At 62.0% G+C, this 54,051-nt stretch carries 49 protein-coding genes and 2 pseudogenes (1 of these 51 cut by a window edge); 28 read left to right on the top strand and 23 right to left on the bottom strand.

Features of this window, described 5'->3' with window-relative positions:
- The 6 genes and pseudogenes from QBK88_RS19115 to QBK88_RS19090 form a co-directional block, all read left to right on the top strand.
- The coding region (locus QBK88_RS19115) for a GH36-type glycosyl hydrolase domain-containing protein (protein ID WP_277963263.1) at positions 1–4,833 on the top strand (4,833 nt) is incomplete at its 5' end.
- A gap of 56 nt (positions 4,834–4,889) precedes the next feature.
- Positions 4,890–5,585 carry a Crp/Fnr family transcriptional regulator gene (locus QBK88_RS19110; RefSeq protein WP_268143736.1) on the top strand — a complete coding sequence of 232 codons (696 nt, stop codon included), beginning with the start codon at positions 4,890–4,892 and terminating at the stop codon, positions 5,583–5,585.
- Between the two features lie 787 nt (positions 5,586–6,372).
- Entirely contained in the window at positions 6,373–7,809 is a 1,437-nt protein-coding gene (locus tag QBK88_RS19105) for a sugar porter family MFS transporter (protein ID WP_277963262.1), read from the top strand.
- Positions 7,810–7,876: 67 nt separating this feature from the next.
- Complete coding sequence (locus QBK88_RS19100) at positions 7,877–8,449, top strand: hypothetical protein (protein WP_277963261.1); 573 nt, start codon at positions 7,877–7,879, stop codon at positions 8,447–8,449.
- 99 nt (positions 8,450–8,548) lie between these two features.
- A pseudogene (locus QBK88_RS19095) lies at positions 8,549–8,740 on the top strand (cyanase); the annotation flags it as partial.
- Between the two features lie 10 nt (positions 8,741–8,750).
- Positions 8,751–9,224 (top strand): nuclear transport factor 2 family protein, encoded by a 474-nt coding sequence (locus tag QBK88_RS19090; protein ID WP_277963260.1) that lies wholly within the window; start codon positions 8,751–8,753, stop codon positions 9,222–9,224.
- Between the two features lie 45 nt (positions 9,225–9,269).
- On the opposite strand, the gene QBK88_RS19085 is transcribed toward QBK88_RS19090, so the two are convergent.
- Entirely contained in the window at positions 9,270–10,217 is a 948-nt protein-coding gene (locus QBK88_RS19085; protein ID WP_277963259.1) for a PDR/VanB family oxidoreductase, read from the bottom strand.
- Positions 10,218–10,353: 136 nt separating this feature from the next.
- Between QBK88_RS19085 and QBK88_RS19080 the strand changes: the two genes are divergently transcribed.
- Positions 10,354–11,073 carry a LuxR family transcriptional regulator gene (locus tag QBK88_RS19080; protein ID WP_277963258.1) on the top strand — a complete coding sequence of 240 codons (720 nt, stop codon included), beginning with the start codon at positions 10,354–10,356 and terminating at the stop codon, positions 11,071–11,073.
- Here QBK88_RS19080 and QBK88_RS19075 read toward each other — a convergent pair.
- Positions 11,065–11,298, bottom strand: coding sequence for a hypothetical protein (locus QBK88_RS19075; protein ID WP_277963257.1), 234 nt, complete (start codon positions 11,296–11,298; stop codon positions 11,065–11,067). The genes QBK88_RS19080 and QBK88_RS19075 overlap by 9 nt on opposite strands.
- 128 nt (positions 11,299–11,426) lie before the next feature.
- Here QBK88_RS19075 and QBK88_RS19070 point away from each other — a divergent pair, with 128 nt between their 5' ends.
- From QBK88_RS19070 to QBK88_RS19040, 7 genes are all read left to right on the top strand, one after another.
- Positions 11,427–12,023, top strand: a complete 597-nt coding sequence (locus QBK88_RS19070; protein WP_277963256.1) for an acyl-homoserine-lactone synthase — start codon at positions 11,427–11,429, stop codon at positions 12,021–12,023.
- A gap of 125 nt (positions 12,024–12,148) precedes the next feature.
- Positions 12,149–13,030 carry a sugar phosphate isomerase/epimerase family protein gene (locus QBK88_RS19065; protein ID WP_277963255.1) on the top strand — a complete coding sequence of 294 codons (882 nt, stop codon included), beginning with the start codon at positions 12,149–12,151 and terminating at the stop codon, positions 13,028–13,030.
- A 48-nt stretch (positions 13,031–13,078) separates the two neighbouring features.
- Positions 13,079–13,813, top strand: coding sequence for an AzlC family ABC transporter permease (locus QBK88_RS19060; protein ID WP_277963254.1), 735 nt, complete (start codon positions 13,079–13,081; stop codon positions 13,811–13,813).
- Positions 13,810–14,154: an AzlD domain-containing protein gene (locus tag QBK88_RS19055; protein ID WP_277963253.1), complete on the top strand. Its 345-nt coding sequence runs from the start codon at positions 13,810–13,812 to the stop codon at positions 14,152–14,154. Before QBK88_RS19060 ends, QBK88_RS19055 begins: the two co-directional genes overlap by 4 nt.
- A gap of 4 nt (positions 14,155–14,158) precedes the next feature.
- On the top strand, positions 14,159–15,421 hold the full coding sequence (locus tag QBK88_RS19050) for an aminotransferase class I/II-fold pyridoxal phosphate-dependent enzyme (RefSeq protein WP_277963252.1): 1,263 nt from the start codon (positions 14,159–14,161) through the stop codon (positions 15,419–15,421).
- Positions 15,422–15,498: 77 nt separating this feature from the next.
- Positions 15,499–16,512: a threo-3-hydroxy-L-aspartate ammonia-lyase gene (locus QBK88_RS19045; RefSeq protein WP_277963251.1), complete on the top strand. Its 1,014-nt coding sequence runs from the start codon at positions 15,499–15,501 to the stop codon at positions 16,510–16,512.
- 132 nt (positions 16,513–16,644) lie between these two features.
- Complete coding sequence (locus tag QBK88_RS19040; RefSeq protein ID WP_277963250.1) at positions 16,645–17,871, top strand: EAL domain-containing protein; 1,227 nt, start codon at positions 16,645–16,647, stop codon at positions 17,869–17,871.
- Between the two features lie 104 nt (positions 17,872–17,975).
- On the opposite strand, the gene QBK88_RS19035 is transcribed toward QBK88_RS19040, so the two are convergent.
- Both QBK88_RS19035 and QBK88_RS19030 read right to left on the bottom strand, forming a co-directional pair.
- On the bottom strand, positions 17,976–21,437 hold the full coding sequence (locus tag QBK88_RS19035; RefSeq protein ID WP_277963249.1) for an indolepyruvate ferredoxin oxidoreductase family protein: 3,462 nt from the start codon (positions 21,435–21,437) through the stop codon (positions 17,976–17,978).
- Positions 21,438–21,618: 181 nt separating this feature from the next.
- A complete protein-coding gene (locus tag QBK88_RS19030; protein WP_277963248.1) occupies positions 21,619–22,482 on the bottom strand; it encodes a LysR family transcriptional regulator in 864 nt (287 codons plus the stop codon).
- A gap of 94 nt (positions 22,483–22,576) precedes the next feature.
- Here QBK88_RS19030 and QBK88_RS19025 point away from each other — a divergent pair, with 94 nt between their 5' ends.
- The 5 genes from QBK88_RS19025 to QBK88_RS19005 all read left to right on the top strand — a co-directional run bounded on the left by QBK88_RS19025 (position 22,577) and on the right by QBK88_RS19005 (position 26,973).
- Complete coding sequence (locus tag QBK88_RS19025) at positions 22,577–22,990, top strand: VOC family protein (RefSeq protein ID WP_277963247.1); 414 nt, start codon at positions 22,577–22,579, stop codon at positions 22,988–22,990.
- A 25-nt stretch (positions 22,991–23,015) separates the two neighbouring features.
- Entirely contained in the window at positions 23,016–24,284 is a 1,269-nt protein-coding gene (locus QBK88_RS19020) for a cation:dicarboxylate symporter family transporter (protein WP_277963246.1), read from the top strand.
- 65 nt (positions 24,285–24,349) lie between these two features.
- Entirely contained in the window at positions 24,350–24,817 is a 468-nt protein-coding gene (locus QBK88_RS19015; RefSeq protein ID WP_158154035.1) for an Lrp/AsnC family transcriptional regulator, read from the top strand.
- Positions 24,818–25,262: 445 nt separating this feature from the next.
- Complete coding sequence (locus QBK88_RS19010) at positions 25,263–25,772, top strand: sigma factor-like helix-turn-helix DNA-binding protein (protein ID WP_277963245.1); 510 nt, start codon at positions 25,263–25,265, stop codon at positions 25,770–25,772.
- A gap of 58 nt (positions 25,773–25,830) precedes the next feature.
- On the top strand, positions 25,831–26,973 hold the full coding sequence (locus QBK88_RS19005; RefSeq protein WP_277963244.1) for a M14 family metallopeptidase: 1,143 nt from the start codon (positions 25,831–25,833) through the stop codon (positions 26,971–26,973).
- Between the two features lie 149 nt (positions 26,974–27,122).
- Here the strand turns inward: QBK88_RS19005 and QBK88_RS19000 are convergent, their stop codons facing one another.
- Both QBK88_RS19000 and QBK88_RS18995 read right to left on the bottom strand, forming a co-directional pair.
- On the bottom strand, positions 27,123–27,671 hold the full coding sequence (locus tag QBK88_RS19000; protein ID WP_277963243.1) for a cytochrome b: 549 nt from the start codon (positions 27,669–27,671) through the stop codon (positions 27,123–27,125).
- Positions 27,668–28,747, bottom strand: coding sequence for a catalase family peroxidase (locus tag QBK88_RS18995; protein WP_277963242.1), 1,080 nt, complete (start codon positions 28,745–28,747; stop codon positions 27,668–27,670). The genes QBK88_RS19000 and QBK88_RS18995 overlap by 4 nt, the downstream gene beginning before the upstream one ends.
- 152 nt (positions 28,748–28,899) lie before the next feature.
- Between QBK88_RS18995 and QBK88_RS18990 the strand changes: the two genes are divergently transcribed.
- Together QBK88_RS18990 and QBK88_RS18985 are read left to right on the top strand one after the other, a co-directional pair.
- Positions 28,900–29,406: a sigma-70 family RNA polymerase sigma factor gene (locus QBK88_RS18990; RefSeq protein ID WP_277963241.1), complete on the top strand. Its 507-nt coding sequence runs from the start codon at positions 28,900–28,902 to the stop codon at positions 29,404–29,406.
- A complete protein-coding gene (locus QBK88_RS18985) occupies positions 29,403–30,128 on the top strand; it encodes an anti-sigma factor (RefSeq protein WP_277963240.1) in 726 nt (241 codons plus the stop codon). Before QBK88_RS18990 ends, QBK88_RS18985 begins: the two co-directional genes overlap by 4 nt.
- Before the next feature lie 30 nt (positions 30,129–30,158).
- On the opposite strand, the gene QBK88_RS30920 is transcribed toward QBK88_RS18985, so the two are convergent.
- The 10 genes from QBK88_RS30920 to QBK88_RS18935 form a co-directional block, all read right to left on the bottom strand.
- Positions 30,159–30,914: an ABC-2 family transporter protein gene (locus QBK88_RS30920; protein ID WP_445764963.1), complete on the bottom strand. Its 756-nt coding sequence runs from the start codon at positions 30,912–30,914 to the stop codon at positions 30,159–30,161.
- Positions 30,915–30,916: 2 nt separating this feature from the next.
- Positions 30,917–31,702, bottom strand: a complete 786-nt coding sequence (locus tag QBK88_RS18975) for a hypothetical protein (protein ID WP_277963238.1) — start codon at positions 31,700–31,702, stop codon at positions 30,917–30,919.
- Positions 31,699–32,721: an ATP-binding cassette domain-containing protein gene (locus QBK88_RS18970; RefSeq protein WP_277963237.1), complete on the bottom strand. Its 1,023-nt coding sequence runs from the start codon at positions 32,719–32,721 to the stop codon at positions 31,699–31,701. The genes QBK88_RS18975 and QBK88_RS18970 overlap by 4 nt, the downstream gene beginning before the upstream one ends.
- Before the next feature lie 526 nt (positions 32,722–33,247).
- Positions 33,248–34,246, bottom strand: coding sequence for a Csu type fimbrial protein (locus QBK88_RS18965; protein ID WP_277963236.1), 999 nt, complete (start codon positions 34,244–34,246; stop codon positions 33,248–33,250).
- Complete coding sequence (locus QBK88_RS18960; protein WP_277963266.1) at positions 34,243–36,567, bottom strand: fimbria/pilus outer membrane usher protein; 2,325 nt, start codon at positions 36,565–36,567, stop codon at positions 34,243–34,245. The genes QBK88_RS18965 and QBK88_RS18960 overlap by 4 nt, the downstream gene beginning before the upstream one ends.
- A gap of 101 nt (positions 36,568–36,668) precedes the next feature.
- The gene (locus QBK88_RS18955; protein WP_277963235.1) at positions 36,669–37,403 is read right to left on the bottom strand and encodes a fimbrial biogenesis chaperone; all 735 of its coding nucleotides are present in this window, start codon (positions 37,401–37,403) and stop codon (positions 36,669–36,671) included.
- Positions 37,404–37,475: 72 nt separating this feature from the next.
- On the bottom strand, positions 37,476–37,979 hold the full coding sequence (locus tag QBK88_RS18950) for a Csu type fimbrial protein (protein ID WP_277963234.1): 504 nt from the start codon (positions 37,977–37,979) through the stop codon (positions 37,476–37,478).
- 3 nt (positions 37,980–37,982) lie between these two features.
- A complete protein-coding gene (locus tag QBK88_RS18945; protein ID WP_277963233.1) occupies positions 37,983–38,531 on the bottom strand; it encodes a spore coat protein U domain-containing protein in 549 nt (182 codons plus the stop codon).
- Positions 38,532–38,548: 17 nt separating this feature from the next.
- Positions 38,549–39,079 carry a Csu type fimbrial protein gene (locus QBK88_RS18940; RefSeq protein ID WP_445764962.1) on the bottom strand — a complete coding sequence of 177 codons (531 nt, stop codon included), beginning with the start codon at positions 39,077–39,079 and terminating at the stop codon, positions 38,549–38,551.
- Positions 39,073–39,561 carry a Csu type fimbrial protein gene (locus QBK88_RS18935; protein ID WP_445764964.1) on the bottom strand — a complete coding sequence of 163 codons (489 nt, stop codon included), beginning with the start codon at positions 39,559–39,561 and terminating at the stop codon, positions 39,073–39,075. The genes QBK88_RS18940 and QBK88_RS18935 overlap by 7 nt, the downstream gene beginning before the upstream one ends.
- A gap of 362 nt (positions 39,562–39,923) precedes the next feature.
- Between QBK88_RS18935 and QBK88_RS18930 the strand changes: the two genes are divergently transcribed.
- Complete coding sequence (locus QBK88_RS18930; RefSeq protein WP_277963230.1) at positions 39,924–41,954, top strand: methyl-accepting chemotaxis protein; 2,031 nt, start codon at positions 39,924–39,926, stop codon at positions 41,952–41,954.
- Positions 41,955–41,999: 45 nt separating this feature from the next.
- Here the strand turns inward: QBK88_RS18930 and QBK88_RS18925 are convergent, their stop codons facing one another.
- From QBK88_RS18925 to QBK88_RS18915, 3 genes are all read right to left on the bottom strand, one after another.
- Complete coding sequence (locus QBK88_RS18925; protein WP_277963229.1) at positions 42,000–42,380, bottom strand: cupin domain-containing protein; 381 nt, start codon at positions 42,378–42,380, stop codon at positions 42,000–42,002.
- A 45-nt stretch (positions 42,381–42,425) separates the two neighbouring features.
- The gene (locus tag QBK88_RS18920) at positions 42,426–43,274 is read right to left on the bottom strand and encodes an AraC family transcriptional regulator (protein WP_277963228.1); all 849 of its coding nucleotides are present in this window, start codon (positions 43,272–43,274) and stop codon (positions 42,426–42,428) included.
- Between the two features lie 93 nt (positions 43,275–43,367).
- The gene (locus QBK88_RS18915) at positions 43,368–44,252 is read right to left on the bottom strand and encodes a LysR substrate-binding domain-containing protein (RefSeq protein WP_277963227.1); all 885 of its coding nucleotides are present in this window, start codon (positions 44,250–44,252) and stop codon (positions 43,368–43,370) included.
- A 203-nt stretch (positions 44,253–44,455) separates the two neighbouring features.
- Between QBK88_RS18915 and QBK88_RS18910 the strand changes: the two genes are divergently transcribed.
- From QBK88_RS18910 to tnpC, 6 genes and pseudogenes are all read left to right on the top strand, one after another.
- A complete protein-coding gene (locus QBK88_RS18910) occupies positions 44,456–45,073 on the top strand; it encodes a LysE family transporter (protein WP_277963226.1) in 618 nt (205 codons plus the stop codon).
- 206 nt (positions 45,074–45,279) lie between these two features.
- A complete protein-coding gene (zapE, locus tag QBK88_RS18905; RefSeq protein WP_445764961.1) occupies positions 45,280–46,377 on the top strand; it encodes a cell division protein ZapE in 1,098 nt (365 codons plus the stop codon).
- A gap of 45 nt (positions 46,378–46,422) precedes the next feature.
- Positions 46,423–46,899: an ATP-binding protein gene (locus QBK88_RS18900; RefSeq protein ID WP_277963225.1), complete on the top strand. Its 477-nt coding sequence runs from the start codon at positions 46,423–46,425 to the stop codon at positions 46,897–46,899.
- A gap of 723 nt (positions 46,900–47,622) precedes the next feature.
- Positions 47,623–47,997 carry a hypothetical protein gene (locus tag QBK88_RS18895; protein ID WP_277963224.1) on the top strand — a complete coding sequence of 125 codons (375 nt, stop codon included), beginning with the start codon at positions 47,623–47,625 and terminating at the stop codon, positions 47,995–47,997.
- A 473-nt stretch (positions 47,998–48,470) separates the two neighbouring features.
- Positions 48,471–49,016, top strand: a complete 546-nt coding sequence (locus tag QBK88_RS18890; RefSeq protein ID WP_277963223.1) for a UDP-N-acetylglucosamine acyltransferase — start codon at positions 48,471–48,473, stop codon at positions 49,014–49,016.
- A 123-nt stretch (positions 49,017–49,139) separates the two neighbouring features.
- Positions 49,140–50,396 (top strand): annotated as a pseudogene (gene tnpC / locus QBK88_RS18885) (IS66 family transposase); the annotation flags it as partial.
- An 87-nt stretch (positions 50,397–50,483) separates the two neighbouring features.
- Here tnpC and QBK88_RS18880 read toward each other — a convergent pair.
- The 4 genes in view from QBK88_RS18880 to QBK88_RS18865 are tightly spaced (at most 17 nt apart) and all read right to left on the bottom strand, a layout consistent with a single transcriptional unit that may run on beyond the window.
- A complete protein-coding gene (locus QBK88_RS18880) occupies positions 50,484–51,716 on the bottom strand; it encodes a hypothetical protein (RefSeq protein ID WP_277963222.1) in 1,233 nt (410 codons plus the stop codon).
- Complete coding sequence (locus tag QBK88_RS18875) at positions 51,713–52,909, bottom strand: ATP-grasp domain-containing protein (RefSeq protein WP_277963221.1); 1,197 nt, start codon at positions 52,907–52,909, stop codon at positions 51,713–51,715. The genes QBK88_RS18880 and QBK88_RS18875 overlap by 4 nt, the downstream gene beginning before the upstream one ends.
- Before the next feature lie 17 nt (positions 52,910–52,926).
- On the bottom strand, positions 52,927–53,931 hold the full coding sequence (locus QBK88_RS18870; protein ID WP_277963220.1) for a phosphotransferase: 1,005 nt from the start codon (positions 53,929–53,931) through the stop codon (positions 52,927–52,929).
- Positions 53,925–54,051: the final stretch of an HAD-IA family hydrolase gene (locus QBK88_RS18865; protein ID WP_277963219.1), read on the bottom strand. It continues 479 nt past the right edge of the window; 127 of the gene's 606 nt are visible here — the last part of the coding sequence; its start codon lies off the right edge, out of view; its stop codon occupies positions 53,925–53,927. Before QBK88_RS18865 ends, QBK88_RS18870 begins: the two co-directional genes overlap by 7 nt.

The following is a 54,051-nucleotide window of genomic DNA, read 5'->3' as shown; positions in this document are numbered from 1 at the left end:
GAGCATCATGTGGCGGTCACCCGGGTGCGCAGCACCGCTCAGGCCCGCCTGGCCACGTTGGCACGCCTGACGGCCCTGGTGGACGACCTGGCGGTGATGGACTACAGCCTGCTCTACGACACCGAACGGGACCTGTTCGTGATCGGCTACAACGTCGACGAGCATCGCCGCGACAGTGGCTACTACGACCTGCTGGCGTCGGAAGCACGTCTGACCCACTTCATCGCCATCGCCCAGGGCCAGGTGCCGCAGCGCGCCTGGTTCACCCTGGGCCGGCTGCTGGGGGAAAACGCCGGGGTGCCGACGCTGCTGTCCTGGACCGGCTCGATGTTCGAGTACCTGATGCCCCTGCTGGTGATGCCCCACTACCCCGGCAGCCTGCTGGACCAGACCTGCCACGCGGCGGTGGCCGTGCAGATCCACCATGGCCACACCCTGGGTGTGCCGTGGGGGGTATCGGAGTCGGGCTATTACAGCCTGGACGCGCAGCTCAATTACCAGTACCGCGCCTTCGGTGTTCAAGGCCTGGGGCTCAAGCGCGGCCTGAGCAATGATATCGTCATCGCCCCTTATGCCAGCGTGCTGGCGCTGATGGTTGACGCCCCCGCCGCCAGCCGCAACCTGCAGGTGCTGGCCCGCCAAGGCCTGGCCGGGCGCTTCGGGCTGTACGAAGCGCTGGACTACACCGAAGCACGCCTGCCGCGTGGCCAGCGGTTCGCCGTGGTGCAGTCGTTCATGGCCCACCACCAGGGCATGAGCCTGCTGGCGCTGACCAGCCTGCTGCTGGGCCAACCCATGCAACGGCGCTTCGAGGCCGACCCCGCCTTGCAGTCGGCCCTGCTGCTGTTGCAGGAACGCGTACCGCGCGCTTGCGCCCCTTACCTGCAGACCGCCCACTCACCGGTGCTGGGTGAGAGCGGCCCGGCACAGGACAACGGTATTCGCGTATTCGTCGACCCTGGCCACAAACGCCCCGCCGTGCAGCTGCTGTCCAACGGCCGTTACCACGTTATGCTCACCAGCGCCGGGGGTGGCTACAGCCGTCGGCAGGACATGGCCGTGACCCGCTGGCAGGAGGACACGACACAGGACAACTGGGGCACCTTCTGCTACCTGCGTGATGTGCGCAGCGGTACATTCTGGTCCACCAGCCACCAGCCGACCCTGAGCCGTACCGAGCACCACGAAGCGATCTTCAGTGATTCGCGGGCCGAGTTCCGCACGCGCCACCTGGGGGTCGACAGTCACCTGGAAATCGTCGTGTCACCGGAAGACGATATCGAGCTGCGACGCCTGCACCTGACCAACCGCGGCACCAGCGCGCGCACACTGGAAATCACCACCTACGCCGAGGTGGTGCTCACCGCCGCTACCAGCGATGCCATGCACCCGGCTTTCAGCAAGCTGTTCGTGCAGACTGAACTGCTGCCAGCACTGCAGGCCATCGTCTGCAACCGTCGGCCACGGGACAGTGGCGAAGCCCAGCCGTGGCTGTGCCATCTGCTGGCGGCCCACGGGGCGGACATCGATGCGATTTCCTATGAAACCGATCGCGCCCGCTTCATCGGGCGCCAACGCACCCTGGACGCACCGGCGGCGCTGGACGCAAGCTGCGAGCGACTCTCCGGTACCGCTGGCGCGGTACTCGACCCGGTGGTCGCGATCCGCTGCCGTATCACCCTGCAACCGGAACAGAAAGCAACCATCGACCTGGTGACGGGCATCGCCGACAGCCGCGATGACTGCCTGTACCTGATCAACAAGTACCGCGACCGCCACCTGGCAGATCGGGTCTTCGACCTGTGCTGGACCCACAGCCAAGTATCGCTGCGCCAGCTCAACGCCACGCTGGCCGACGCCCGGCTGTTCGAACAGATGGCCTCGTCACTGCTGTACGCCAACGCGGCCATGCGCGCCGACAGCACCGTGCTGGCCGCCAACCGGCGCAACCAGCCAGGCCTGTGGGGCCAGTCGATTTCCGGCGACCTGCCCATCGTGCTGCTGCAGGTTCACAGCCTGGACAACATTGAACTGGTGCGCCAGGCCATTCAGGCCCACGCCTATTGGCGCCAGAAAGGCGTGGCGGTGGACCTGGTGATCTGGAACGAGGACCAGGCCGGCTACCGTCAGCAATTGCAGGACGGCATCATGGGCCTGATCACCTCCGGCAGCGAGGCCACGCTGCTGGACCGCCCGGGCGGCATTTTCGTGCGCCCGGCGCAACTGATGGCCAGCGAGGACCGCCTGCTGGTGCTGTCGGTAGCGCGGCTGATTCTCAACGATGGGCTGGGCACCCTGGCTGAACAAATACACCGGCGACGGGTATCACCGGTGCACGCGCCCTTCGCGGCCACCCGCACCGAGCGTGCGCGGCCCCAGGCCGCGCGGCCTGTCGCGGTGCCGCTGTTGCTGGGCAACGTGCATGGCGGCTTCAGCCTGGACGGCAGCGAGTACCTGATCACCACCACGGCCAACTCGCCGACACCCGCGCCGTGGGCCAACGTGCTGGCCAACCCTTACCTTGGCACAGTGGTGTCGGAGGCCGGGGGCGCCTACACCTGGGCGGAAAACGCCCACGAGTTTCGCCTCACCCCCTGGCACAACGACCCGGTCACCGACCGTAGCGGCGAAGCCATCTACCTGCGCGACGAAGAAACCGGGCACTGCTGGTCGCCCACACCGCTGCCGTGCCCAGGCACGGGCCCCTACCGGACCCGCCACGGCTTCGGCTACAGCGTGTTCGAGCACGAGGAGGATGGCCTTTACAGCGAGCTGTGGGTGTATGTAGCGCTGGACGCACCGGTGAAATTCTCGCGCCTGCTGCTGACCAACCGCTCCGGGCGCCCCCGCTCGGTCTCCGTCACCGGTTACGTGGAGTGGGTACTGGGCGACCTGCGCGGGCGCTCGGCCATGCACGTGGTCACCGAGTCCGACCCGGTCAGCGGCGCCTTGTTCGCCCGCAACGCCTTTTCCCTGGAGTTCAGCGAGCGTGTGGCGTTCTTCGACTGTGATACGCCTGAAGCGGGCGTCAGCGCGGACCGCACCGAATTCATCGGCCGCAACGGCACCCTGGGGGCGCCAGCGGCCATGCGCCATGCCGGCTTGTCCGGGCGCCGTGGCGCTGGCCTGGACCCCTGCGCCGCGCTGCAAGTGCAGGTAGAACTGGAGGCGGACAGCAGCCAGGAAGTGGTGCTGCGCCTGGGCGCGGAACGTTCCGCCCAGGCCGCCAGCCAACAGGTGCAGCGCTACCGGGGCCGGCAGACAGCGGCGGCCGAACTGCGCAAGGTGCGCGAGCATTGGCGCCAGGTGCTGGGGGCGATCCAGGTCGACACCGGCGTGCCCTCGGTGGACGTCATGGTCAACGGCTGGCTGATGTACCAAGTGATCGCCTGCCGGTTCGAGGCGCGCAGTGGGTATTACCAGTCTGGCGGTGCCATCGGCTACCGCGACCAGTTGCAGGACAGCATGGCGATGGTGCACGCCGACCCGCACGCGGTGCGCGCACACCTGTTGCTGTGCGCCAGCCACCAATATGTGGAAGGCGATGTGCAGCACTGGTGGCATCCGCCCCTGAACCGTGGCGTGCGCACGGGCTGCTCGGATGATTACCTGTGGCTGGTGGAAGCTACCTGTCGGTACGTTGAGGTCACGGGCGACCTGGGCGTGCTCGATGCGCCTGCCGGTTACCTGGAAGGTCGCGCCCTGGGGGCCGGCGAAGAGTCCTACTACGACCTGCCGGGCACCTCGCCGCTGAGCGAGCCGTTGTACCAGCACTGCGTGCGGGCCATCGAACACAGCCTTGCGCGCGGCGTGCATGGCCTGCCCTTGATGGGCTGCGGCGACTGGAACGACGGCATGAACCGCGTCGGCCACCACGGCGCCGGGGAAAGCGTATGGCTGGGTTTTTTCAGCCATCGCTTGCTGGAGCAGTTCGCAACCCTGGCCCGGCATCATGGCGACCCAGCCTTCGCCCAACGTTGCCGCGACACCGCTGCCGGGCTGGCACGCAACCTGGAACTCAACGCCTGGGACGGCGCCTGGTACCGCCGTGCCTGGTTCGATAACGGCCAGGTGCTGGGTGCCGCCAGCAACACGGAATGCCGCATCGACTCCATCGCCCAGAGCTGGGCGGTGCTGTCCGGTGCCGGTGCCGCGAGCCGCCAGGTGCAGGCCATGCAATCGCTGGATGAGCACCTGGTCAAGGCCGACATTCGGGCGGTGCTGCTGCTGGACCCGCCCTTCGACCATGGCGACCTGGACCCTGGTTACATCAAGGGCTACGTGCCTGGCGTGCGCGAGAACGGCGGCCAGTACACCCACGCCGCCGTGTGGGCGGCCATGGCCTTCGCGCAACTGGGCGACGCGGCCAAGGCCTGGCAGCTGCTGCACCTGATCAACCCCGCCAACAGCACGCGCATGGACGTCTACAAGGTCGAGCCCTATGTGATGGCCGCCGACGTCTATGGTTGCGCGCCCCATGCCGGGCGTGGCGGCTGGACCTGGTACACCGGCTCGGCTGGCTGGATGTACCGGCTGCTGGTCGAGTCGCTGCTAGGGGTGCAGCGCACCGGCACGGCCCTGCGCCTGGAACCGTTGCTGCCCGAAGACTCGCCGGGCTTCACGTTGCATTACCGCTTTGGCACGGCCCTGTACCATTTCCAGGTACAGGCAGGCACCCACGCCACCACCGCCATGACCCTGGATGGCACGGCCCTGGGCAACGCCCCGCTGACCTTGGTCGACGACGGTGCCGAGCATTGGGTGCGCGTCGACTGCCGCGCCCGTTTGGCCCGTCCGCGGCCCCAGGCCCTGGCCCCGACCTTCAACGAATGACCCGCGGGTAGCACAAAGGAGTACGCTGAAGCTCCACCTTGCCGCGGTATCCCGCCATGCCCGAGCCACGCGACAACCACCTGCTGGCCGCGCTGCCAGCCGCAGACCTGCAGCGCCTGGCCCCGCACCTGGAGGTGTTCGACCTGGTGCTGGGTGACGTGCTGTATGAGCCGGGCGACACCCTTCGCCATGTGTATTTCCCCGTGGACGCCATCGTTTCGTTGCTGCACGTCACCGAAAACGGTGCCTCGGCGGAAATCGCCGTGGTGGGAAACGAAGGCATGATCGGCATCGCCCTGTTCATGGGGGGCGAAAGCACCTCCAGCCGCGCCGTGGTGCAAAGCGCCGGCACCGCCCTGCGCCTGCCGGGCCACAGCCTGAAGAAAGAATTCAACCGCCATGGTGACCTGCTGGTGCTGATGCTGCGCTACACCCAGGCGTTGATCACCCAGATGTCCCAGACCGCCCTGTGCAACCGCCACCACTCCATCGACCAGCAACTGTGCAGGTGGCTGCTGCTGTCCCTGGACCGGCTGCCGGGCAACCGCCTGACCATGACCCAGGAACTGATCGCCAACATGCTCGGCGTACGCCGCGAAGGCGTGACGGAAGCGGCAGGAAAGCTGCAGCGCCTGGGGGTGATCGAATACAGCCGGGGGCAGATAACCGTGCTGGACCGGGCGCGGCTGGAGGGCTTGAGTTGCGAGTGCTACAGCGTCGTAAAGACCGAGACCGACCGCCTGCTGGGCTAGCGCCCGCCACCCATGGCCTTTTTCAGACATTACGCGGCGAGCCCTTCCCGAGCTTCGCCCGGTCCAACAGACAAACCCAACCACCGCAACCAATCCCTGTGGGACCGGGCGCCAGCTCGGGAAGCAGACGCCGCGCTCGTTCAGGCAGTACGCGGTGCGCCCTTCCCGAGCTTCGCCCGGTCCCACAGACAAACCCAACCACCGCAACCAATCCCTGTGGGACCGGGCGCCAGCTCGGGAAGCAGACGCCGCGCTCGTTCAGGCAGTACGCGGTGCGCCCTTCCCGAGCTTCGCCCGGGCCCACAGACAAACTCAACCACCGCAGCCAATCCCTGTGGGACCGGGCGCCAGCTCGGGAAGCAGACGCCGCGCTCGTTCAGGCAGTACGCGGTGCGCCCTTCCCGAGCTTCGCCCGGGCCCACAGACAAACCCAACCACCGCAAACAATCCTTGTGGGACCGGGCGCCAGCTCGGGAAGCAGACGCCGCGCTCGTTCAGGCAGTACGCGGTGCGCCCTTCCCGAGCTTCGCCCGGTCCCACAGACAAACCCAACCACCGCAACCAATCCCTGTGGGACCGGGCGCCAGCTCGGGAAGCAGGCGCTGTGGTCTTTCAGGCAGTACGCGGCTCCCGTCCGCCCCCCGCCCGTACCGACAAACCAATAGCTTGCTGACACTGGCATGCCGCCACTTTCTGCACCAGGGCAGGGAACTCCCAGCGCGACCATCGCCCTAACCTCGAAGCCGGCAAGACTGGCACAACACCGATTCCAGAGAGGTTGCACTGCATGTCATCCACCACCACGCCCTACCCCACAGGTGAGGCCAGCGAGCAGAAAAGTTCTGCGCGCCGTCTGATTTTCATCTCGGTGCTCGTGGCAACCATGGGCGCCCTCGCGTTCGGCTATGACACTGGCATCATCGCCGGCGCCCTGCCCTTCATGACCCTGCCGCTCGACCAGGGTGGCCTGGGCCTGAACCCTGTGAGCGAAGGCTTGATCACTGCCTCGCTGATCGTGGGCGCGGCCTTCGGTTCCTTGGCCAGCGGTTACCTGTCCGACCGCTTTGGTCGCCGCCTGACCCTGCGCGTGCTGGCGGTATTGTTCATCGTCGGCGCCCTGGGCACCGCCGTGGCGCCTTCGATTCCCTTCATGGTTGCCGCCCGCTTTGTGCTGGGCATCGCCGTGGGCGGCGGGTCAGCCACCGTACCGGTGTTCATCGCTGAAATCGCCGGCCCATCCAAGCGCGCACGGCTGGTCAGCCGCAACGAACTGATGATCGTCAGCGGCCAACTGCTCGCCTATGTGCTGAGTGCGGTGCTGGCCGCGCTGCTGCACACCCCGGGCATCTGGCGCTACATGCTGGCCATCGCCACCGTGCCGGGCCTGTTCCTGTTGATCGGCACCTTCTTCGTACCGGCTTCACCGCGCTGGCTGGCCTCCAAGGGCCGCTTCGATGATGCCCAGAAAGTGCTGGAGCAGCTGCGCGACAGCCACGCCGAAGCCCACCGCGAAGTCGAAGACATGAAAACCCAGGCCAAACAGGCACACAAACGCGTGCCCGTAAGCGAGCTGCTGCGTCAGCGGTGGGTGATCAAGCTGCTGTTCATCGGCGTGGGCCTGGGCTTCACCGCCCAGTTCACCGGGGTCAACGCCTTCATGTACTACACCCCCATCATCCTCAAACACACGGGCATGGGCACCAACGCCGCCCTGACCGCCACCATTGGCAACGGCGTGGTCTCGGTGATCGCGACCCTGCTGGGCATCTGGGCCATCGCCCATTTCGGGCGCCGCAAGTTGCTGATGACAGGGCTGGTGATCGTCATCCTCGCCCAGGCCACTCTTGGTTCGGTGTTGCAGTTCATGCCCCAGAACCTCACCCAGAGCTATGCCGCGCTGGCCTGTATCCTGGTGTTCCTGCTATTCATGCAGATGTGCATCGCACCGGTGTACTGGCTGTTGATGTCCGAACTCTTTCCCATGCAGGTGCGCGGGCTGCTGACCGGCGTGGCCGTGTCCATGCAGTGGCTGTTCAACGCCACCGTGGCGTTCCTGTTCCCCATCGCCATCAGCTCCCTGGGCAACCCAACGTTCTACGTGTTCGCAGCCATCAACGTGGGCTCGCTGCTGTTCGTGGCCCTGTGCCTGCCGGAAACCCGGGGCAAGTCGCTGGAGCAGATCGAGAAGCACATGAAGAAGGAACTGGACGACTCACTGGCATAGCACCCTCCCAGCCTTGTATTCTTGCCGCCCTTTGTTTTACTCAAAGGCGCGGCAGGAAGCCCGGTTCGTGAACGGCGCGCCTGCACGCCCGGCAACCCTCAAGGACGCACCGATGAAGCTGCAGCACAACGCCAGGGCGAATAAGCCCTCTTCGCCACTGGCCTGCTCCCTACTGCTGGGCCTGCTGCTGGGCGGCACCGCCCAGGCCCAGGACCTCAGCACCCCGCAAAGCGTGGTCTCCGACCGTGCAGACATGGACTTCAATGCCCTGGATGCCTATTTCAAGGCGCCGGGCAGCAACCAGTCGGCCACCCAATTCAGCGCCAGTCTGAACACCTGCCTGCAGTCCAACATCAACGAGATCAAGGGCAAGGGTGGCCTTGCGCCTGTGATGAAGGCCACCGGTTACACTGAAACCAGCGTCATCGAGATAGGCAGCCGCGTGTGCATGGAGGCCAAGGGCTGGAAGTTGTACAAGGTCATCAACAACAACGTGGAGCAGGTCAATGAGCACCTGCGCGCCTATTCGACGCTGTCGCCGCTGCAGCTGAAGGTGTCGGCCGACATGATCGTCGAGATGCGCCAGACCTATGCAGAGAATGAGCCTGAAGTCCTGGCGGTCGGCGACCTGACCCGCTGACGCATCGGTCGCAGTGGCCGCCAGGCCGCGTCGGCGGTAGAGCTCCCACATCATGGCATCAGGACCGATGCAAGCGCCCATCACCGTGCAGCAACCGCACTCTACCGCTTTCACGAGATGGTGCAGGTCTACGGCACCACCCTCAAGGCCTTGGTGCACGAACAGTTTGGCGATGGCATCATCAGTGCGATCAACTTCAAACTCGACCTCAGGAAGGTCGACGACCCGGAAGGCGGCCACCGCGCGGTGATCACCCTCGACGGAAAATTCCTGCCCTACAAACCCTTCTGAGCGCCTTGCCATGAGCTATGCACAACGCCCACCGCTGCCGCCGTTCACGCGGGAAACCGCCCTGCAGAAAGTACGCGCCGCCGAGGACGGCTGGAACAGCCGCGATGCGGCGAAGGTTGCCCTGGCGTATACCGAAGACACCTACTGGCGCAACCGCGCCGAATTCATCGAAGGCCGCGCCCAGGCGCAGCAGTTCCTGGAGCGTAAATGGCGCAAGGAACTGGACTACCGCCTGATCAAGGAGCTGTGGGCCTTTACCGACAACCGCATCGCCGTGCGCTACGCCTACGAGTGGCATGACGACTCGGGCAACTGGTTCCGCTCTTACGGCAATGAGAACTGGGAGTTCGACGCCAATGGGCTGATGCAACGGCGCTTTGCGTGCATCAATGATCTGCCGATCAGCGAGGCCGAACGCAAGTATCACTGGCCACTGGGGCGCCGGCCGGATGACCATCCCGGGTTGAGCGAACTGGGGCTCTGAGGGCGAACACGTCAGTGGGACGCACCCCGCGTCCCTGTCGCGCGTTCACAGGTCCAGAACCAACCGTGGCGTTTTGCAACCGGAGACGCAGATCATCATCGTTTTTCCCGACGCCTGCTCCGCAGGGCTCAAGACAAAATCCCGATGCTCTGGCGTTCCCTCCAGCACCACGGTTTCACAGGCCCCACACACGCCCTCCCGGCAGCTGTAGGAGACGGTCTGTCCTGCGGCGACCAGCGTGTCGATGAGGCTGCCGTGCCCAGCATGAAACAGTTGTCTGCCTGAGCGTGCGAGCACCACTTCGTACCCGCCACCTTGCTGAACGGTTGGCAGCCCCCCGGAAAATCGCTCGACGTGGCAATGCTCAAGGCCCAGTTCCTTACACGCGTGCTCGAATGCCGCCAGCATGGGTGCCGGGCCGCAGCAATAGGCATGGGTATGCGCGGGGTACTTTCCCAGATAGGCCAACAGGTCCGGGGCCGCCCCATGCACATCGTCGAAATGATAAGTAATGTTGCCGGCCAATGCGTGCAACTCCTGCCGGAATGCCATCTCTCGCTCTGACCGTGCGCAGTACAGGAAGTCGACGGCGGCGCCTTGGTCCGCCAATTGCCTTGCCATGCCCAACAGGGGTGTGATGCCAATTCCACCGGCCACCAGAACGGCACGCGAGGCCTGGGTAACCGGAAAGTTATTGCGTGGAATCGACACGTTGAAGCGCAGCCCGACACGCAAGTGACGATGAATAAAGGCCGAGCCACCGCGGCTGTGACGATCAAGCAGCACCCCCAGGCGATAATGGCTCGACGCCCCCGATGTACTCATCAGTGAATAACTACGTACCAGGCCATTGGGCAAATGCACGTCAATGTGGGCGCCGGGCTCGAACGCCGCGAAGGTTTGACCTTCCGCCGGGTTCAGTTCAATCGAAATAACGTTATCGGTCTCCCGGGTAATTCGGCTGACACGGGCAGCTTGCAAGCGAATATTCATTATTATCTTCCCTGTTTTTTTCCGTACACAACGGGCGCTACGCAATAGACGAAAGTCGTAGGGGTTCTTGACGATGGCTACGCGGCTACAATACTTTTGCAGCACAATAATGATTAGCCGACCCCTGGTACACACTATGCTATTAATGGACGAATGCATCGAACTGCTCGACGCCATGGATGCTCATGCCTGGTTTCATACACTGGTCGGGGCGGCTCATAAACTGGGATACAACCGAGTGCTTTATGCGCTCAAACCCAACAAGGAAACACAAAACTCGTCCGCCAGCATCATGAGCAACTTCCCCGCCGACTGGCGTTCGCGTTATGACAAAGAAAACTATTCACTTATTGACCCAACGGTCACGCACAGTTTCTCCTCATCCTTACCCGTGCACTGGCACGAAACGCTCTATACGTCCGTGCCACAGAAATCCTTTGCAGAAGAAGCCCGGCTCGCAGGCTTGAGCCAAGGCCTTACCCTGCCCATTCACGGCCCTCAGGGGCAAGTTGGCATGCTCAGCCTGAGTTGTCAGGCCATGCCAAAGACCGAATATATGCAGACACTGCAGAACAGCATGTGCGCGGCAACGATGTTACGTGACTATGCAGTCACCAGCAGTACCCGGCATTTGGGTCACACTCCCCAAATGACCCCACCCCACCTGACTTCACGCGAACGGGAGGTGCTGCACTGGGCCTGGGCAGAGAAAACCACGTGGGAAATCGGAACGATCCTCAAGATATCAGAGCCAACGGTGGAGTTTCATTTCAAGAACATAAGACGCAAGCTCAACGTCACCTCACGGCGACTTGCCGTGACCCGAGCCATTCAGTTGGATTTGATTTCAGTGTAAGCCGCACTGTTTTATCTGCGCCACGGCCAGATCGTCCTCGCTGATCCGCCCCGAGAAATACAGGCTTAACAGCACGATAAGGCAGGACGAGCCTTTCCCACCGCATTCCAGCCGGCTCGCCGCCGGCTGGCTCAGCCCGAACAGTTGCCAGAACGCCCCCTGGCTCTGGCCGAGTTCCAATCGCAGTGCTACTGCGCGCCTGATCAAGCCCCTTTCAGCCTCCATCCATACACTCCTGCGAGAAGAAAGCGGCACCATAGCGAGCCACCGGAAAGGCGCATAGCTATCAGATTGATAGGCTGCTAATTATCCACAGCGGATATACAAATAGCCATCATTCCGAGGTGACCACCGTGAACATTGAAATAGATACCAGAAGCAACTTCGATACGAACCGCCTGCATAAAATGCATCTCTTGAGAGCGCGTATTTTCCGGGACAAGAAAGAGTGGGACGTCAGCGTCATTGCCGGAATGGAAATCGATGGGTATGACGCGCTGAATCCGTATTACATGATCCTGCAGGATCATGATCTTGATGACGATGTCCTGGGGTGCTGGCGCCTGCTGCCGACCACGGGCCCGAACATGCTTGCCGATACCTTCCCCGAGCTTCTGGCCGGAGCACCCGCACCGTGCGCCCCGGACACATGGGAACTGAGCCGGTTTGCCATCTGCCAGCCTAATGGGCGCGCCTTTGCTTTTTCCGAACAGTCGATAATCGCTATTCGTGCCGTGATCTATTTCGGTGTCGAGCGGGGCCTCAGCCAATTCGTGACCGTCACGACCGTGGGTGTGGAAAAACTATTGATTCGCCTGGGCCTGGATGTGCGGCGTCTCGGGCCGGCAAAAACGATCGGTGTAGAACGCGCCGTGGCCCTTTCTATTGTCATCAACGAAAAAACCTTGAATGCCCTGGCCGATCCCCATTGCGCCCTATCAAACAGATAGCTTGCCCGCCTGACGGAATAGTACATGATCTTGCTCGCCGCACTCTGCGCCTTTCAATAGCAGCGGTATATCGACGATACAACGAACTCTCGCCATTCAACGTAAGTGGACTACGGAGACGATAAATGGACACCGTGATTGATTCGCCGAAACATGAAGGTGCAAGCTATGCCAGTCCGGAAACCTGGCCTGCGTTTGTCAGGGCCACCGCCCAACAGGATTACCTGAGCGCCGAAACCGGCCTGTATACCGCCCTGGAACAAGGCTACAGCCACTGGTACATCGACGGTAGCCTGGAGGGCGAGCGCCCGGCGGACTTTACCCCGCAGCGCCTGGCCGCGCTTAACACCCTGATGGATGAAACCGGGGTGAGACCTATCTTTCATGGCAACTTCAAGGCGCCGCTTGGCAGTGACGTAGAGGCGTTGGCCGCAGCCGCGCTGGACTACGTGAAGCAGGAGGTCGACATCTGCGCCGCGCTGGGAGGTGCCCCGCTGATCGTTCATGGCGGCGGTGTCGTGGAGCCCCGGCTGGTGAAGGAAGCGCGGGAGAAAGGCCTTGAACGCTTGATCGCCAACCTCCAGGAACTGGTGAGCTATGGCAAGGCGCGAGGGGTCGAAATCTGGCTGGAAAACCTGTGCAACTACACCCGCTTCCATCCGTTCTACTACATCTGCACAACCGAAGACGAAGTTGAGCATGTACTGAAGTCTGTCCCTGGGCTGCACATGTTTCTGGACGTCTCGCACGCTTATGTCAACGGTGGCGACCCTCTGTCGTTCTTCTGGAAGTTCAATGAACGAGTGGTAGGCATGTCGTTCAGCGATAACAACGGCGACCGTGACTCCCACTTCCCCCTGGGCCGCGGCAACCTCGATTTTCCTGCCCTGGTAGATGCCATCCAGACCACTGCCTGGCAGGGCATGGTTGGTTTCGAAACGCGTGGTGGCACCCTGCGCGGCAGTGTCGATTACCTCAACCAACTGGTCGCCTCCTCCACTCGCTAATCTGGGGCACCGACGGCTGGCCACCAGCCGTCAGTGCCGAGGTTTTTTATGAACACTCAAGCGTCAACCACACCCACCGCCGGCACCCGGCGCCGTAACGGGCGAAGTTCCTTTACCGAAGGATGCGTCGATTCAATACCCGTCTGCCTGACGTTCATGTTCCTGTTCTTCTCCATCGGGGCAGCGTGCAATGAAGCCGGGTTCACCAGCCTTCAAGCACTGACCATGACCTTCACGGTGCACGCGGCGCCTTTGCAAGTGTTCGTCGCCCAGCACGGGGCAAGCCTGACCGTCATGTCGATTCTATTCACCACACTGGTGGTCAACTTCAGATTCCTGATCATGTCGTCGGTCTTGACCGAACACTTCAAAGGCGTGCCGCTGTGGAAAGTTCTCTTGTCAGCCCAGTTGCTGTCGATCTCCACCTTTACCCTGTCCAACACCAAGAAGGGTCTGATCGAGAACATCTACAACTACTACCTGGGCTGTGGCGTCAGCACCTTGCTGGTGGCTATTTTCGCAACCGGGCTCGGGTTCTGGGTAAGCGGGGAACAGAACCCTTTCCTGCAATCCATCATCGGCGTGATCTTGCCCATCCATTTCACCGTACTGGCGTCGCTGGCCTGGCCCAGGTTGAAACCCATGATCGCCACCGGGGCCGGCTTTGCCTTGACCCCGATCGTGGGACGCTACCTGCATGACTATCAGATATTCGTGGTGCCTTTTTTGCTGGGCGGCGCACTGCTGCTGTGGGATGAAATGGTTGAAAGGAAAGCCCAATGAACAACTGGACGCTTATTCTGGTGGCGTCCGTGGCGTCTTATGCGCTACGGGCAATGCCTATTCTCATTTTCCATAAACTGCCCATCGCCGCGGACGGTTTGATGTACCGCTTCCTCAATTACGCCGCGTTTGGCGTCATGGGGGGCATCATTTATTCAGCGTTGCTAGGCGACACCTACTACGACCATTGGGCCGGGCACTTCCAGAGCCCTGACTCGTTACTGAAGCTGTCGACGCTCTGCCTTGCCGTTATCATCGCCGCACGGTGGCGGGGCGTATTCAAGACCCTCTTCATCTGCCTTGGCTACTTCACCGCCATGACCTTCTTCCTCGGAGCCTGACCTGATGCTTCAGCCCGCTGCCCTCCCGTCGCTTGCAACCCTTCGTGACCGTCACGCAACGTTATCCGCGCGCTGCGAACCCATCAATATGACGCGCGGCCTACCCTCCCCCGAACAGATCTCGCTGACCCAGGACTTTCTGAGCCTACCGGGCACGCACTCCTTTTCCTCCGCCGATGGCCAGGACTGGCTCAACTATGGTGGCCTTCAAGGCGTTCTCGAAGTCAGGGCCCTGTTCGGCCCTGTGATGCTGGGGCTGCCGGCCGAGCAGGTTGCCATTGGCGAGAACTCCAGCCTGGCCCTGATGCACGAAGCTATCGGCCATGCCTGGATCAAAGGCTTTGGTGGCGCGCAGCCATGGGGCAAGGCAGATGTGGTGCGCTTCATCTGCCCGGAACCCGGGTACGACCGCCACTTCTCGATCTGCGACTACTACGGCATAGAAATGGTGCCCGTGGCCATGACCGCCGAGGGGCCAGACATGGAAGCAGTGGAACGCCTGGTCTCGACCGACCCCAGCATTCGCGGCATGTGGTGCGTTCCTCGCCATGCCAACCCGAACGGCGCCATTTACAGCACCGCAACCGTCAACCGCCTCGCCACCATGCCCACGGCCGCCACAGACTTCAAACTGTTCTGGGACAACGCCTACGTGGTTCATGACTTCATCCCGTCCAGCGAGCCCAGGCCGGACGTGTACAAGGCGTGCGCCGAAGCCGGCCATGCGGACCGCCCCCTACTGTTCGCGTCAACATCGAAGATGGTGATTCCCAGCTCAGGGATTGCCATGGTCGGGGGAAGCCCGAACACCCTCAACTGGTGGCTGGATTGCCGTCAGCATAAAACCATTGGCCCTGACAAAGTGAACCAGGTCAGGCACTTGATGTTCTTTCAGACGGCGCAGAACCTGTCCGCCCATATGCAACGTCATGGGCAATTACTCGGCGCAAAGTTTGACCGCGTTCAACAGACCTTCACGCGCCACCTGAGCGGTGTTGCGCAGGTCAGCTGGTCACGCCCACTGGGTGGCTACTTCATTGCCCTGCTGGTGCCCGCTGGGCTTGCCAAGCGAGTAGTCGCCATAGCCGCACAGGCTGGGGTGAAGATGACACCCGCTGGCGCTACCCACTGCCACGGTCATGATGCCGAGGAGCGCCACCTGCGAATTGCTCCGTCCTACCTCAGCCTGGCCCAGGTAGAACAGGCGGCAGAGGTCATCGCCAACTCGGTACTGCTTGCGTGCGCCGAGCGCGAGGCAGGCCAGTAATCGCCGAACAGGCTTGCAGGCCACGGCAGGCCCGGTACCTGCCGTGCTACTTGAGCCCCCCCCGTCAGGAGCCCACCATGACTTCGCCGTTGCTTCCTACCGCTGACGCGGTTCGGGCAGCCGCGACCCGGTTGCAAGGCCGGGTCCGGCAGACCCCTGTGCTGAGTTCTGCCACGCTTGACGCTGCGTGGCAGAGCCAGGTCTTCTTCAAATGTGAACAGTTCCAGCGCATGGGCGCGTTCAAGATCCGTGGCGCGCTCAATGCCCTGCTTCAGCTGGACACCGCCGCCAGGCAGCGAGGCGTTGTCACCTACTCCTCCGGAAACCATGCCCAGGGCATAGCCCTGGCCGCCCGGGACCTGGGCGTTCAGGCCGTTATCGTCATGCCATCGGACGCTCCCGAAACCAAACGGCTGGCCACCGAAGGTTACGGCGCCACTGTGGTGCAATATGACCGATGCAGCGAAGACCGCCTGGCCATTGCCCAGCGCTTGCAGCGCGAGCACGGGTACACACTCATCCCGCCATTCGATCACCCCGATGTGATAGCAGGGCAAGGCACCGTGGGCCTGGAGCTGTTCGAGGAGGCGGGCCCGCTGGATGTGTTGCTCGTTCCGGTCGGCGGTGGCGGCCTGATTTCGGGCGTTGCGCTGGCGGCCACGGCGCTCTGCCCGACTTGCGCAATCATCGGTGTAGAACCTGAAACAGGCAACGATGGCCAGAGATCGTTTCGCCGCAGGGAACTGGTGAAGATCGACACACCCACTACCATTGCCGATGGGGCGCAGACCCAGGCCCTTGGAAACCTCACGCTGGCGCTGATACTGGAGCATGTCAGTGACATGGTCACCGTCAGTGACGCGGAAATCGTGCAGGCCATGCGCTTTATGGCAGAACGCATGAAACTGGTGGTCGAACCTACCGGCTGCCTGGCAGCGGCAGCGGCCTTCGCATTGCGAGCCCAGCTCAAAGGAAAAAGGGTGGGTGTGATACTGTCCGGCGGCAACGTCGATATTGATCACTACGCGCACTTGCTGCAGCAATGCGGCCCGAGCCGTCTGATGTTGACGGTCGCGGGCCCTGGCGGGTGATCAATCGGGTCGAATTCAAAAAGCCGGACATTTTTCCAAGACGCAGGTCACACGGGCGGCCACAGTAGTCGCCCTGCCTGCGCTTGCCCTTGATTCCCACTACCCTGGCGCAGGGCCCCGCTAGGAGTCCTCATGCGCGATGCCGCCAGCCACCCGAACAGCCAGCCTGGCGACTGTCTGCTGCCTTCATGTCAACACGCCTACCTGCACGTAGTCATCGTCAACCACTTCCACCTGCGTTGTGCTTACGGCCCAGACGTAGCGTGCGCCGCCGTGGAACGACTGGCAGACCAGCTCGGCGCCTGGGGGCAGGTGATGCCTCTGTCGGCCGGGCATTGCCTGCTCAAGATGGCTGCCGGTGATGCCGTGCGGCTCGCCGAGGATATCCTGGTGCAGTGCTCTTTCACTGCCATTGAATACCTTGGCATTGAATACCTGCGGGTACTGGCCGTGGGGCCCGTGGAATACGACGGTCATCCCGATGCGCTGCTGACCATCGAGTCCAGTCCCCTGGGGTGGTGCGCACCACTGCCGGCGGTGCAGCACACCCGGCAATGGCGCACCGGTTACCGCACCCACATGCGTATCGCCCTGGATTTCCTTCGCGACCTTCGCGCCGGCCATGCAGGTCTGGCTTTCCAGCCGATCAGGCAACCTCACGACGCCAGCGCTGAATGCTACCGCGAGGCGCTGCTACGCATCGCCGCCCCGTCGAGCTGCCGGGAAGTCGGCCCGGCCGACATCATCACGGCGTTGGAGGCATTGGGGCTGGTGCGGCTTCTGGACTACTGCGTGGTGAAGAAAGCCATCGCGCTGCTACGGGCGGATCGCACCGTGCGCATCGGTTGCAACCTCTCGGCGAAAAGCGCCGTGAACGATACCTGGTGGCTGAGCACGGTCCAGGCCCTCAGCGATAACAGCGCGCTCGCCAGGCGCCTGGTGCTGGAATTGACTGAAACAGCCGTGCCCGATTCGCTGCCGCTGACCGTAGATTTCCTGGACAGGCTCAAGGCCTTGGGCGTGCAACTCGCGCTGGATGACTTCGGCACCGGAGTGAGCGGTTTCGGGCTGGTGCAGCGCATACCCTTCGACATCGTCAAGCTCGACCAGCGCTACCTGCAGAACGCGCGCCTGAGCCTCGACGGCAAGGAAATGCTGCACAGCCTGATAGGTATCTGCAAGCGCCTGGCACCTGAGGTCATCATCGAAGGCGTGGAAACCATCAGCGACCTCATGCACCTCAAACCGCACAGGAACAACGTGTGGGCCCAGGGCTTCCTTACCGGCAAACCACTGGGCTGGGCGCAACTTCAAGACCCGACGCGCACAGCGAATGAGGGAAGCCCAAACCATTCGTGAATTCGCGCCAGCAAGTGCCACAGCAGCCCTGTGGAACCGGGCGAAGCTCGGAAAGGCCTCTACCCGGACTGGTTGCTACCCTGCAGCGCCTGCCACCCATGAAATCAGGCAGCGGCTTCATAGAGCTTGACCACCGCCGGCTCACCGTCGCGCAGGCACTGGCGCAGCCGCTGCGCTTCCTGCTCGGCCGCCACCACGGCCTTGTCCTTCACATGCCCATACCCGCGTATCTGCTCGGGCAAGCGCGCCAGGCTCAAGGCCGTGTGGCGATTGGCGGGGGTGAGGTGCGCCAGGATCAGGTCGATGTCGGCACGGTAGCCATCGATGAGCGCGCGCTCCTGCCGCCGCTCCTGGCTGTACCCGAACGGGTCGAGCACGCTGCCACGCAGGCACTTGAAAGGCGCCAGAAAACCGAAGGCCTTCAGCATCCACGGGCCGAAACGACGCTTGCGCTGGCCGCCGAGCCACGACGGCGCCAGGTGGAATTCGAGGCGGTAATCGCCCTCGAACTGTGCTTGCACCTGGCGGACGAATTCACCGTTGCTGTACAACCGCGCCACTTCGTATTCGTCCTTGTAGGCCAGCAGCTTGAAGGCGTATTGCGCCACGGCTTCGGTGAGGGCCAGCGGCTGCCCCGGCAGCAAGCGAGCTTCGGCGTCGCGTACCCGTTGCACCCACGCCAGGTAGCCCTGGGCGTACGCCTGGTTCTGGTAGTGGCGCAACGTCTCGGCGTTGGCCGCCAGGCGTTGGTCCAGGGACAGCTCCAGCTCGGCCGGCACGGGGCGGGTCGGTTCCAGCACAGCGTTCACCGCGGCCAGGTCATGGGCCGCGCGACGCCCCCACAGGAACGCCTGCTGGTTCAGGCTCACGGCCACGCCATTGAGTTCGATGGCCTTGTTGATGGCTTCGGCGGTCACCGGAATCAAGCCCAGCTGGTAGGCATGGCCGAGCATGAACAGGTTGCTGGCGATGGTATCGCCCAGCAGGCCCACGGCCAGGCGGGTAGCGTCGATAAAATGAGTCTTGTCGGCGCCCACCGCGTCGGTGATGGCCCGGCCCATGGCGGCCGCCGGAAACTGCGCATCCGGGTCACGGGTGAACGCCGCCGTCGGCGTTTGCTGGCTGTTGATTACCGCGTGGGATTTGCTCAGGCTCAGCTTGGCCAGTGCGTCCGGGCCGGACGCCACCAGCAGGTCACAGCCCAGCAGCAGGTCGGCATCGCCAGCGGCGATGCGCACGGCAAACAGATCGTCCTGATGCGCCGCGATGCGGATATGGGTCACCACCGGGCCGAATTTCTGCGCCAGCCCGGCCTGGTCCAGCACGCTGCAACCCTTGCCCTCCAGGTTGGCCGCCAGGCCCAGCATGGCGCCTACCGTCGTCACGCCGGTCCCCCCCACACCGGGCAGGAGGATGTTGAACGGTTGATCCAGGCGGGGCAGTACCGGCTCGGGCAAAGCGCTGAACGCCTGGTCACGGCTGGGCAGTCGCGGCTTGCGCAACTGGCCGCCGTGCACGGTGACGAAACTGGGGCAGAAGCCCTCCACGCAGCTGAAATCCTTGTTGCAGGCGTTCTGGTCGATCTCCCGCTTGCGGCCCTGGGGCGTTTCCAGCGGCAGCACCGACAGGCACCCGGACTTCACGCCGCAATCACCACAACCCTCGCACACCGCCGGGTTGATCAGCGCCCGCTTGTTCAGTTCGGGCAGGGTGCCGCGCTTGCGGCGACGGCGCTTCTCGGTGGCGCAGGTCTGGTCGTAGATGATCACCGACACGCCCTTGAACTCGCGCAGTTCGCGCATCACCGCGTCCAGGTCGCCGCGATGGTGAAAGCTGGTGATGGGCGCGAACCCGGCGCGGCTGGGGTACTTGTCCGGTTCGTCGCTGACCAGGGCAATGCGCTGCACGCCCTCGTCGAACACCTGGCGGCTGAGCTGGTCGACCCGCAGGATGCCGTCGATGGGCTGGCCACCAGTCATGGCCACCGCGTCGTTGTAGAGGATCTTGTAGGTGATGTTGACCTTGGCTGCCACCGCCGCCCGTACCGCCAGGTGGCCAGAGTGGAAATAGGTGCCATCGCCCAGGTTCTGGAACACGTGGGCGGTCTCCGTGAAGGGTGCCTGGCCGATCCAGGTCACGCCCTCGCCGCCCATCTGGGTGAAGGTCTCGGTCTCGCGGTCCATCCAGATGGTCATGTAGTGGCAGCCGATACCCGCCAGGGCGCGGCTGCCTTCGGGTACTTTGGTGGAGCTGTTGTGCGGGCAACCGGAACAGAAATGCGGGGTACGCTGAACATTGTGCAAGGGCGCCTGCAGCGCCTGCTCCTTTTCCTGCAGAAAGCGCAGCCGCGCTTCGATCTGCGGGCTGCTGTAGATAGGTGCCAGGCGCTTGGCAATCACCCGGGCGATCATGGCCGGGGTCAGTTCGCTGAGGTTGGGCAGCAACGAAAGCCCCTGCTCGTCGAACTCGCCGACCACCCGAGGGCGCTTGTCCACCGGCCAGTTGTACAACTGGCCGGTGAGCTGGTCTTCGATGACGCTACGCTTTTCTTCCACCACCAGGATCTCGTCCAGGCCTTGGGCGAAATCGTGCACCGACACTGGTTCAAGCGGCCAGCTCATGCCCACTTTCAGCAGACGGATGCCGACCTCGGCGCACAAGGCCTCATCCAGGCCTAGCTCTTCCAGTGCCTGGCGCACATCCAGATAGGACTTGCCCGTGGTGACGATGCCAAGGCGTGGCTGAGCCGAGTCGAGTACCACCTTGTTCAACTGGTTGGCCCTGGCAAAGGCGCGCGCGGCGTAGATCTTGTAGGTGTTGAGGCGCGCCTCCTGAGCCAGCGGCGGGTCGGGCCAGCGAATATGCAGGCCGCCTTCGGGCAGCTCGAAGTCTTCGGGGATGCAGGTCTGCACCCTCAGCGGATCAACCTCCACCACCGCCGAGGAGTCGACATTTTCGGCGATGGTTTTCATGGCCACCCAGCACCCGCTGTAGCGCGACAGCTCCCAGCCGATGATGCCGTAGTCGAGGATTTCCTGGACGTTGCAGGGGTTGAGCACCGGAATCATCGCCGCCATGAAGGCGTGCTCACTCTGGTGGGCAATGGTGGAGGACTTGCAGCCGTGATCGTCACCGGCCAGCAACAGCACCCCGCCCTGGGGCGCGACCCCGGCCGAGTTGCCGTGCTTGAACACGTCGCCGCAGCGGTCCACACCTGGGCCTTTGCCGTACCACAGGGCAAACACGCCATCGTATTTGCCTTGTGGAAACAGGTTGACCTGCTGACTGCCCCATACCGCGGTGGCACCCAACTCTTCGTTGATGCCCGGCTGGAAATGGATGGCGTGGGTCTGCAGGTAATCGCGGGCTTCCCACAGGCTCTTGTCGAGGTTGCCCAACGGGGAACCCCGGTAACCGGAAATGAACCCTGCGGTGTTCAACCCGCGGGCTTCGTCACGCTGCTTCTGCAACATGGGCAGGCGGGTCAGGGCCTGGGTACCGGTCAGGTAAAGGTGCCCGGTGGCGAGGCGATACTTGTCGTCCAGGCGGACGTCGGCTAGGGACATGCGGCACTCCTGTTATTTTTATGGGTGGCCATGACTCATCAGTCAGCGGCTAAAAATATGCCTGCGGGAGTGAGGGTTTTTCTTTCTAAAATGCGGCTATTACGTAAAAAGTCTGCATGACCTTTTCGTGAATCTTGAGAAAACAGGTTAATTCATGCGGTTGCGAGGTATAGGCCCTGATTCACGCCCCGGCAACGGCAAGGCGCTGCAGCAGGCGGATGATGGCTGGCTTGCGGTTGGGGGCCGAATTCGCCAGGACCACCTGCCGGGTGAACCTCGCACTCGCGTCTACCGGCAGGGCGTGGTGGGCCTCGGGCTGCAACCCGCTCCACTGCGGCACCAGTGCCACGCCCTGGCCACAGGCGACGAGAATGCTGATGGTTTCCAGGGCATCGAGGTCGCAACTGACGCGCGGCTCGACGCCCAGGGTATCCAGGTAACGCTGGGCGATCTGGCCACCCCAGGACCACGCGTCGTAGCGCAGGTAAGGCCGGGCACGCAGCTGTTCGGGCACTTCATGCAGTTGGGTCGGCTGCCTGGACAGGAACACCAGCGGTTCGCTGCGCAGGACCGTGCAGCGAATGTGCTTGGCGACCTCGAACGGTGGCCGCACTAGAATGGCAGCGTCAAGTTCATCGGCCATCAACTGGCCGAACAACAGCCTGGAGTCCCCCGGGGTGATGCGCAATCGCAGCCGCGGGGCGTGGTTGCCCAGGCCTTCCAGCACCCCGGGCAGCAGCCCGGTCAGGGCGGTGGAAATGGCGCCCAGGCGAAACTCCCCGGCCAGGTCATCGACTTCCACGTCGTGGCGCAGTGCGCTGGCCTGTTGCACGATGGCGCGCATTTGCGGCGCCAGCCGGGTACAGGCCGGCGTGGGCTTGACCGAATGCGCGCTGCGGTCCAGCAACGTGCAGCCCAACTGCTTCTCCAATGCCTGGATGCGCAGGCTGAGCGCCGCCGCCGTGAGGTTGCCGGCCCTGGCCGCAGCGGCGATAGAGCCGCTGTCGAGTACCGAGATCAGGCTTTCAAGGTAGCGGGTGTCCATGACTGTTCCTTGGGCTGAGCGCAAGCGTTGGTGCGTTTACTTGAAAGGCCGGGCCTCCTAATCTGGGGCGGAACCTAGCATGGGAGCGTTTCCAATGAGTACCCCCTTTCATATTGCATATCATGTCCGCGACCTGGACCAGTCCCGGGCCTTCTACCGCGACGTACTGGGCTGCACCGAAGGGCGCAGCACCGACACCTGGGTCGACTTCGACTTCTTTGGCCATCAGGTTTCGCTGCACCTGGGCGAACCGTTCAAGACCACCCGTACCGGCAAGGTCGGCGAGCACCTGGTGCTGATGCCGCACATTGGCGTGATCCTGCCCCTGGAGCGCTGGCTGGCGCTGGCGCAACGGTTGGAGCAACACGGCCTGGCCTTCGAGATTCCCCCTGTGGTGCGCTTTGCCGGTGAGCCGGGCGAACAGCGCACGATGTTTTTCCTCGACCCCAGCGGCAACCCCATCGAAATAAAAGGCTTCAAGGACATGTCCGGCATCTTCGCCGCCTGATCGCATTACCCCATTGGAACAGACAATGAATAACAACAAGAAAATGAGTTTGATCACGCAGATCATGATCGGCCTGGCCTTGGGCATCATGACTGGCGCCTTGCTGAAACACTTCCCCGAACAGCAGCACTGGATCGTCGAACAGATCCTGCGACCGGCTGGCGATGCGTTCATCAAGTTGATGAAAATGATCATCGTGCCCCTGGTCTTCACCTGCATGGTGGTGGGCATCGCAGGCACCGGGGGTCGGTCGCTGGGGCGCATGGGCGCGCGCAGCCTGGTGTACTTTTTTCTCGTCACGGGGGTTGCGATCGTGTTCGGCCTGGTGCTGGGCAACGTCCTGCAGCCCGGCGCCGGCGCCGACCTGGCACTGCCCGCGCCCGCCACCATCGCGGCTGCGGCCCCGCACGCGGGCAGCCAGGGGCTAGGCAAGGTATTGCTGGGGATCATTCCGGACAACATCGTCAGCGCCATGGCAGAAACGAAGCTGCTTTCGGTGCTGTTCTTCGCGATCCTGTTCGGCGCGGCCCTGGCCAGCCTCAAGGACGAGCAAAAAGCGCCGCTGCTGCGGGTGTTCCAGGCCGTGGCGGACACCATGTTCAAGCTCACCGCCATGGTCATGCGCTATTCCCCCATCGGTATCTTCGGGCTGATCGCCGTGACCGTGTCGAGCTTCGGCATGGCATCGCTGCTGCCGTTGGCGAAGTTGATCGCCATCACCTACCTGGCCGTGATCGTCTTCGCTCTGGTGGTGCTGGGGGGCATCGCACGGGCGGTGGGGGTCAACCTGTTTCACCTGATCGCGACGATCAAGGATGAACTGATCCTGGCCTTCAGCAGCGCCAGCTCCGCCACGGTAATGCCGCAGTTGATGATCAAGATGCATGCCTATGGTGCCCCACGGCCCGTCACCAGCCTGGTGATCCCGCTGGGCTACTCGTTCAACCTCGACGGGGCGTCACTGTTCGCGGGGCTGGGCACGCTGTTCATCGCCCAGGTGTACAACATCGACCTGAGCGTCGCCGACCAGGCCATGCTGGTGCTGATCATGGTGCTGACGTCCAAGGGCGCGGCCGGGGTACCCGGGTTCATGTTCGTGATTCTCACCGCCACCCTGACCACCGCAGGCCTGCCCGTGGAGGGCGTGGCGCTGATCGCCGGCGTGTACCGGCTGATGGACATGCCCATCACCGCACTGAACGTACTGGGTAATGCCCTGGCTCCCCTCGTGATCGCCAAATGGGAAGGTTCCTTTCGTCGCGGCCAGGCCACGCCGCTCGGAATGCCTTCCTGACCCGGCGCATTTGTGCTGATATGGCGCATGAACGTTTCGCTGAAAACAAGAAAAGGGAATTGATCATGCAGCCGAAGCTGAGCGCCATTGACCGGCGCATCTTGCGCCTGATCCAGCACGACGCCGACCTGTCGGCCGCCGATATCGCCGAACGGGTGGAGCTGTCACAGTCGCCATGCTGGCGGCGTATTCACCGCATGCAGGAGGAAGGGCTGATCGAACGCAAGGTCGCCCTGCTCAACCCACGCAAACTGGGCCTGAGCATGACCGTATTCGTCAACGTCAAGCTGTCCGGGCATGGCCGGCGGTATCTGGCGGAATTCGAGGAGGCAATCACCGGCTACCCCGAGGTGCTGGAGTGCTACACCATGGCGGGCGGGATGGACTACATGCTCAAGGTGGTGGCCCAGGACATCGCGGCCTATGAACGTTTCCTGCGCGACCATCTGTTGCAGAAGCCACATGTGCAGGAGGCGCATTCGAACATCGCCATGAGCGAAGTGAAACGCACCACGGAGCTGCCGCTGGATTGAGCAGAAAAATTTTCTGCCCAGGCGACACGAAATCACTTGACCTGCAAATGATAACGATTATTATTGAGCCAACTGATCGCGAGATCGGTTGGGTAATCCGAAAGGCCTTAGGTCGGACTTTCGAATTATCTCCTCATCAGGCTAATCACGGTTTTTGACCCGGCTTTTTGCCGGGTCTTTTTTTTGGTTTCTTCAGGCTAATGAAGACGGGTGTCGCTTGAATTCGATTGCGCGCATGATAGCAAAGGTCTATCACGGGAAGGAAGCGTCTATCGCTAATTATTGGCTAGCAAATCAGCGGTTTAGCCTGAGAAAAAGTAATTCAGCACTTGAGAATCAATCTCAATAACACTAAGCTGCGGCAGCGTCATGGAAGACGCCCCCTTCACGGATGCCCGCGCAGCCCGCTATCGACCAGGCCCTTGGCGGCCAGGAGGACGTTTCGATGACCCAACTGCTCACGCCTTTGCACAACCTTTTCCAGCACGAACCCATCGACAAGGGCCACGACGCCCTGTACCTGCGCCTCCGAAAATTGTCGCGCCGGGTGCAGCAAGTGTTCCTGCTCAGCCGCCTGGACGACCTGCCCTACCCGGCCATCGCCGAACGCTTGGACATCAGCGTCGCCCAGGTGGAAAAAGCCATGTTGCAAGTGCTGGAGCACTGCCGCAGCGAAACAGGCAGCCAAGCCGCCAGTGCCTGGTACGTGAAACTGCAGAACCCGCAGACTACTGCCAGCGAACGCATCGACTTCCGTCGCTGGCTGGACACCCTGCCCACGCACCTGCAGGCTTTCCACGGCACCGAACTGCGCTGGCGCCAATTGCTGCCCGCTGCCCGCCACCTGGGCCGCAGCGGCTGGTATCAGCAGCGCCGCCGCCATACCGGGGCCACCGGGTGGGCACTGGCGCTGTTGGGCGCGGTGCTGGTGGGTGGCCTGGCGGGCTGGATCTGACGCCTGGCCGCCAGGGGTGTAGAGTACGGCGGGTACACGACTCTACAAGGAAGCGACCATGGCCACGGCCACCCTCACTGTCAGCGCCGACTTCGACAGCGGCAACATCCAGGTGCTCGACGCCAGCGATGCTCGCCAGGTACGCCTGGCGATCCGCCCGGACACGCGCAGCGATCATTTCCAGTGGTTCCACTTCAAGGTCGACGGCCTTGTACCTGGCCAGTCCCATGGCTTCAGCCTGACCAATGCCGGGCAATCGTCCTATAACAATGCCTGGTCCGGTTACCACGCGGTAGCCTCCTACGACCAGAAAAACTGGTTCCGGGTACCGAGCGAGTTCGATGGCCAAGCCCTGGATTTCAGCTTCGAGCCCGATCAGCCTCAAGCCTGGTTTGCCTATTTCGAACCCTACAGCCGCGAACGCCACGAATGGCTGATCAACGAAGCGGTCACCCACGCCGGCCTGCAACTGCTGGCAGTCGGCAAAAGCGCCGAAGGCCGTGACCTGCCGCTGCTGCGCAAGGGAGACGGCGCAGCCGGCAAGAAATGCATCTGGATAATTGCCCAGCAACACCCTGGCGAGCACATGGCCGAATGGTTCATGGAGGGTGTGATCGACCGCGTCAAACAGGACGATGCCGAGTTGCAAGCGCTGCTGGCCGAAGCGGACCTGTACCTGATCCCGCACATGAACCCCGACGGCTCGTTCCACGGCCACCTGCGCACCAACGCCATGGGCAAGGACCTCAACCGTGCCTGGCAGGACGCCAGCGCCGAGTTCAGCCCGGAGGTGTTCTTCGCCCTGCAGCAGATGCAGAAGTACGGCGTGGACCTGTTCATCGACGTGCACGGCGACGAGGAAATTCCCCACGTCTTCACCGCTGCCTGTGAAGGCAACCCACAGTACACCCCGCGCATCTCCGGCCTGGAGCAGCGCTTTCGGGATTTGCTCTGCGCCCAGACCCGGGATTTCCAGCAAGTGCATGGCTACCCGCGCTCCGCACCGGGCGAGGCGAACCAGACCTTGGCCTGCAATGCGGTGGGGGCGAAGTTCGATTGCCTGTCGCTGACATTGGAGATGCCGTTCAAGGATCATGATGACAACCCGAACGCGGTAACCGGGTGGTCAGGGGAACGGTCGGCGCAGCTGGGCAAGGATGTGTTGAGTGTGGTGGCGAAGATGGTTGGCGAGCTGCGCTGAGGCCAGGCAGCCATCGCAGAAGGAGACAGACTCCCTGTGGGACCGGGCGAAGCTCGGGAACCAGGCACCGCGCATCGTCAGTGACTGCGCGGTGACTGCTTCCCGAGCTTCGCCCGGTCTCACGGAAAGCTGCGCATCTCGCCAGCGCGTCAGGCGTGCGGCCCTTCCCCCGACGTCATGCTCTGCAACACCCCGTCACGCCGAATCCAGCCGTGGTACAGCGCCGCCGCCAGGTGCACCAGCACTGTCAGGAACAACAGATACGCCAGAAACCCATGCGCCTTGCGCAACAACGCGAACGTGTGGGGCTCGGCCGGCAGGATGGCCGGCAACTGCACCGAAGCGCCCAGCATCACCGGGTCGCCCGCCGCCGAGATCATGGCCCAGCCGACCAGCGGCAGGATGAACATCAAGGCATACAGCAACCAGTGGGACAGCTTTGCCGCCAGTTTCTGGATGGCTGGCAAGTCGGCTGGCAGGGGCGGCTGGCGGGTGAACCAGCGCACCAGCAGGCGCACGATCACCAATGCCAGGATGGCGATGCCCAGGGGCTTGTGCAGGTGCAGCAACCATTCGTGGCGTTCGGACACGGTGCTGACCATGCCCGCGCCAATGAACAGCATGGCGATCAGCAGCACGGCCATGGTCCAGTGCAACACCCGGGCAGCCGGGGCGAAGTGTTCAGGGCGTGCTTTCATGGCTTGGTTCCCCCGGCCGGTGCGTTGGCGCTGAGCTGATCGACTTCAGAGGTGCGGCGCAGGTATGAGCTGGCGTACGCTGCCGAGCGCGCGGCCAGCAACGGATCGTTGGAGGCCTCGATGCCACTGGGCAGGATGGTGGGGTCGTAGTTGACGTCGCGGCACTGACCGGTGATCTGCGGTTGCATGCGCTCAAGCACCAGGGTACCGGCGTCCACGGTCTTGCGGCCAGCGGGCCAGGCTTTGCTGGCGTCGTCCACCGGGTCGCCGGGGTCGGCCAATGTCATGCGCAAGGTCCAGCGCAACGGGCCACCGGCCAGGCGCTGGGCCAGGTCGGCCTGCAGGAAGTCCGCACCGGCATCGGCACCGGCCGGGGCCGAATCGGTCGCCTCGGGCACCACGGCCCACCGCACGGCCTGGCGCTGGCCATCGGTGTTGGTCAGGTAGAAGGCATTGATGCTGTTATAGGTTTCGGTGGCATAGCTGGCCGACGGTTTGGCACCCTTGACCCACGCCAGGAACGGCCCGGTCTCGGGGTGTGCGGCGAAGAAGGCTGGCATGGCATCGGGCTTGGGCTTGCCGGTGGCCGGGTCCGGCGTGCCCGCCTGGAGCATGGCGTAAAACGCTTGCGGGGTACCCACCGGGAACACCGGCATGCTATTCATCCCGGTTCGCCACTGCTGGCCGTTGGCAAGGTTGAAGCGCACCGCCAGGCTGCGCAGCGGCACGCTGGTGTCCGGGGCATAGGGGTTGCCGCTGGGCAAGGCGAACCGGCCTACCACCGGCGTCCGGGCTTGGGCGAACACCCCGCTGGTCGACAGGCTCTGCAACTGCCCGTTGCCCTCGAAATAACCGATCACGCACACGCCCTTGGCGTGGTTGCGACGGTAGCCGGGGTGCACACCGTTGTTGGTCTGCAAGGCGTTGACCATGTCCCGAGGTTGCAGCCGCTGCGGGTCCAGGCGGCCACTGACATAGGCGAAGGCAGCCACGGCGACGGCGACCACGGCCGCGATACCCACCACGCGTACGGCCGTGGCGAGGGGGGTCAAGGGTGGGGGCGATGGATCGAGCATGAGCGACTCCAGATCGGTGGGGTGCTATGAGACGAAGGCCGGCACGGTTTATTCCCAGCCCTGGCGAATAAATTGAGCGTAGGTGCCGTGGAATAAAACGCGCCGTCATTCGTCTTGCTAATCTAGACACCAGGCCCCTTGTGACCGCCGCCATGAACGACTTCGATGACCAACTGCGCACCTTGTTGCCTCGCCTGCGGCGCTTCGCCTTGTCCCTCACCCGCGAGCCCAGCAGTGCCGATGACCTGGTGCAGGGCTGCCTGGAAAAGGCCTTGAGCCGGCGCGCCGATAAAAACGCCGAGGGTGAACTCCGCGCGTGGCTGTTCCAGATCCTCTACCGCCAGTTCATCGACAGCCACCGCCGCGCAAGACGCTACGCCCGGTTGCTGGAGTTTTTCACCGGCCGCGACGACTACCAGCCCTCCGCTGAGCGCACTGTCATGGCCCAATCGGCCTTGCAGGCATTCGACCGGCTGAACGACGAGCAGCGCGCGCTGCTGCATGCCGTGGCGGTGGAAGGCCTGAGTTACAAGGAGGCCGCCCAGGTGTTGCAAGTACCCCTGGGCACCGTCATGTCGCGGCTGTCCCGCGCCCGCCAAGCCCTGCGCCTGCTCCATGAAGGCGAGATTCAACGCCCTGCCCTGCGGATATTGAAATGATCACTCTGCCCCCCACTGAACATGACCTGCACGCCTACGTGGACCTGCGCCTGAGCCCGGCCGACCGCCAGCGCCTGGAGACCTGGCTGGCCAGCCACCCCGAGGAGGCCGCCCAGGTGAAAGGCTGGCAGAAGGATGCCCGGCTGCTGCGCTCGGTGCTGGGTGCTTCGCCCTTGCCCGACAACCCGGCGCTGGACCCCAGCGCTGTGCGCCAGCGCCGCCGCCATCGTTACCAGCAATACCTGGGCCGCGCCGCCGCACTGGTGCTGGCGGTGGCCGTTGGCGCGGTGGGCGGCTGGCAGGCGCGCCCCGGCGTCGCGCCCATGACGGACGCCTTGCAGGCTTACCGCTTGTTTGCCGAAAAGGATGTGTTGCCCGCCGACTTCAAGGTCGGCGCCGGCGACAGCGTGCAGCCCTGGCTGGACCGCTACTTCCGGGATGCCGCACGCTTGCCCGACCTTGAGCGCGCCGGGTTCAAGGCGGTGGGGGCAAGGCTGCTGAGTACCGATCAGGGGCCCGCGGCCATGGTGTTGTACCAGGATGATCAAGGCGCGCGGGTGACCTTCTACATCCGCCCGCCGGGCCCGGGCAACAAGCTGCTGCCCCGCGGTTCGCGGCGCGAGGGGGAACTGCAGGCCGATTACTGGTCGGGGCCGGGGTACAACTATGCCGTGGTCGCGCCGGTTGAAGTGGCGATGAAGGGGCTGCAAATTCCACTGTAGCGGCAGTCGCAGCCCGGCGAGCGGCACACATTATCCGCCAAGACCATCAAATCGCCTAGCCAACGACCGAAATAACATGACCGACGCACAGGCATGGAAAAAAACAATCCAGAAAAATTCAAAAAACAGTGCAACATCACTCTTGCCAACTACGCTTGCAGAAACCGAAGCGGTAACTAACATAGGAAACGCACCTATTAGCAACTTAGTGACAGTCGTTGAAAAAAACGGAACAGGCACGATCGCAAAAGCGCTCAACTCCGAGTGAATATAATCGACTGGCATGTCCCTCTGTGTTAAAAACGTAAGAGAATAGAACATAGTAAGAAATGACAAATTCGCAACAACCCCAACAACCAACGAAAGCCCCCAGAGAGCCGACCCAGCCGGAGAGTGAATCAAAATAGCAAGGTCCGCATAAATACAAACAATAATGCACCCGCAAACCAGGACCAAAAGATAGGAGGGCTTGCACTGTCGGAAAAGGAGCAGCCACCATATTGGAACGGGCTTAACGAGGAACGGGTCCCCAAGACCACGACTAAGATGCTGAAAAAAACCCTCAATAGAGGCAGAAAAAAAATTGACGACCAATGAAACAACAATATAAGAAAGCAGCATGGTGAACAGCCAACTTTTCGATATGCCGCCTCCAAGAAAACTTGAAACAACGTCAAAAAACACTAGCTGACAAAAATAGAAGACACCAAGAGCAGCAACATGACCGGTTAAATTAAATAAATACCTGACTTCAGACTGAAGACAATTCCATATCCATCTAAACATCGCTAACCTCCAGCACCCGCATATTTGACCCGAACAACCTTCGACACGACAAATACCCATATCAAAAGCGCAGCCCCCCAATACACATACAAACTCAACAACTCAAGCGCAAGACTCATTGAGGGCTTTACTAAAAACTCGGCCGGACCGCCAATTGCTAATCGGAAAGGGTTATACCTCATCGCCGGCTGCAACCAACCCGGCCAAAATGCGACAGGTAACAACGCGCCGCTTGCAGCACTGAACATGATCACATTCAGGCTCAGCAGGGCATCAGGCTTAACGGTCCAGTAAACAAATGCCGCAATCGCATAGCCCAATAAAAAACATAACACCTGACTTAGTAGCAATAAGCACAAAAAGCCAACGGCCCCGACCACCTCCCCCTTATAAAAAACAACAAAAACCGCGACAATAAAAGGCGGAACATAATAAAGCAAGCTCTCCCCAAAAAACAAAGCCGCATTATAAAGCATATAACTTACAGGCTTCACTTGAAAGCACTCAATCAGACCATGGCTCACATGACCGGAGATACGAGCGATCAAATCATACGCATTGTTCAACCTGTTCAAAGCGAGCGCGGCTGCGTAATATAAATAAATTTCGGGTAACGCGTACGTCTCCTGAAGTTCATTTTCTGGAAAAACTGCACGACTCCAAATCAGCAACTGAATAACAAATGGCACGCTTGTCGCTATAAAAAAATCAACTACCAGCATCGACCTATCACAGTAAACGGACAAGAACCCCGCTTTAACTAGTGACATCGCGCCCTTGGCGCTCATTCGTCACCCTCCTCTTCTCCACCCGTCTCGCGACTATTTCTAATAAAGTTGAGAAAGCTATCATCCAAAGACTTTTCCACACTATCCCAGTAATAAATCTTCTTTTGCGACAGATAACCCTCCACAAAACATCTCGCTCGAGAACTCACTTCCAGACGAACGACATCTTTATCTACTCTCACATAGCCGCATCCATCGGCACGACTTAAGACCGCCTGTAGTTCTTGCAACCTGCCATACACCAGCACATCCTTGTTGCGAAGACCGATGCAGTAAACGGATATACCACTGCACCTACTAAAATCAGACAAAGGTCCGTCGTACCCAACCCGCCCCCTATCCAAAACAACCAACCTACGGCAACATGCCTGTATATCCAAGGAGTCATGACTCGTCAGGATAAGCGTCGTTCCATGCTCGGCACTTCGGTAATTTAAATAATCCCTTATTTGAAACTTTGATTCCACGTCCAAGCCAAGTGTTGGCTCGTCTAACAACAAGATCTGCGGGGAATGCATAAGCGAAAGTGCAATTTCGCACTTTACTCGCTCACCCAAGCTCAAATTCCTTACTGGCCTATCCAGAACGGCTCGCAGGCCCAAAGCAGAGAAGAGCTCTTCACGGTTTTTCTCGTAAACACATTTATCCATGGTATAAACATCTCGATAAGTATCAAAGCTTATCTTCGCGGCGAGATCCCACCACAGCGAACTTTTATGCCCGAAAACTACACCAATCTTGCTCAGATAAGCGGGCTTTCGACGGGCTGGCTCAAACCCTAAAACTGAAACTTCCCCAGAGGTCGGGCGATGTATACCACAAATCATTTTCAACAATGTAGACTTACCTGCACCGTTAGCGCCCACCAACCCGACAGTCTCCCCTTTTTTGACCACAAAGGAAATATCATCAATCGCAACAAATTTATCAACCTTACTATTGAAAAGACCAAACGAAAAACCCTGCCTTCGCACATATGATTTAGAAACACCTGAGACTACTATTGACTTATCCGTCATCACTAAAAGACCTTACAGAACTGCCGAACACACAACTTTCGACCTAACCAATGATAGCGGGACGTTCACCTTTGATAATCTTAGATGCCAGGCCCCGGTCGTGATTTCAAAATGAACGACCGCATACGATAGCCCCCCCACCTGACGATTGAACCGTGAAGGGCGACTTGCATCTGAATGCCCAGAAAATATTATGAAAAACTCCTAAACGCTGTACATAGAAAAAATCCGATAAATGCGAAAGACCATTCCCAAGACTCTGAATGAGCTTTCCTACACCGGAATAATCGCCTCCTCGCAGGGCATCCGTCGGACACCATCAATCAACTACAAGATGCTTAAAGCTCTTCACCAGGTTCTGTACGAAATACATCCTGCCTCGGCCAGGCCTTGCCTGGCCTTTGCTGGAATGCATTTCATCAGGCCCTGATCCACAAACCTAGCGTACCAATCCGCTGCGCAACGACTCTATTAGCGCCGATTTATTCGCAGGAATTGATATGGATATTCGGCTACCGCCTCCGCCTCAAAACGCCACATCCACAATCACACTGTCCACATACGTCCCCGCCGGCGGCGTGGCCTGGTCGGTGTAGACCTTGGCGTTGTAATTGAACACCTGGCTGCCCGTCCCGGTGCCATTGCCTGGGTTCACCTCGGCATCACTGCTGTTGCGCCGCCCTGCCCCGGTGCTACCCCACCGCACCGCGCCAGCGCCTTTGAACAGGTCATACGCCAGGTAGTTGCTGCCCGACACCATGCGCCGTCGCCCGCCGGCGCTTACCGGGTGGCCACCGTCGCTCAGCCCCACGGTGTAGGCGCTGCCCAGGGTGCAGGAGATGCTGACGCTGCTGTTCACCGTGGCGAAGCCGATCACCAGCGGCGCGCTGCCGAACGCCAGGTCCGGGGCGGTGATCTGGCAGTCGTTGGTCACCTGCAGGGTGACGGTCAGGGTGGCGGAGCCTGAGCCGATGTCCCGGCCCAGGCAGATGGCGCCGATGCCAATCCCCGAGCAATAGTTCCAGCTCCAGGCCAGGGTCAGGTCTTCGGTATAGAGGCCCGCTGGCACGTTGCTGCCCACCGTGGTGCGCAGGTACAGCGGCACGGATTTGGGTGTGCTGCTGCCCAGCAGGCCTAGCAGGTCGATCAGCGAGTTGCGGGCGAAGTCGAACGGGGTACCGCGAGTGATGGGGTAGCTGGTGCTGTTGTTGGCGTACAGGGTGTAGCCGATGACCGCCCCACTGCTGCCCACCTGCAGGCCAGTCTTGCTGGAGGTGACGGTGAGGTAGAAGTGGTCGTTGGCCCCCAGCAGGGTCAGCAGCGAGCCGGTGCAGGTCAGGGCGCCGCTGGTGGTAGAGGTGGCCTGGACGGTGGTGCGCACCAGCACTGAACTGACCTGGCCGAAGGTGGGGGATACCGGCGCGGTGACGCTGCACAGGGCGTGGGCGGTGCTCGTGCAGAGCAGAAGCCCAAGGCCCAGCCCCCACAAGCCTGCAGAGCGATGAGAGAGCAACCCGGTGCTCATTGGCACACCAACGGCCCCAGCAACGGCACATCACCGTGCTGCGCCACGTCCAGGTCGAACTGCACACGGCACTGGCTGCCATCGCCGCGGGTCACCAGCAGGCTGTTGTGGGCCTCGAGATTTTCCAGGTAGACCAGGCCGTCCCACCCCACCACCGTGCGGCCGCCGCTTTGCTCATGCAGCACATTGCTGCCCAGCACCAGCTCTTGCCTGTTGGCATCGACCAGGACCAGGCTGGCCGCCACTACCCGCGTCAGTGGAAATTCCACCAGGTAGCCGCTGCCTCGGCGTACCGCCACCCGCTGTTCCACCGAGGGGCTGCGCACGTTGGCCGGCAGGTTGAGGGGGTCGATCTCGTATTTGCCGCGGTAGTAGCCGCTGGTCCACGGCACCAGCAGGTGGCCGCCGCTGTCGGTGGCGCCCACGCGCTGGTTTTCGTAGTTCACCGGGATGCCCGCGTAACCGTCGGTGCTGACCAGCACGAAGGCGTCGTCGATCCGGTTGGCGGCGTACACGCCACCGTCCATCCACACCAGCGAGCCACTGGCGTCAGCCCATTTGGTCGTCTGATCGCCCGTGCCGTACGCACCGGCCTGCAGTTGCACCGACTGCAGGCGCCACGTCAGGTCGGCTTGGCGGTAGGTAGGCTGGTCACCGGTCGCGTAGCCCAGGTTGTAGCCCAGGCCGCCCTCGGTAGGCACGGCATGACTGTAGTTGACCCGCTGCTGGGTCTGGCCCTGCTGGTTGCGTTCGATACCCAGGCTGAGGTTGCCGCGCAGGTCGATGGGGATCACTACCTGGGCCTGGACCGCCCAGGTGCTGGCGCCGACCTCGTGGTTGGCCGACAGGTAGAAGCTGCTGTTGCCCCACAGTGGTTTGCTCCAGGTGAGGTTGAGCAAGCGGGTGCGCGAGGCATCGCCTGCGCGCACGTCGAAATAGCCGGCGCCCAGGCTGCCATAGCGTTCCAGGTTGACGCTGAGGGTCACCTGTTCGCTGCGCTGGCTCATGCGCGTGTAGGGCGCGTCCACCAGAGTCAGGTCGGCGTAATCATCGTGCCGTTGCAGGCGCTGGTAATTGAAGCTCCAGCGCGGGCTGCTGTACTGATAACCCAGGCTGTACTGCTGGCCGCCGAGGCCATCGTACCGGCTCTGGCTGACGGCGCTGTTCAGTACCCCAAAGGTCCCCAGGCGCAGGTTGCCCCCTACCCCGGCCAGGCTCAGCGACTGGGCCGCCTCGGCGTGGCCTTCCAGGGTGAAGGCGTCGGTGAGGCCGTAGCGCACGCTGCCGGTGGTGGCCCCCGGGCCGTAGGCGAAATCGCGCAGGCCGTAGTCGCGGCGCACGCTGCCGGCCGCCACGGAGAAGTCCATCAGGCCTTTCTGCAGCAGCGTGCTGGTGACGTAGAACGGCAAGGTGGTGGAGACCTGCCGGCCCAGCGCATCAGTGGTCACCACCACCGCTTCCCCGGCGCCATTGATGTAGGGCACGTTGGTGAGGGTGTAGGGGCCCGGTTGCAGCTCCGCGCTGGTGGCCTTGTAGCCGTTGATGAACAGGTCTACCGAGGAGGGTACCGCGGCTTCACCGGCGAAGGCAGGCAGCGGGTACGTCACCAGGTCCGGGCGCACCGAGAAGTCGCGCGACAGTTGCACCCCACCCAGGCGTATCGAATTGCTCCAGGGCAGCGAACCACTGACCAGGTCACCGGCTTCCAGGGTCAGTAGCCTGTCATCGTCGCTGTAACGCCAGGTGGTGTCGTAGCGGCGAAAGCGGCTGGTGTCGGCATAGGCCGTGCCGCCCAGGTTCTGGCGGAACTGGCCGGTGGTCGACAACGTACCCCAGCCATCGAACACCCGCAGTTCGTTGTAGGCCGCCAGGTAGCGGCCCTGGTCATCGGTGTCGTTGAGGTACAGGTCATAGTTGAACAGCGCGCCAAAACTGCTCATGGCCTGGGTGCGCGGGTAGGCCTGGGTGCTGCCGATGCGCTGCGCCGGCAGCCAGTCTGGGGGTACTTGCAGCAATAGGCGCTGGCCTTGGCTGTCGTAGTCGGTGTGCAGGCCACGCACACCGTCCAGTGCGACTTCCGGGCCGGTCACGCCGGGCAGCTTCAGGCCGCTGGCCTGCAGGTCGGCCAGGGGCAGGTACAACTGCCCGGCACGCTGCTGCACCTGCACCACGCGGCCGGTGCTCATCTGGTTGACCACCAGTTCCAGGTACAAGGGCGCATCAGCCACGGCCTCCAGGCCCGTGGGTGGTGGGGGCAGTTCGCCGGCCAGGCTGGCGAAGGGGTACAGCAACCAGCCCAGGGCCAGCCAGGGGCGCCGCAAACGGCATGACGGGTGCGCTCCTGCGCTGGGCCGGGTCACGGCCGCTTTGGGTCCATGGATGGACGGTCTCCCTTGTCAGGCGGGGCATGTGGCGAACCGGGTCAATGCGCCGGCGCCAGGGGCTGGAGTGCCTCGGCGCCATTGATGCGCCCTTGCAGCACTGAAACCTGGGCGACCGGTTCGGGTATCGGCCAGCGCATGCTGGCGCCAGGCAGCACATAGCCCAGCAAACCTTCACCCAACGGCCGATGCTGGGCGCCCTCCTGGGCTACCACGTCGGTGAGGCGCGCATGTACCGGCCCCTGGTTGCGGATCTCGACGAAACGCTTCTGGCCTTCGCTCACCGTGCGCCAGGTCAACGCCGGGGCGCCTGCGGTCTGGGGGTCACGCTCGCGGCTGGGGTCGGGTTTGCTCCACAACCCCGCGCCATAGGCGAACAGCGGCACTGAATAGCGCATCTGGAAACGGATGGCCGCGGCAGTCTTGCCCTGGCCGTCCTGCCCTGGCGCCTGGGCAGCGGGAATTTCGTCGATGATGATGCGGTAGGCCAGCTCCTGGCCTGGCGGCACTTCCCGGGTGCGGGTCAGTCGCACCAATTGCTTCTGTCCCGGCTCGATGTGCGCCACCGGCGGGCTGCCGATCACGTCGCGCTGGTTCTGGTACTGGTCGTCGAAGCCGGTCTGGTTCCAGGCGAACACACGGATTTGCAGGTTGGCGGCTTCGGTGCCGCGGTTTTCCAGCCAGAGCGCACTGGCCTGCTGATCGGCCTCAAGCACCGGGTCGATGGGCCAGATCAATACCGAACTGGCCGCCTGGGTCGTGAACGGCAACCACATTGCACATACTGCACTTGCCCAGCAACGCCACATAACCTTACCCCACCCTGCCCCTTCGACTGCCGTCCCGGTCTACCAGGACAACTCCACTTGCAACACATCGCTGTAACTACCGGCCGGCAGGTTGCCCGGCAGGCTCAACCGGCCGTAGATCGGCAGGCTGATGTTGGTTGAATCGGCATAAGCCACCGTCACGCTCTGGCTGATCCCCAGGCTCTGGCTGTAGGCCGCGTCGCGGTACAACTGGTAGGCCAGCAGCGCGCTACCGGCCTTGAGGTTGCGCGACGTGCCGGCATTCTGGCCGCCATCCACCTTCATGTTCAGGGTGACCCCGGGCGTGCACTGCAGCGTGACGCCGGTTCCCGGTACCGCTGCCGTGGCCGTGCCGGTGGCCAGCGCCGACCAACTGCCGAAATTCAGGGTGCCGTAGTTGCTGCCCCCGCCCACCACCAGGCAGCCGGTACTGACGGTGGCACTGACCTGGAAACTGCTGGACGTGGCAGCGTCCAGCGGCCAGGCCGCGGCCAGGCCCGCCAGCGCCAGCCCGCCTGCGAGCACTCCCTGTGCCAGGCTCATGGCTCAGAAGGTCAGCTCGACCGCGACCGTATCGGTGTAGGTGCCCGCCGGTAGCCCGGCCACGCCGGTGGCCTTGCCGTAGAGGTTGACGGTCTGGGCCACGCCGGTGCTGGTGGCCAGGCTGATGGTCCCGTCGATGGCCAGCAGGTTGGAGAAACCGGTGTCGGTGAAGAAGTCATAGGGCACGAAATGCCCTGCGCCGTCGGCCAGTGCACGGGTACCGCCGGTGGCCTGGCCGTCATGGGTGCCTCCGCGCACCTTGATCACCGGCGCGGTGCCCGATGAGCACAGGATGGACATGGCCCCACCACCGCCGCTGAGCACCTGGCTGCTGGCCTGGGTAAACAGGCTGCTGGTGGTGCCGAAGTTCAAGGTACCGAAATTGAGGTTGGTGCTGCCGGCCACGCCGTTGACCTGGCAACTGCTGGTCAGCACCAGGCTGGCGGTCACCTGGCCTGTGACGGTGGTAGCCGCCTGGGCGGCCGGGATCAAAGCCAGCCACAAAGCCAGGGCGGGCAAGCTTGCGGCAGTACGTAGAACCTGTGCGTGCATGATTCACTCCTTTTTCGTTACCAGTCCAGAGTCACTCGCAGGGTGTCGCTGTAAACCCCGGCCGGCAGCGCGCTGGTATTGGCCACCACGGCACCGAAGATGGGGATGGGAATCTGCCCGTCGCGGTGGACGGCAAAGGTTTTCTGCTCGCCGATGGAATAACGCTCGGTGCCGGCGGCATTCAGGTAGAGCTGATACGCAATGGTGCGGCTGCCATTGCTCAGGCGCCGGGTGGTGCCGTCGCCGTTGGTGCCACCGTCGATGGTCACGCTGAACCCGGTGACCGACGGGTTGCAGGCCACCTGCAGGGCATTGCTGCCACTGCTGACGCTGGCGCCGATGGGGGCGGTCCAGGTCGGGCCCTGGTCGCCAAAATCAAGGTTGCCCATGCTGCCGCTGGGCACGGTGCTGCCTGCGCTGCTGATCTCGCAGCCGGCGGTGATGGTCAGGCGCGCCTGGATCTGCCCGCTGAGCGCCGCCACGGCGGGGTCGGCCACGGCGCTGGTGGTGATCAGGGTGGCGCTCAGCGCCAGGCGAACGCTCACCACGAGACCGTCACTTTCAGCAGGTCGCTGTACTGACCGGCGCGGGGCACCTGGGCCAGCGGTTCGATGCGGGCGTACAGCGGTAATTCGAGGGTACCGGTGGCGGGGACGCGCCCGCTCAGAGGTTGGTCCACGGCAAACGGCACACGCCGGGCCGGGTCGCTGTACAACCGGTAGGGAATGGGCCGGGCGCCACTGGCGGCCAGGTAGCGAACCTCGCCTACCCCACCGTGCTGGCCGCCGTCCACTTGCACCTGGTAAGCGGTATCGGGGTTGCATTCCAGGCGCGGCAAGCGGGTGGCCGGCAGTTCGGCGGACAACGGGCCGCCAGGCGCATCCAGCCGCGCGGTGCTACCGAAGTCCAACACCCCCAGGCTCTGCGGCCCGGCGTCACCGGGCTGGCCCAGTAACACGCAGCCGCGCTGCACGTTGACCCGTACCTCCACCTGCAACTGCTGGCTGGCCAGGGCCGCGTCACCGAGCATCAGGCCCAGCACCGCGACAATCGTTCGTCCGTTCACTTCCTCAATCCTTTCGAGGCGCTCATCCGTGAAGTGCAGGCTAGCAGCCGAGACGCAAGTTGCCAGCTTGGTCAGCATATTGATACCTGGCGAGGCCACGCCGGGCGCGGGGTACCGCCTGGAACGCGGTGGCTTCTTGTCTATTCTGATGCGTGACCAGCCGGCCACGAGTCTCATCATAAGCAGCACGATGAATCGATTCAGCCAGCCGCTTGTCCTACCTTCGTACTGGTCCTGTCAAGTCTCGGCCCGCCAGGTCGATGCAGTAGATGAGGCACGCACCTGTTCACCTTTTTTTCTCAATGCCGCCTATAGGTCCCGACCCGATGAACCCCTTCCGCTTTCTCCGTCAGGCTGCATCGGCCGCCCCCGGGACCGCCAGTGTGGTGAGTACCTTCAGCAGCCTGGCAAGCAACCTCCAGGCTGTGCACCTGACCCCGACCTTCATTGCCGGTTTCGTTTCGCCGCACCTTGACCTGGACGCTGTTGCGCGCCAGGTGCGCCAGCGTTTTCCCCAAGCCACCCTGAGCCTGTGCACCACGGCGGGCGAGCTGACCAGCGCCAATGACAGCCTGTATTGCGCCGCACAGGGCAACTGGGACCGGATCGTACTGCAACTGTTCGACGCCAGCCTGATCGCCGCCGCCGAGCTGGTCAGCGTGCCGCTGCTCAGCGAAGACATCCGTGGCAACGGCAAGCGCCTGAACATGCGCGAGCGTATCGACAAGCTGGTGGGCGAGCTCAAGCGCACCCGCGTGAACCTGCCGCTCGATAGCCGCGACACCCTGGCCTACGTGCTGTTCGACGGGCTGTCGGCCTCCGAATCATTCTTCATGGAAGCCTTGTACGAGTCGGGTCGGTTTCCGTGCCTGTTCGTCGGCGGCTCGGCCGGTGGCAAGGACGACTTCCAGAAAACCCTGCTGCACGATGGCCAGCGCAGCTACCAGAACCACGCCCAGATCGTCTTCCTCAAGTGCGCGCCGCAGGTACGGTTCGGCGTGTTCAAAAGTCAGAACTTCGAACCCACGCCGCTATCGTTCAGCGTGCTGACGGCGTCCCTGGAAGAACGCTATATCCACCAGGTGTTCGACGCCGCGGGCAACATCAAGACCATGGTCACGGCGCTGTGCGATGCGTTCAAATGCGCGCCCAACCAGCTGGAGAAATACCTGGCCGAATACTCCTTCGCCATCCGCGTGGGCGAGGAACTGTTCGTACGCTCCATCGCCCGTATCGACTATGCGCGGGAAACCATTCACCTGTTCTGCGACGTCGCACCCGGCGAGGAACTGGTGATGGTCAAACGCACCTCGCTGCGCGATGCCACCCAGCGGGACTTCCAGCGTTTCCTGCAAGGCAAGGGCGGCCAGCCGGTGGTGGGCCTGCTGAACGACTGCATCCTGCGCCGCGCCAACAACGCCGGCAAACTGGGGGAAATGACCGGGGTGTTCGGCGACGTGCCCGTGGCCGGCTTCTCGACGTTCGGCGAAATTCTGGGCCTGAACCTGAATCAGACCCTCACGGCGATCTTCTTTTTCAAGGTGGCCAAGGGCGCGACCTTCAGCGATGACTACATCGACCGTTTCGCCAGCCACTATGGCGAATTCAAGGCGTTCTTCCTGCGCCGGCAAATCCAGAAACTGGCCGGCCTGAACCGCGTGGTGGTCAAGCAGATAGAGGCCTTCAAAGCCCACCACTACACCAGCAGCCTGGACACCCAGGGCCTGGACGCCAGCGTGCAACCGGTGTTCAGCGGCCTGGCCGACCTGGGCACCGTGCTGTCCCAGGCCACCGAACAGCAGGAAGAAATCGCCCGGCAGTTGCAGCACTACTCGGGTGAGCTGCACCTGTCCATGGACGACCTGACCAGCACCATCGACCACCAGAACAGCGTCACCGCCCAGGCCGGCAGCACCGTTGCCGGGCTGTCCAGCCACGCCGACGAGGTGGTGGGCAGCGCCCGCGACCTGGCGCAATCGAGCCTGCGCATCCAGTCCATCGTGCAGGTCATCCAGCAGATTGCCGGGCAAACCAACCTGCTGGCCCTGAACGCCGCCATCGAAGCCGCCCGCGCCGGCGAAACCGGCCGAGGCTTTGCCGTGGTCGCGGACGAGGTGCGCAAACTGGCGGAAATCACCCGCAAGAACGCCGGGGAAATCGGTGTGGACATCGATGCATTGTCGGGGGAAATTCAGAAAGTCGCCTCCCAGATCGAGGAACAGTCCAGCTCGGTAGGCACGCTGAAGCAGCTGCTGGGCGACCTGGAAAACTCCAGCCGCATGACCGAGGGAACGTCGCAGCGCACCAAGAAGATCGCCGATACACTCACGGGGTTGACGCATCTGGATGGGCGCTGATTTCACTCGGCGCCTCATTTCAGCAGGGAAGGCAGCGCCAGCCTTTCAAATCCATAGATCATTTAGCGCGGTACGGTCCCCGCCTTCGTGACCGGTATTCAAGATACCTCTGGGTTCGATCATCATCAGCTTGGCTTCGCCTTCGGCGGCGGTCCTATGCTCTGTTCCACGAGGGACGACATACAATTCACCCGGCGCCACATACACTGGGCCATCCGGAAGGTCGATGCGCAGGGTGCCGTCCAGCACCAGAAATGCCTCGTCTGTTTCCGGATGTGAATGCCAAATAAATTCACCCTCGATACGCACGACCTTGAATTGGTAGTCGTTCATCTCTGCCACTACTCTCGGGCTCCACGGCTGATCGATGAGCGAAGCCTTTTGCGCGAGATTGACAGGTAGTGCTGGATGCTGTGACTGAGCCATGATGAATCCTCTGATAGGTGAGTTGTCAGGCTAGCGAATGAAGCATTAACTACGCTTGTACGATCCTGCAAGTTGACGATGACCGCGCAACCGCTCGAGCCAACGCAAGGGTGAAACGCCATAGCAACGGGTGAAGTGACGCGTCATATGACTTTGGTCATGGAACCCGGTGGCCAGCGCCGCATCAACCAGTGTGAATCCATCAAGGATCAGAGCACGGAATTGATCTAATCGGCGCAGGGTCACGAACCGATAGGGGCTGGTGCCATAAAGCACCCGAAAGTCACGCGACAGGCTCCACCGTTCACGCCCGCTGGCCTGTTCGAGCATCTCAAGGGTGATGCCTAGGTGGAGATGCTCCAGGATGAACTCCCTGGCTCGCTCGGCGGCGCGGTAATCCAGACGTTTGCGCCCACGAGGTTTGCCTGCGACCGCCCTCAGGGCCATTGCAAGATCGAACAGTGCGTCCTCCTCTTCCAGCGGGTCCAGAGAATGATCCATAGCCTGCACGAATGATTCAGTCGCCCGATATAAGCGAAGATCGCTCGATAGGCCGCCCGCAATGTAGGGCAAAGGTTCACCGCCAAGCACCTGCTGGATTAAAGCCGGGTCGACGTATGCCATGCGGTAGCGAAAACCTGCCTCGGTTCCTGCCATGCCGTCATGCAATTCATCCGGATGCAAGATCAAGGTGTTGCCTGGCATGCCATGACACAGGGCTCCCTTGTAGTGAAAGCTCTGCACACCAGAAAGGGTACGTCCTATGGAGTAAGTGTCGTGGCGGTGAGGATCATAGCCATGACCGCCAAACCACGCTTCGATGCGCTCGATACGACCCGGTTGGAGGTTGCGTACCACCCAGTCGGAACCAGGTGGCAGTTGATTTCTATCCATTTATGCAGCCCGCGTGCGTAGTTGTTCGGGGGCAAGTTCGAACGCCGTCTTGCGATGGATGCCTGGCCAACGAGAAAGATCGAGAATGGAGCATCAACGCCCTTCCGCCCAGCGGATGCTTTGCCCCATCTGAGCGGTGACCCACTCAAAGAATATTGTGCATTTGTAGCTGTCCTTGAAGTGGCGTGGCGATAGAAGGCAGTACTTTGAGCCATCGCGCCTGAAACCGAACGGAGCAATAAGCTGCCCGGATTCCAGCTCATCCTGGACCATCAGCGATGACGACATGCTGACGCCCAGCCCAGCCGCTGCCGCCTGGATGCACAGGTAGAAATGCTCATACTCCAGCTTCGTCGAATTCGGCACCGCTACATCTGCCAGCTGCATCCAATTATCCCAAGCGAGCGGTCGGGTCTTGCTTCGCAACAATCGCATCCCATCAAGCTGTTGGCCCTCCAGCCAGAGTGAGGGACTACAGACGGGGCCGATCCATTCTTCGCAGATAGTTTCACAGTGGATCGACCTGTCCCAATAGAAGTCGTCTCGACGCACCGCTACGTCAGCACCCGAGCGAGCAAAATCTATCGGCCCTCCAGCCGCCAACAGCTGCAATTGCACATTTGGGTGCGCAGCGTGGAAATCCGGCAGGCGCGGAATAAGCCATTTCATGGCAATGGTCGGCTCACAGGACACCACCAGCACTTCCTCGCGAGACTCGCGCTGCAGCCTGTACACGGTAGTTTCAAGTTGCTCGAAGAAGGGGCCGGTTACTTTGTACAGCTGCTCACCAGCCGTGTTGAGGAATATGGCACGGTTGCGCCGCTCAAACAGCTCGACGCCAATAGCCTCCTCCAATGCCCGCACCTGGCGGCTCACGGCACCGTGGGTAACGTTCAGCAGGTGGGCCGCCTGGACGAAGCTCTCAGTCCGTGCGGCTACCGTGAAAAAATGAAAAGAGGTCAGGGCGGGCAGTTTCATATACGCGATGATTTCTCACAGATTTGGACAACTATAAATCGTTTTTAATTTTGCCAGCCAATGGGCAAGCTTTTCCTCGCCCCGCACCCAATGGTGAGCCTGGGAATCCCGTACCCCGGCAATCGTCACGTGCTTGTCATCACCTTCCACAGACGTTGACCCATACAACGGCATGGCTGGCCCACGCCGCTCAGGAGCTTTTCATGAACGAGTTGATAGCGGTAGCCGCCATCACGATTCTCGCGGTGATCAGTCCAGGCCCGGACTTCGCAATGGTGACCCGCAATAGCTATGCCTATGGACGCAGCAGCGGGCTCATGGCTGCCTTCGGAATCGCCTGCGGGGTGCAGGTGCATGTGTTTTACACCGTTTTGGGCATCGCCCTGATCATCACACGCTCCCCGATCTTGTTTGTAGCCATGAAGATCCTCGGCGCCGCTTATTTGATCTACGTGGGCTGGAAGTCCTTGACCAGCAGGTCGACTCTGCAACTGGGCCACGCCACCGGCCAGCGCCCCTCCGCCGGCAAGGCCTTCGCAATGGGCTTTCTGACCAATGCGCTCAACCCCAAGACAATGCTGTTCGTGGTTGCCACTTACAGCCAGGTGGTGCAGATCAACAACAGTCTGGCGATCAACTTCGCTTATGGCCTATTTATGTCAGCCGCACACTGGGTGTGGTTCAGCTTCGTGGCTGTATTCTTTTCAGCCGAGGCACTACGCCAGCGCCTGCTGGCCAAGCAGCATATCGTCGACAAGGTGATCGGTACCGCACTGATCGGATTGGGCGTCAGTCTGGCGCTGCCAGGACTGGGCCATTGATGGGCGCTTGGCGAAACTGGCCTGCATAGCCCTGGAAGGCATACGGGTACCCGAACGGTGACCAACGACCGCCGTGCATACAGGCCACCAATGTCCGACAACCGCCCACCCCTTCCCCACCCACGCTAGCCCGTCCCCTGCCCCATTTGCTTAAATACCCGCCACGGCCCACCGTGGGCCTTTCCGTTTTGCATGAGGAATGCCCCTTGGCCGCCTTACCGCCAAAGAAATCCTGGTTCAAATCCCGCCTGGGGAACGCCCTGGGCCGTCGCCATCTGGGCCGTGGGACGCAGATTACCGAGTACTTCCAGCACAAGGCCCAGCAGCAAGGATTCACCCTCAGCCAGGGCCAGCAGCAGGTTATCGACAGCATGGCCGAGCGGGTCGAACCGTTGTTGCAGGAAGACGCTACGCAGCCACGCAGCCTGTACCTGCATGGCGCAGTGGGGCGCGGCAAGAGCTGGCTGCTGGACGGCTTTTTCCAGGCCATGCCCATTACCCGCAAGCGCCGGCTGCACTTCCATGATTTTTTCGCCAGGCTGCATGAAGGCATGTTCCGCAACCGCGAACAGGCCGATGCGCTGGAGACCACGCTGAATGAGTTGCTCGGCGATTGCCGGGTGCTGTGCTTCGACGAATTTCATGTGCATGACATTGGCGATGCCATGCTGCTGACCCGGCTGTTCAAGGCCCTGGATGCCCGCGGGATATTCCTGGTGGTAACGTCCAACTATGCGCCGGAAGGCCTGCTGCCCAACCCGCTGTACCACGAGCGCTTCCTGCCGGTGATCCGCCTGATGAACGCGCAGATGCAGGTGATGGAAGTGGGCGGCGCCCAGGATTACCGGGCCCTGCCCAGCGCCGCCAGCGAACAGCGTTTCACCCAGGGCCACTACGTGTGGCCGGGCACGCCCCAGCAGCGCCAGGCCCTGGACCTGCCGCCGGCCGACCTGCCGCCCTTCCCGCTGGCCGTGGGAAAGCGCCAGCTACGCGCGCGCATGAGCCATGAGCGCACCATTCGCTTTGACTTCGACGACATCTGCGAACAGCCCACGGCGGTGATGGACTACCTGGACCTGAGCGGTCGTTTCGACACCTGGATCATCGACCACCTGCCATTGCTGGATGATTGCTCGATTGCCGTGCAACAGCGCTTTATCAACCTGATCGATGTGCTTTACGATCAGGACAAGCGCTTGATGCTGATCAGCGAGCGCCCCTTGGCCGAAAGCCTCGCGGGCCAGGCCATTGACCTGGCACGTACCCGCAGCCGGCTGGGCCAGCTCAAGCAGAACCATCCCTGACGCGCCCACGGTGATGCGTGGCTTCACGACCAAGGAAGATCCGACATGGCAACCCTGCACCTGCTCTGCGGCAAGATCGCTTCCGGAAAATCGACCCTGGCCGCACGCCTGGCCGAGGCACCGAATACCGTGCGCCTGAGCGAAGACCTGTGGCTGGCGCGCTTGTACAAGGACCAGATGCACAGCGTGGCCGACTATGTGCGCTGCGCCGCCCTGCTGCGCGAGGCCATCGGCCCGCATGTCCAGGCCCTGCTGCGATTGGGCGTGAATGTGGTGCTGGACTTTCCCGCCAACACCCCGGCCAATCGCCAATGGATGCGCGGCCTGTTCGAAGCCAGCGGCGCTGCCCATGTGCTGCATGTGCTCGATGTGCCCGACGAGACCTGCAAGGCGCGCCTGCGCCAGCGCAACGCCGCCGGCGAGCATGACTTCGCCGCCAGCGACGAACAGTTCGAGCTGATCAGCCGGTATTTCAGCGTACCGACTGCCGAAGAAGGCTTCGCCCTGTCAGTCAGCGCTTAGCACCTGCGCGACCTCCTGCAGAATCGCCGGGTCATCCAGGGTCGACGGCGGCGCGGAAGCCAGCTCGTATCTCGACCTGCCGGAGCTAAGGTTAACCAGCAAAAATTGGCAGCGGTGCTCTCGTGTAAAGTTCAGGGCATGACAATGAGCGAGACGGCCACCAAGCTTCGGATGCCGGCAACGACAATGCCGCGGTATTGGCCGCCTAGTTTGGGTATTTGTATACCTACTTCTCGATCATTGAGAGTGCGCTAGGTTACAGCGACGACGGCATTTGGGGTCAATTTTAGTAGACGCTGGCTGAAGTGACACTGCAGGGAGAGTAACGATGTCTGCTGCGTTCAATTTTCATTCAACTTGGCTGTGGCGCCATGCATTCGTCAATCCTCAACCGCCACAATACAGCCAAAGCCCTGTCGACTGCCTCTAGGGTTGTAGGAGGCTTCCGCCCAACATAATTGAAGAAAAATCGTCGCTAATCTCAAGTCCTAGGCTAGGAAAAGGATCAAGGGCGAGACTGAACTGGCGAGCTCCATTCCGCCTGCGCCGGTCACAGCCAATGAACCTCCACCCCTCGCTGCGAAGGACGTGGACAACCGGTTTGTCTGGGCGGTCGTGCTAGTGCCAATCGCGGTCGCCTTGCTTCAATACAAAACCGGAAAAAGCCTTTGATGGCTAGCGTTTCTCGCGAACGTTGTGCTGTGTGTTTTGGATGAACGCCGTTTGAAAGCTGCCGGCCATAAAGCGCCAGAGAGCTTCTGGGCCGCCGTCGTTCCGGTCTACCTGTGGAAACGAGCCAGGCTCCTCAGCGACAAGCGCAAGATTTACTTTTTTGGCTGGCTGAGAGCATTTGCGCTGTCCCTTGGGGTGGAGACTTTGGGCGGCGACAAAGCCATCGCGGACGCTGCCTGTCCGGTCGTAACCAAAATCATCAAGACGCAATATTCTCAGGGCGCTACCTGCGTTGCTGTGACGATTGACGATGAGCCGAAATCGGACTTCTACACCGGTCACGCCTTGCTCGACAATGGCAACGAGCTTCGCATCACCATTCAATCCAAAGGCGACAACATCTACGTCACTATCCCCAACCAGTGATTTATCCCGCAATACCGTGCGAGGAACACCTTTGTGTCCTCGCATTTTTTTAAGCTGAGGAAGCGCCAAGACGAGTTCGAGCTTCTGACCTATCAAACGACAGAGCAGCGCACGCGGTGGTCGTAGGATTAGCCATCCAATAGACCATGACCTGCTCGTCCATGAGCACAGCGCAGTCGAAACCCAGTCCCTCTCCACAGACCAGTGATGACACCAATACTGCTGTTTTTACGACAGCCGTCCGCAGAGCGGCACGCCCAAGCCGGTAAAGGCGCACGCAGCCAACACCGGTCTCATCATTAACCAACCCCCTTCAGCTTGGACGCTCCCCCCCTCCACGTTCGCAAAAAACCATCTCCACATGCTCCGTAGAAGCCAGCATGCTCAACGGCAAGCACACCAATAATGGCGTATCAATATCACAGCATCCGGTATGATGCAGTTCAGGAAGATAACCACTAATAGGAGTGTCCATGAAAGCGTTTCTTTGGGTCGCAGCGGTTGCACTGATGATGTCCGGCTGCACCTCTGCGCCGCCGACTAACTTTTCCCTTCCCACTGTTGAACCTGCAGTCATAAAGCAAGACGCCGAGCTCAAGGCCGTGTCTGTGTCATATGCTTCGCCAAAAGAGCAGACCGGCGATATCCCTACGTTTGGAGAGGGCTTTCCCCTACTCTGGGAGAAATCCCTTGAAGAGGCCATCAATAAATCTGCTGTCTTCCAGGACGATGCCTCTGAGAAGGTGAACTTGTTCGTGAAGGTAAAGCAGCTTGAGCCACCATTGGGCGGGATCTCGATGACGACCTCGGCCAACGCAGAGTACACCATCGTTTCTCGCAAGACCGGTAAGGTGCTCTACCAGCGGACGGTGTTTACCAAAGGAGTGGTTCCTGGCGACTATGCGTTCTCAGGCATGACTCGCATGCGTGAGTCGCTGAATCGTGCAGTGCAAAATAATATTGCGGAGTTCCTTGACACCATAAGCCACCAGCGTTTGCTGGCAGTCAGCCCTCAGTAATTCAAAAGCGGCAAAAACTTAGTCTTTAAGCCGTTCTGGAATTAGCTCCCCAGCTCCTGTTGGCGGGGCTGATTCTGCAAGTGGTACCAGCTTCGAGCACCCACATGGTGCGATCGCGCACCGCCACTGCCTTCCGATCTGCCGCGCATCGAGGTCATCCACGAACTGCCCGAGCACGAACTGACCTGTGTCTGCGGTTGCCGCAAACACGCCATTGGCGAGGAGATCAGCGAGCAGCTTGACATCGTGCCGATGCAGATCCGTGTCATCAAACACGTCCGTAAAGTCTATGGTTGCCGCGACTGCGAAGCTGCTCCGGTCACTGCGGACAAGCCAGCTCCGCTGATTGAAAAAAGCATGGCCAGCCCGAGCGTTCTGGCGATGTTGCTGACCACCAAATATGTGGATGGCTTGCCGCTTCACCGCTTTGAAAAAGTACTGGGCCGCCACGGCATCGATATCCCTCGCCAGACCTTGGCACGCTGGGTTATCCAGTGCGGCGAGCACTTGCAACCACTGCTGAATCTGATGCGCGACAGCCTGCTGGCCAGTCGCGTCATCCACTGCGATGAAACACGGGTACAGGTGTTGAAAGAACCTGACCGCGAGCCAGAGAGCCAGGCGTGGATGTGGGTGCAAACCGGAGGCCCACCGGATCAGCCGGTGATTCTTTTTGACTACTCCACCAGCCGAGCGCAGGAGGTGCCTACGCGCCTGCTCGATGGCTATCGTGGCTACGTCATGACCGATGATTATGCCGGTTACAACGCACTGGGCGCCCAAGCAGGAGTTGAGCGTTTGGGATGCTGGGCCCATGCTCGTCGCAAGTTCGTTGAAGCACAGAAAGTGCAACCCAAAGGTAAAACGGGGCGCGCGGACATCGCGCTGAATCTGATCAACAAGCTCTACGGCATCGAACGCGATCTCAAAGACTGCGCTGACGCTGAACGCAAGATCGGTCGTCACGAACGAAGCCTGCCAGTACTGGCTCAGTTGAAAAGCTGGATCGACAAGACGCAGCCACAGGTCACTGCTCAGAACGCCCTGGGCAAAGCCATCAGTTATCTCGCAAGTAACTGGAGCAAGCTGGAGCGATACGTCGAGGAAGGCTACCTGCCGCTCGACAACAACGCCGCGGAGCGCGCGATTCGCCCGTTCGTGATCGGAAGAAAGAACTGGTTGTTCAGCGATACGCCCAAGGGCGCGAAGGCCAGTGCTCAACTTTACAGCTTGGTCGAGAGTGCCAAAGCCAACGGCCAAGAGCCCTATGCGTGGCTGCGCCACGCACTGGAGCGCTTGCCAACGGCAACATCGGTTGAAGATTACGAAGCCTTGCTGTTACCTACGAATACTCCCAGAACCTGGACATCGCCAAGGTAGCACGCATGAACACCCGCGCTGGCAGCCAGTGCGGCCCAGTGCAGGGTCACATGACGTGCATCGATGGCAAGGGTGTGCCGCGCGAGCTCAACTACACCCGGTTGGTGACGGTTGCGACATGGGTTGATGCGCCGCCACGCCATCCCGGTATAAGCATTCGCCATAGGCCGTGGAGCGTGACAAGGCCCACATCAACAGGGCGAACAGCCCTATCACCATACCACCGGCGTAGAAGGCCCACGACAGGCGGTAGGCCGACAGGCTAACCAGCGCTGGCAGCGACGACACTGCCAGCAGGGCTACGATCATCTTGCGCAACGCAAACAAGCGCCCTTTTTCGTCCGAGTCACCACGTAATTGCAGCTGGCTGGTGAAAAACACCACCGATGCCGCGTTGCAGACCCCCACGGCTGCATACAGCGCGGTCAGGACGACAGCGTGGTCACATATCCCCAGAGCTGCTAGCGCAAGCCCTTGAGCCGCCACCACCCAGGCGGCCCAGCGCTGGGCGGCCAGCGTTTTGCCCAAGAACACCACGAGCATGGCCCCAGCGGCGAAAGCGCCGTCGAACAGCGTCATATACCAGCTGTTGCCCGCGAAGCGCTGGGCGACGACGGCTGCCAAGGTCAGGTTGATCAAAGCAATTGTCAGTGAATTGCACGCTGACAGGCCGATATGCCATAGCAACCCCTGACGGGCCCCCATACGCCGCAGAAACGGCCCCCAGGCGGTGCTTGCCCGCGCTGTAGATGATAGCGCCTGGTGGTGCACGCGCACACTGCGAAGCAAGCAGCCGGAGATCAGAAATGTCAGCGCGTCAGCGCCCAGTACCGCCACCGGTGACGCCACCATCAACGCCGCGCTGACCGCCGCCGTTCCCAGCAGCAACGCGGCCTGGGACACCGACGCATTGGTTGACGAGTAACCCAGCATGCGTGCTGGCGCCACACTTCTGGAGACCAGGGAAAACATGGCCACCTGAAACACCTGCGCCCCCAGCTTCAAGGCGTACAGCAATGGCAGCATCCAGGCCAACGGCCAGGCGCAGGCCACCGACAGGGCAAGCCCCCCCAGCAGCAGCGCCCGTGCCAACTCGTTGGCGACCAGCAGGCGGCGCGGGTTCAGTCTGTCGACCCAGGGGCCGAGGTAGGCGCTGCTCAGGGCACTGAACACGTAATCGACCACTAGCACGGAACCGAACAGGGTCAGCGAGCCGCTCTGGTCGTACAGCAACTTGGCGATCAGGATCGAGTCCATGCCATTGCCCACATTGGACACGGCATTGGCACCAATGATGCGTCGGGCGTTGCTCACTCTCATGGCCGGGCGTAGTCCACGCGGCACTGGCCCGCCCACGCCTGGGTCTGCGCCCAGGCGTCCTGGGCATCACCCGCCACACACAACACACAGCCAGCGCGGTTGGTGGAGTCAGTGGTCAGTTGCGTCAACTGGCCGGGCAGAACGTCCAGTTGCCATTTTTTCACAGTCTCCTCCTGAAGGGCGCCTGTCACCTCGACGGCCTTGCAAAAACCAGGCTGCTGAGTAAGAAAATACACCGCGGCGCCCTGCGACGCGACCACCCGCTCAGGCAAGGCAAGCCCCAGAACACTGGCGATCGACAACTGGGAAATATCTTGCCCGGTGGCGTAGTTGATCAGTTCGCTGATGTAATCCCCGCCCGGGCGAATATGGGTTTCGATCAGCAACGGCCCCCGTTGCGGGTGTACCCGTATCTCGGTATGGGTGGCGCCCATGCGGATATCCAGGCGCAGCAGCGCCTGGCTGACCCGTTCGAAGATCAAGGCAGCCAATGAAGCAGAAACAGACGGAGCCGGGAACAGGTGGCCAGTCTCATAATAATGGGGCGCGCCAGATGTCACCTTCTCGGTGATGCCAACTAACAGGTTGCCCGACGGCGCGCATATGACTTCTACGCTGAACTCAGGTCCCGGCAAGTACTCCTCAGCGATCCAGCGTGGCCATTGCGGGCCATCATGTTCCAACCACGCCGCCAGTTGCGCTGCGCTGCGCACGTGGTTGACCAGGCGGCTCCCCCAGCCGTCGGCCGGTTTGATGATGACGTCTAGCATCGACCGCTGACTCAGTTGCGCGTAGATGGCCTGAGCGCCCCCCGCCACGTAATCGACCCGTTGCCGCGCATCGTCATTGAGCAGGGCACGCATGGCCGGTTTGTCACGCGAGGCTGCCAGAGCCTGAGGCGTATTGGCGGGCAGCCCATAGCGTTGCGACAGGCGCGCCACATGTCGGTAACCATGCTCGGTATGGCTGATGAACGCGCGTGGCACGCCCTGCAGTTGAATCAGTCGCTCGACACCGGCGTCCATCGCCGCATCATCCTGCAAGCTGGCACTGGCCATCAGCGCCACTTGCTGCACGAATGCCGCGGGCACGTCCTTACGGGTGTCGAGAACAGCGTGGCAGGCGTACCCCAACGCCTGGATAGCGGTCGCGCTGTTGAGCGAGTTACCTATCAGGCAGATCCAATCGGCCATCGTTCTCTCCTTGGCTGTCAAAGCGGTTGCCAGTGCAGGCATGCCTGCAGGGCGTTGAAAAACTGCGGCCACCAGATATTGGGGGCGTTGCGGTAGCGGTGCAGCAGGATGGGCATCATCAATGCCTTGCACAGCAGCACGCGGTAGTGCTCGCGTAGCACCTGTGGGGCAAGCCCCAGGCCTTGGGCGGCCATGAGGTCACCGTATTCGCGCAGCACCTGCGGTTCCCAACGCTCGCGCAAGGCCGGGGGCAGGAACTGCCCCATCAGGAAGCACAGGTCCTGGACCCCAGGCCCGGGCCGCCAGCTTTGCCAGTCCAGCAGCACGGGTGAGCTGTCACCGTCGGTCGGCAGCAGGAAATTGCTGGGATTGGGGTCGCTGTGGACGATGGTGAGGGGGAAGTCATGCTCCGCCAATACCGCCATTCGAGCCGTCGAGCCGTCGATCAGGCGTTCGAGGAAACGGTGTTGCGCGTTCGTCAAGCGCTCACCCAACGCCTGCTGGAAGGTCGGCAGGTAATCCAGGATGGGCTGGCGCCATCGGTTCTCGAAGTCTTCCAGCGAGAACGTCTCGACACTGCGCTGGTTGAGGAAATCCGTACGGCCATGGAAGGCCCCCTGTACCGCCGCCAGTGCCTGTACCATCTGCTGCAGTTGCAGACGATCGGGGGGCAACTGCCGGTCGGGCGCGTAGCGGCCCGGCCCAGCGTCATCGAGCACCAGCGTGTAGTTGCCATCGTCCGGGTCGAAAGCGGCGAAGCGCGGCACCGGCACACTGCGCGCCAACGACACGCCCTCAGGCAAGTGCTGATAGAACGCTGTTTCCAGCGCCCCCAAGTGGTGCGGCGAGTACAGCAAGGCATGGGCCGTGGGCTGCTTGACCACAAACGAATGCCCGCCCCAGTGCATGAAGCGACAAATGGACAGCGGATTCTCGACAGTACGCCACGCCACCGGTTCGCCCGCCACGCCCCACTGCTCGGCCAGCACCGGCTGCCAATCATCCACCGGTGGCGTCAGCATCCCGTCACCTCGCGCAAGCGTGGAGCCAAGGCCATGCCCGGCGTACCAGGCTCGCAGGCATAGTGCAGGGTGCGCCAGCCGCGGGCTGCGGCCGATGCGAGATTAGGGGCGCTATCATCC

The organism is Pseudomonas sp. RIT-To-2, assembly GCF_029623465.1.
GTDB classification, from domain to species: Bacteria; Pseudomonadota; Gammaproteobacteria; order Pseudomonadales; family Pseudomonadaceae; genus Aquipseudomonas; species Aquipseudomonas silvicola.
Note: the sequence above shows the minus strand (reverse complement) of the source record. Positions and strands in the feature narration are given on the sequence as shown.

Excerpts from the sequence above, each read along its gene's own strand:
- QBK88_RS19030 (WP_277963248.1), bottom strand. The coding sequence starts at position 22,482 with ATGGACACCCGCTACCTTGAAAGCCTGATCTCGGTACTCGACAGCGGC.
- QBK88_RS19105 (WP_277963262.1), top strand. The coding sequence starts at position 6,373 with ATGTCATCCACCACCACGCCCTACCCCACAGGTGAGGCCAGCGAGCAG.
- QBK88_RS19035 (WP_277963249.1), bottom strand. The coding sequence starts at position 21,437 with ATGTCCCTAGCCGACGTCCGCCTGGACGACAAGTATCGCCTCGCCACC.
- QBK88_RS19020 (WP_277963246.1), top strand. The coding sequence starts at position 23,016 with ATGAATAACAACAAGAAAATGAGTTTGATCACGCAGATCATGATCGGC.
- QBK88_RS19065 (WP_277963255.1), top strand. The coding sequence starts at position 12,149 with ATGGACACCGTGATTGATTCGCCGAAACATGAAGGTGCAAGCTATGCC.
- QBK88_RS18950 (WP_277963234.1), bottom strand. The coding sequence starts at position 37,979 with ATGAGCCTGGCACAGGGAGTGCTCGCAGGCGGGCTGGCGCTGGCGGGC.
- QBK88_RS19110 (WP_268143736.1), top strand. The coding sequence starts at position 4,890 with ATGCCCGAGCCACGCGACAACCACCTGCTGGCCGCGCTGCCAGCCGCA.
- QBK88_RS18870 (WP_277963220.1), bottom strand. The coding sequence starts at position 53,931 with ATGCTGACGCCACCGGTGGATGATTGGCAGCCGGTGCTGGCCGAGCAG.
- QBK88_RS19005 (WP_277963244.1), top strand. The coding sequence starts at position 25,831 with ATGGCCACGGCCACCCTCACTGTCAGCGCCGACTTCGACAGCGGCAAC.
- QBK88_RS19060 (WP_277963254.1), top strand. The coding sequence starts at position 13,079 with ATGAACACTCAAGCGTCAACCACACCCACCGCCGGCACCCGGCGCCGT.
- QBK88_RS18995 (WP_277963242.1), bottom strand. The coding sequence starts at position 28,747 with ATGCTCGATCCATCGCCCCCACCCTTGACCCCCCTCGCCACGGCCGTA.
- QBK88_RS18975 (WP_277963238.1), bottom strand. The coding sequence starts at position 31,702 with ATGAGCGCCAAGGGCGCGATGTCACTAGTTAAAGCGGGGTTCTTGTCC.
- QBK88_RS18985 (WP_277963240.1), top strand. The coding sequence starts at position 29,403 with ATGATCACTCTGCCCCCCACTGAACATGACCTGCACGCCTACGTGGAC.
- QBK88_RS18970 (WP_277963237.1), bottom strand. The coding sequence starts at position 32,721 with ATGACGGATAAGTCAATAGTAGTCTCAGGTGTTTCTAAATCATATGTG.
- QBK88_RS18875 (WP_277963221.1), bottom strand. The coding sequence starts at position 52,909 with ATGGCCGATTGGATCTGCCTGATAGGTAACTCGCTCAACAGCGCGACC.
- QBK88_RS19010 (WP_277963245.1), top strand. The coding sequence starts at position 25,263 with ATGACCCAACTGCTCACGCCTTTGCACAACCTTTTCCAGCACGAACCC.
- QBK88_RS19085 (WP_277963259.1), bottom strand. The coding sequence starts at position 10,217 with ATGAATATTCGCTTGCAAGCTGCCCGTGTCAGCCGAATTACCCGGGAG.
- QBK88_RS18880 (WP_277963222.1), bottom strand. The coding sequence starts at position 51,716 with ATGAGAGTGAGCAACGCCCGACGCATCATTGGTGCCAATGCCGTGTCC.
- QBK88_RS19090 (WP_277963260.1), top strand. The coding sequence starts at position 8,751 with ATGAGCTATGCACAACGCCCACCGCTGCCGCCGTTCACGCGGGAAACC.
- QBK88_RS19050 (WP_277963252.1), top strand. The coding sequence starts at position 14,159 with ATGCTTCAGCCCGCTGCCCTCCCGTCGCTTGCAACCCTTCGTGACCGT.
- QBK88_RS19025 (WP_277963247.1), top strand. The coding sequence starts at position 22,577 with ATGAGTACCCCCTTTCATATTGCATATCATGTCCGCGACCTGGACCAG.
- QBK88_RS18920 (WP_277963228.1), bottom strand. The coding sequence starts at position 43,274 with ATGGATAGAAATCAACTGCCACCTGGTTCCGACTGGGTGGTACGCAAC.
- QBK88_RS18945 (WP_277963233.1), bottom strand. The coding sequence starts at position 38,531 with ATGCACGCACAGGTTCTACGTACTGCCGCAAGCTTGCCCGCCCTGGCT.
- QBK88_RS19045 (WP_277963251.1), top strand. The coding sequence starts at position 15,499 with ATGACTTCGCCGTTGCTTCCTACCGCTGACGCGGTTCGGGCAGCCGCG.
- QBK88_RS18890 (WP_277963223.1), top strand. The coding sequence starts at position 48,471 with ATGAAAGCGTTTCTTTGGGTCGCAGCGGTTGCACTGATGATGTCCGGC.
- QBK88_RS18955 (WP_277963235.1), bottom strand. The coding sequence starts at position 37,403 with ATGTGGTTGCCGTTCACGACCCAGGCGGCCAGTTCGGTATTGATCTGG.
- QBK88_RS18900 (WP_277963225.1), top strand. The coding sequence starts at position 46,423 with ATGGCAACCCTGCACCTGCTCTGCGGCAAGATCGCTTCCGGAAAATCG.
- QBK88_RS19040 (WP_277963250.1), top strand. The coding sequence starts at position 16,645 with ATGCGCGATGCCGCCAGCCACCCGAACAGCCAGCCTGGCGACTGTCTG.
- QBK88_RS19080 (WP_277963258.1), top strand. The coding sequence starts at position 10,354 with ATGCTATTAATGGACGAATGCATCGAACTGCTCGACGCCATGGATGCT.
- QBK88_RS18915 (WP_277963227.1), bottom strand. The coding sequence starts at position 44,252 with ATGAAACTGCCCGCCCTGACCTCTTTTCATTTTTTCACGGTAGCCGCA.
- QBK88_RS18990 (WP_277963241.1), top strand. The coding sequence starts at position 28,900 with ATGAACGACTTCGATGACCAACTGCGCACCTTGTTGCCTCGCCTGCGG.
- QBK88_RS19055 (WP_277963253.1), top strand. The coding sequence starts at position 13,810 with ATGAACAACTGGACGCTTATTCTGGTGGCGTCCGTGGCGTCTTATGCG.
- QBK88_RS19000 (WP_277963243.1), bottom strand. The coding sequence starts at position 27,671 with ATGAAAGCACGCCCTGAACACTTCGCCCCGGCTGCCCGGGTGTTGCAC.
- QBK88_RS19015 (WP_158154035.1), top strand. The coding sequence starts at position 24,350 with ATGCAGCCGAAGCTGAGCGCCATTGACCGGCGCATCTTGCGCCTGATC.
- QBK88_RS18925 (WP_277963229.1), bottom strand. The coding sequence starts at position 42,380 with ATGGCTCAGTCACAGCATCCAGCACTACCTGTCAATCTCGCGCAAAAG.
- QBK88_RS18935 (WP_445764964.1), bottom strand. The coding sequence starts at position 39,561 with ATGCTCGGTGACGCGGCCCTGGCCAGCCAGCAGTTGCAGGTGGAGGTA.
- QBK88_RS30920 (WP_445764963.1), bottom strand. The coding sequence starts at position 30,914 with ATGTTTAGATGGATATGGAATTGTCTTCAGTCTGAAGTCAGGTATTTA.
- QBK88_RS18910 (WP_277963226.1), top strand. The coding sequence starts at position 44,456 with ATGAACGAGTTGATAGCGGTAGCCGCCATCACGATTCTCGCGGTGATC.
- QBK88_RS18930 (WP_277963230.1), top strand. The coding sequence starts at position 39,924 with ATGAACCCCTTCCGCTTTCTCCGTCAGGCTGCATCGGCCGCCCCCGGG.
- QBK88_RS18965 (WP_277963236.1), bottom strand. The coding sequence starts at position 34,246 with ATGAGCACCGGGTTGCTCTCTCATCGCTCTGCAGGCTTGTGGGGGCTG.
- QBK88_RS19075 (WP_277963257.1), bottom strand. The coding sequence starts at position 11,298 with ATGGAGGCTGAAAGGGGCTTGATCAGGCGCGCAGTAGCACTGCGATTG.